60 protein-coding genes (1 of these 60 running past the window's edge) are annotated in these 54,920 nt (G+C 71.0%); 37 read left to right on the top strand and 23 right to left on the bottom strand.

The window, feature by feature from the left end; genetic code table 11:
* Window positions 1-408, top strand: partial view of a hypothetical protein gene (locus IEZ25_RS19450; RefSeq protein WP_191201136.1) — the 3' portion only. It extends 183 nt beyond the left edge of the window; only the last 408 of its 591 coding nucleotides appear in the window; its start codon lies off the left edge, out of view; it ends in the stop codon at window positions 406-408.
* A gap of 89 nt (window positions 409-497) precedes the next feature.
* Here the strand turns inward: IEZ25_RS19450 and IEZ25_RS19445 are convergent, their stop codons facing one another.
* The 4 genes from IEZ25_RS19445 to IEZ25_RS19430 form a co-directional block, all read right to left on the bottom strand.
* Window positions 498-1,493, bottom strand: a complete 996-nt coding sequence (locus IEZ25_RS19445; protein ID WP_191201135.1) for an inorganic phosphate transporter — start codon at window positions 1,491-1,493, stop codon at window positions 498-500.
* Window positions 1,494-1,497: 4 nt separating this feature from the next.
* A complete protein-coding gene (locus IEZ25_RS19440) occupies window positions 1,498-2,115 on the bottom strand; it encodes a DUF47 domain-containing protein (protein ID WP_191201134.1) in 618 nt (205 codons plus the stop codon).
* 163 nt (window positions 2,116-2,278) lie between these two features.
* Complete coding sequence (locus IEZ25_RS19435) at window positions 2,279-4,456, bottom strand: RNA degradosome polyphosphate kinase (RefSeq protein WP_191201133.1); 2,178 nt, start codon at window positions 4,454-4,456, stop codon at window positions 2,279-2,281.
* Between the two features lie 71 nt (window positions 4,457-4,527).
* Window positions 4,528-4,890 (bottom strand): DsrE family protein, encoded by a 363-nt coding sequence (locus IEZ25_RS19430; protein ID WP_191201132.1) that lies wholly within the window; start codon window positions 4,888-4,890, stop codon window positions 4,528-4,530.
* A 23-nt stretch (window positions 4,891-4,913) separates the two neighbouring features.
* Here IEZ25_RS19430 and IEZ25_RS19425 point away from each other — a divergent pair, with 23 nt between their 5' ends.
* The 3 genes from IEZ25_RS19425 to ygfZ are packed head-to-tail and all read left to right on the top strand — an operon-like array spanning window position 4,914 to window position 6,787.
* Window positions 4,914-5,408, top strand: coding sequence for an FABP family protein (locus tag IEZ25_RS19425; RefSeq protein WP_191201131.1), 495 nt, complete (start codon window positions 4,914-4,916; stop codon window positions 5,406-5,408).
* A 7-nt stretch (window positions 5,409-5,415) separates the two neighbouring features.
* Entirely contained in the window at window positions 5,416-5,841 is a 426-nt protein-coding gene (locus IEZ25_RS19420; RefSeq protein WP_191201130.1) for a Fur family transcriptional regulator, read from the top strand.
* 10 nt (window positions 5,842-5,851) lie between these two features.
* Window positions 5,852-6,787 (top strand): CAF17-like 4Fe-4S cluster assembly/insertion protein YgfZ, encoded by a 936-nt coding sequence (gene ygfZ, locus IEZ25_RS19415; RefSeq protein WP_191201129.1) that lies wholly within the window; start codon window positions 5,852-5,854, stop codon window positions 6,785-6,787.
* Between the two features lie 93 nt (window positions 6,788-6,880).
* Here ygfZ and mshD read toward each other — a convergent pair whose 3' ends face one another.
* Together mshD and IEZ25_RS19405 are read right to left on the bottom strand one after the other, a co-directional pair.
* Entirely contained in the window at window positions 6,881-7,681 is an 801-nt protein-coding gene (gene mshD / locus IEZ25_RS19410) for a mycothiol synthase (protein ID WP_191201128.1), read from the bottom strand.
* Window positions 7,682-7,705: 24 nt separating this feature from the next.
* Complete coding sequence (locus IEZ25_RS19405; RefSeq protein ID WP_191201127.1) at window positions 7,706-8,437, bottom strand: winged helix-turn-helix transcriptional regulator; 732 nt, start codon at window positions 8,435-8,437, stop codon at window positions 7,706-7,708.
* Window positions 8,438-8,482: 45 nt separating this feature from the next.
* Here IEZ25_RS19405 and IEZ25_RS19400 point away from each other — a divergent pair, with 45 nt between their 5' ends.
* The 9 genes from IEZ25_RS19400 (at window position 8,483) to IEZ25_RS21965 (ending at window position 13,852) form a co-directional block, all read left to right on the top strand.
* Window positions 8,483-8,779 (top strand): MoaD/ThiS family protein, encoded by a 297-nt coding sequence (locus IEZ25_RS19400; RefSeq protein ID WP_191201126.1) that lies wholly within the window; start codon window positions 8,483-8,485, stop codon window positions 8,777-8,779.
* 37 nt (window positions 8,780-8,816) lie between these two features.
* Window positions 8,817-9,281: a TlpA family protein disulfide reductase gene (locus IEZ25_RS19395; protein ID WP_191201125.1), complete on the top strand. Its 465-nt coding sequence runs from the start codon at window positions 8,817-8,819 to the stop codon at window positions 9,279-9,281.
* A gap of 276 nt (window positions 9,282-9,557) precedes the next feature.
* Complete coding sequence (locus tag IEZ25_RS19390; RefSeq protein ID WP_191201124.1) at window positions 9,558-10,028, top strand: DUF4395 domain-containing protein; 471 nt, start codon at window positions 9,558-9,560, stop codon at window positions 10,026-10,028.
* Window positions 10,029-10,105: 77 nt separating this feature from the next.
* Window positions 10,106-10,969, top strand: a complete 864-nt coding sequence (locus IEZ25_RS19385; RefSeq protein ID WP_191201254.1) for a sulfurtransferase — start codon at window positions 10,106-10,108, stop codon at window positions 10,967-10,969.
* Window position 10,970: 1 nt separating this feature from the next.
* On the top strand, window positions 10,971-11,273 hold the full coding sequence (locus IEZ25_RS19380) for a DUF1416 domain-containing protein (RefSeq protein ID WP_191201123.1): 303 nt from the start codon (window positions 10,971-10,973) through the stop codon (window positions 11,271-11,273).
* Between the two features lie 152 nt (window positions 11,274-11,425).
* Entirely contained in the window at window positions 11,426-12,907 is a 1,482-nt protein-coding gene (locus IEZ25_RS19375; RefSeq protein WP_191201122.1) for a sensor histidine kinase, read from the top strand.
* Window positions 12,908-13,298: 391 nt separating this feature from the next.
* Window positions 13,299-13,424 carry a hypothetical protein gene (locus IEZ25_RS21975; RefSeq protein WP_263575264.1) on the top strand — a complete coding sequence of 42 codons (126 nt, stop codon included), beginning with the start codon at window positions 13,299-13,301 and terminating at the stop codon, window positions 13,422-13,424.
* Between the two features lie 88 nt (window positions 13,425-13,512).
* A complete protein-coding gene (locus IEZ25_RS21970; protein ID WP_263575263.1) occupies window positions 13,513-13,638 on the top strand; it encodes a hypothetical protein in 126 nt (41 codons plus the stop codon).
* Between the two features lie 88 nt (window positions 13,639-13,726).
* A complete protein-coding gene (locus IEZ25_RS21965; protein WP_263575262.1) occupies window positions 13,727-13,852 on the top strand; it encodes a hypothetical protein in 126 nt (41 codons plus the stop codon).
* Window positions 13,853-13,875: 23 nt separating this feature from the next.
* On the opposite strand, the gene IEZ25_RS19370 is transcribed toward IEZ25_RS21965, so the two are convergent.
* The 3 genes from IEZ25_RS19370 to cysD form a co-directional block, all read right to left on the bottom strand.
* Window positions 13,876-15,234, bottom strand: a complete 1,359-nt coding sequence (locus IEZ25_RS19370) for a helix-turn-helix domain-containing protein (protein WP_191201121.1) — start codon at window positions 15,232-15,234, stop codon at window positions 13,876-13,878.
* Between the two features lie 147 nt (window positions 15,235-15,381).
* Window positions 15,382-16,653 (bottom strand): sulfate adenylyltransferase subunit 1, encoded by a 1,272-nt coding sequence (locus IEZ25_RS19365; protein WP_224749347.1) that lies wholly within the window; start codon window positions 16,651-16,653, stop codon window positions 15,382-15,384.
* Entirely contained in the window at window positions 16,653-17,567 is a 915-nt protein-coding gene (cysD, locus tag IEZ25_RS19360; protein WP_191201120.1) for a sulfate adenylyltransferase subunit CysD, read from the bottom strand. The genes IEZ25_RS19365 and cysD overlap by 1 nt, the downstream gene beginning before the upstream one ends.
* A 102-nt stretch (window positions 17,568-17,669) precedes the next feature.
* On the opposite strand from cysD, the gene IEZ25_RS19355 reads away from it, so the two are divergent.
* Complete coding sequence (locus IEZ25_RS19355) at window positions 17,670-18,842, top strand: glycoside hydrolase family 16 protein (RefSeq protein WP_191201119.1); 1,173 nt, start codon at window positions 17,670-17,672, stop codon at window positions 18,840-18,842.
* Here IEZ25_RS19355 and dtd read toward each other — a convergent pair.
* Window positions 18,839-19,270: a D-aminoacyl-tRNA deacylase gene (gene dtd / locus IEZ25_RS19350; RefSeq protein WP_191201118.1), complete on the bottom strand. Its 432-nt coding sequence runs from the start codon at window positions 19,268-19,270 to the stop codon at window positions 18,839-18,841. The genes IEZ25_RS19355 and dtd overlap by 4 nt on opposite strands.
* Before the next feature lie 17 nt (window positions 19,271-19,287).
* Here dtd and IEZ25_RS19345 point away from each other — a divergent pair, with 17 nt between their 5' ends.
* Window positions 19,288-20,112: a BKACE family enzyme gene (locus IEZ25_RS19345; RefSeq protein ID WP_191201117.1), complete on the top strand. Its 825-nt coding sequence runs from the start codon at window positions 19,288-19,290 to the stop codon at window positions 20,110-20,112.
* Between the two features lie 121 nt (window positions 20,113-20,233).
* Here the strand turns inward: IEZ25_RS19345 and IEZ25_RS19340 are convergent, their stop codons facing one another.
* The 3 genes from IEZ25_RS19340 to cysC are packed head-to-tail and all read right to left on the bottom strand — an operon-like array spanning window position 20,234 to window position 23,032.
* Complete coding sequence (locus tag IEZ25_RS19340; protein WP_224749346.1) at window positions 20,234-21,238, bottom strand: sulfite exporter TauE/SafE family protein; 1,005 nt, start codon at window positions 21,236-21,238, stop codon at window positions 20,234-20,236.
* Complete coding sequence (locus IEZ25_RS19335; protein ID WP_191201116.1) at window positions 21,238-21,819, bottom strand: arsenate reductase/protein-tyrosine-phosphatase family protein; 582 nt, start codon at window positions 21,817-21,819, stop codon at window positions 21,238-21,240. The genes IEZ25_RS19340 and IEZ25_RS19335 overlap by 1 nt, the downstream gene beginning before the upstream one ends.
* Entirely contained in the window at window positions 21,812-23,032 is a 1,221-nt protein-coding gene (gene cysC, locus IEZ25_RS19330; protein WP_318152348.1) for an adenylyl-sulfate kinase, read from the bottom strand. Before cysC ends, IEZ25_RS19335 begins: the two co-directional genes overlap by 8 nt.
* 40 nt (window positions 23,033-23,072) lie before the next feature.
* Here cysC and IEZ25_RS19325 point away from each other — a divergent pair, with 40 nt between their 5' ends.
* The 4 genes from IEZ25_RS19325 (at window position 23,073) to IEZ25_RS19310 (ending at window position 25,757) form a co-directional block, all read left to right on the top strand.
* Entirely contained in the window at window positions 23,073-24,059 is a 987-nt protein-coding gene (locus IEZ25_RS19325; protein ID WP_191201115.1) for an asparaginase, read from the top strand.
* A gap of 94 nt (window positions 24,060-24,153) precedes the next feature.
* Entirely contained in the window at window positions 24,154-24,576 is a 423-nt protein-coding gene (locus IEZ25_RS19320) for a helix-turn-helix domain-containing protein (protein WP_191201114.1), read from the top strand.
* Window positions 24,577-24,617: 41 nt separating this feature from the next.
* Window positions 24,618-25,361: a hypothetical protein gene (locus IEZ25_RS19315; protein WP_191201113.1), complete on the top strand. Its 744-nt coding sequence runs from the start codon at window positions 24,618-24,620 to the stop codon at window positions 25,359-25,361.
* 102 nt (window positions 25,362-25,463) lie between these two features.
* Entirely contained in the window at window positions 25,464-25,757 is a 294-nt protein-coding gene (locus IEZ25_RS19310) for a DUF2516 family protein (protein ID WP_318152347.1), read from the top strand.
* A gap of 11 nt (window positions 25,758-25,768) precedes the next feature.
* On the opposite strand, the gene IEZ25_RS19305 is transcribed toward IEZ25_RS19310, so the two are convergent.
* From IEZ25_RS19305 to IEZ25_RS19295, 3 genes are read right to left on the bottom strand one after another with little or no spacing between them, the layout of a single operon-like run.
* Window positions 25,769-27,169, bottom strand: coding sequence for a sugar nucleotide-binding protein (locus IEZ25_RS19305; RefSeq protein WP_191201112.1), 1,401 nt, complete (start codon window positions 27,167-27,169; stop codon window positions 25,769-25,771).
* Window positions 27,166-28,164 carry a dTDP-glucose 4,6-dehydratase gene (gene rfbB / locus IEZ25_RS19300; protein ID WP_191201111.1) on the bottom strand — a complete coding sequence of 333 codons (999 nt, stop codon included), beginning with the start codon at window positions 28,162-28,164 and terminating at the stop codon, window positions 27,166-27,168. The genes IEZ25_RS19305 and rfbB overlap by 4 nt, the downstream gene beginning before the upstream one ends.
* Window positions 28,165-28,174: 10 nt before the next feature.
* A complete protein-coding gene (locus tag IEZ25_RS19295; protein ID WP_191201110.1) occupies window positions 28,175-30,082 on the bottom strand; it encodes a DUF4012 domain-containing protein in 1,908 nt (635 codons plus the stop codon).
* Between the two features lie 53 nt (window positions 30,083-30,135).
* Between IEZ25_RS19295 and rfbA the strand changes: the two genes are divergently transcribed.
* From rfbA to IEZ25_RS19270, 5 genes are all read left to right on the top strand, one after another.
* On the top strand, window positions 30,136-31,002 hold the full coding sequence (gene rfbA / locus IEZ25_RS19290) for a glucose-1-phosphate thymidylyltransferase RfbA (RefSeq protein WP_191201109.1): 867 nt from the start codon (window positions 30,136-30,138) through the stop codon (window positions 31,000-31,002).
* Window positions 31,003-31,093: 91 nt separating this feature from the next.
* The gene (locus IEZ25_RS19285; RefSeq protein ID WP_191201108.1) at window positions 31,094-31,669 is read left to right on the top strand and encodes a hypothetical protein; all 576 of its coding nucleotides are present in this window, start codon (window positions 31,094-31,096) and stop codon (window positions 31,667-31,669) included.
* The gene (locus tag IEZ25_RS19280) at window positions 31,669-31,980 is read left to right on the top strand and encodes a hypothetical protein (RefSeq protein WP_191201107.1); all 312 of its coding nucleotides are present in this window, start codon (window positions 31,669-31,671) and stop codon (window positions 31,978-31,980) included. The genes IEZ25_RS19285 and IEZ25_RS19280 overlap by 1 nt, the downstream gene beginning before the upstream one ends.
* Window positions 31,977-33,752 (top strand): alpha/beta hydrolase, encoded by a 1,776-nt coding sequence (locus IEZ25_RS19275; protein ID WP_191201106.1) that lies wholly within the window; start codon window positions 31,977-31,979, stop codon window positions 33,750-33,752. Before IEZ25_RS19280 ends, IEZ25_RS19275 begins: the two co-directional genes overlap by 4 nt.
* 10 nt (window positions 33,753-33,762) lie before the next feature.
* Window positions 33,763-34,278 (top strand): hypothetical protein, encoded by a 516-nt coding sequence (locus IEZ25_RS19270; RefSeq protein ID WP_191201105.1) that lies wholly within the window; start codon window positions 33,763-33,765, stop codon window positions 34,276-34,278.
* Between the two features lie 29 nt (window positions 34,279-34,307).
* Here the strand turns inward: IEZ25_RS19270 and IEZ25_RS19265 are convergent, their stop codons facing one another.
* Both IEZ25_RS19265 and gmd read right to left on the bottom strand, forming a co-directional pair.
* Entirely contained in the window at window positions 34,308-35,243 is a 936-nt protein-coding gene (locus IEZ25_RS19265) for a GDP-mannose 4,6-dehydratase (protein WP_318152346.1), read from the bottom strand.
* Window positions 35,240-36,220, bottom strand: a complete 981-nt coding sequence (gmd, locus tag IEZ25_RS19260) for a GDP-mannose 4,6-dehydratase (RefSeq protein ID WP_191201104.1) — start codon at window positions 36,218-36,220, stop codon at window positions 35,240-35,242. Before gmd ends, IEZ25_RS19265 begins: the two co-directional genes overlap by 4 nt.
* 41 nt (window positions 36,221-36,261) lie before the next feature.
* On the opposite strand from gmd, the gene galE reads away from it, so the two are divergent.
* Window positions 36,262-37,275: a UDP-glucose 4-epimerase GalE gene (gene galE / locus IEZ25_RS19255; protein ID WP_191201103.1), complete on the top strand. Its 1,014-nt coding sequence runs from the start codon at window positions 36,262-36,264 to the stop codon at window positions 37,273-37,275.
* Between the two features lie 122 nt (window positions 37,276-37,397).
* Here the strand turns inward: galE and IEZ25_RS19250 are convergent, their stop codons facing one another.
* Entirely contained in the window at window positions 37,398-38,300 is a 903-nt protein-coding gene (locus IEZ25_RS19250; RefSeq protein WP_191201102.1) for a dihydropteroate synthase, read from the bottom strand.
* Between the two features lie 31 nt (window positions 38,301-38,331).
* On the opposite strand from IEZ25_RS19250, the gene IEZ25_RS19245 reads away from it, so the two are divergent.
* Entirely contained in the window at window positions 38,332-39,009 is a 678-nt protein-coding gene (locus tag IEZ25_RS19245) for a dihydrofolate reductase family protein (RefSeq protein ID WP_318152345.1), read from the top strand.
* A gap of 10 nt (window positions 39,010-39,019) precedes the next feature.
* On the opposite strand, the gene IEZ25_RS19240 is transcribed toward IEZ25_RS19245, so the two are convergent.
* Together IEZ25_RS19240 and IEZ25_RS19235 are read right to left on the bottom strand one after the other, a co-directional pair.
* The gene (locus IEZ25_RS19240) at window positions 39,020-40,960 is read right to left on the bottom strand and encodes an adenylyl cyclase (protein WP_191201100.1); all 1,941 of its coding nucleotides are present in this window, start codon (window positions 40,958-40,960) and stop codon (window positions 39,020-39,022) included.
* Window positions 40,961-41,043: 83 nt separating this feature from the next.
* Complete coding sequence (locus IEZ25_RS19235; RefSeq protein WP_191201099.1) at window positions 41,044-41,571, bottom strand: type 1 glutamine amidotransferase domain-containing protein; 528 nt, start codon at window positions 41,569-41,571, stop codon at window positions 41,044-41,046.
* Between the two features lie 76 nt (window positions 41,572-41,647).
* Between IEZ25_RS19235 and npdG the strand changes: the two genes are divergently transcribed.
* Window positions 41,648-42,313: an NADPH-dependent F420 reductase gene (gene npdG, locus IEZ25_RS19230; RefSeq protein WP_318152344.1), complete on the top strand. Its 666-nt coding sequence runs from the start codon at window positions 41,648-41,650 to the stop codon at window positions 42,311-42,313.
* Window positions 42,314-42,316: 3 nt separating this feature from the next.
* Here npdG and IEZ25_RS19225 read toward each other — a convergent pair whose 3' ends face one another.
* Window positions 42,317-43,945: a thiamine pyrophosphate-binding protein gene (locus tag IEZ25_RS19225; RefSeq protein ID WP_191201097.1), complete on the bottom strand. Its 1,629-nt coding sequence runs from the start codon at window positions 43,943-43,945 to the stop codon at window positions 42,317-42,319.
* Between the two features lie 63 nt (window positions 43,946-44,008).
* Here IEZ25_RS19225 and IEZ25_RS19220 point away from each other — a divergent pair, with 63 nt between their 5' ends.
* From IEZ25_RS19220 to IEZ25_RS19205, 4 genes are all read left to right on the top strand, one after another.
* On the top strand, window positions 44,009-45,238 hold the full coding sequence (locus tag IEZ25_RS19220) for an alpha-hydroxy acid oxidase (protein ID WP_191201096.1): 1,230 nt from the start codon (window positions 44,009-44,011) through the stop codon (window positions 45,236-45,238).
* 78 nt (window positions 45,239-45,316) lie between these two features.
* Window positions 45,317-46,015, top strand: a complete 699-nt coding sequence (locus tag IEZ25_RS19215; protein ID WP_191201095.1) for a class II aldolase/adducin family protein — start codon at window positions 45,317-45,319, stop codon at window positions 46,013-46,015.
* A gap of 170 nt (window positions 46,016-46,185) precedes the next feature.
* Window positions 46,186-47,289, top strand: a complete 1,104-nt coding sequence (dctP, locus tag IEZ25_RS19210; RefSeq protein ID WP_191201094.1) for a TRAP transporter substrate-binding protein DctP — start codon at window positions 46,186-46,188, stop codon at window positions 47,287-47,289.
* 6 nt (window positions 47,290-47,295) lie between these two features.
* The gene (locus IEZ25_RS19205; RefSeq protein ID WP_191201093.1) at window positions 47,296-48,522 is read left to right on the top strand and encodes a cytochrome P450; all 1,227 of its coding nucleotides are present in this window, start codon (window positions 47,296-47,298) and stop codon (window positions 48,520-48,522) included.
* A gap of 72 nt (window positions 48,523-48,594) precedes the next feature.
* Here the strand turns inward: IEZ25_RS19205 and dctP (IEZ25_RS19200) are convergent, their stop codons facing one another.
* Complete coding sequence (gene dctP / locus IEZ25_RS19200) at window positions 48,595-49,692, bottom strand: TRAP transporter substrate-binding protein DctP (protein WP_191201092.1); 1,098 nt, start codon at window positions 49,690-49,692, stop codon at window positions 48,595-48,597.
* A gap of 176 nt (window positions 49,693-49,868) precedes the next feature.
* On the opposite strand from dctP (IEZ25_RS19200), the gene IEZ25_RS19195 reads away from it, so the two are divergent.
* The 6 genes from IEZ25_RS19195 to IEZ25_RS19170 form a co-directional block, all read left to right on the top strand.
* The gene (locus IEZ25_RS19195; RefSeq protein WP_191201091.1) at window positions 49,869-50,759 is read left to right on the top strand and encodes an alpha/beta fold hydrolase; all 891 of its coding nucleotides are present in this window, start codon (window positions 49,869-49,871) and stop codon (window positions 50,757-50,759) included.
* Window positions 50,756-51,433 carry an EthD domain-containing protein gene (locus IEZ25_RS19190; RefSeq protein WP_191201090.1) on the top strand — a complete coding sequence of 226 codons (678 nt, stop codon included), beginning with the start codon at window positions 50,756-50,758 and terminating at the stop codon, window positions 51,431-51,433. Before IEZ25_RS19195 ends, IEZ25_RS19190 begins: the two co-directional genes overlap by 4 nt.
* Window positions 51,434-51,444: 11 nt before the next feature.
* A complete protein-coding gene (locus IEZ25_RS19185; protein ID WP_191201089.1) occupies window positions 51,445-51,966 on the top strand; it encodes a TRAP transporter small permease in 522 nt (173 codons plus the stop codon).
* Complete coding sequence (locus tag IEZ25_RS19180) at window positions 51,963-53,414, top strand: TRAP transporter large permease (protein WP_191201088.1); 1,452 nt, start codon at window positions 51,963-51,965, stop codon at window positions 53,412-53,414. The genes IEZ25_RS19185 and IEZ25_RS19180 overlap by 4 nt, the downstream gene beginning before the upstream one ends.
* Entirely contained in the window at window positions 53,390-54,202 is an 813-nt protein-coding gene (locus tag IEZ25_RS19175; protein WP_318152343.1) for an SDR family NAD(P)-dependent oxidoreductase, read from the top strand. Before IEZ25_RS19180 ends, IEZ25_RS19175 begins: the two co-directional genes overlap by 25 nt.
* A 99-nt stretch (window positions 54,203-54,301) precedes the next feature.
* Window positions 54,302-54,920 (top strand): ABC transporter substrate-binding protein (locus tag IEZ25_RS19170; protein WP_191201087.1); only part of this gene is annotated, 619 nt, incomplete at its 3' end.

The raw sequence follows: 54,920 nt of genomic DNA, 5'->3' as shown, positions 1-54,920 counted from the left end.
ATCGTCGGCGCGGAGGTGCTCATGAACCGGCCTGTGTTCGACCGGTCGGGACGATTCGTCGGCACCCCCGATGGCATTGACCCGGAGACCGGCGTCTACGGCATGTACGACGGAGCGCTGCACCTGGCCGACAACGTCCGGTCCATCGACGTCGTCAAGGAGGCGGCCTACCGACGCCTGGGTCTCGAGGGCGCGACGATGATGGCCGGCGACGTGGCCGATCGAGGAGCCTTCGCGCGACGGCTGCGGGAGGCGTACGTCCGCGCCGGACGCACGCCGGTCGCGGACCGACTGTGGACGATCGAGACGCCACCGGGGTGGGTCGACACGACCACGGTCGAGGCGCGACGCCACCTGTCCTCGTACGAGAAGGCCCGCCTCCTCGCGCACCGTCGGCGCGCGGCCTGACGTCCAGACATCTGAGGACGCCATGAACGGGATCCGACCGCTCAGACGTACGCCACGTCCTCAGATATCGAGGTCCGGGGGAAAACGGGTCAGGGGAGGAAGAGGTGCGCCGCGCCGTAGCACAGGGCGGCGGCGGCCGCGGCGGCCGGGAAGGTCAGCACCCAGGCGGTGAGGATCGACTTCGCGACGCCCCAGCGGACGGCGGACAGGCGCTTGGTCGCGCCGACGCCCATGACGGCGGAGGTGATGGTGTGGGTCGTGGAGATCGGCGCCTCGAAGACGTACGACGTCGTGTAGAGCACCGAGGCCGCGACCGACTCGGCCGCGAAGCCGCGGGCGGGGTCGAGGTGGATGATGCGTCGACCGAGGGTGCGCATGATCCGCCAGCCGCCGGACCAGGTGCCCAGCGAGATGGCGGTCGCGGCGGCGAGGATCACCCAGAGCGGGAGGCCGTCGGACTCGCTGACGTAGCCACCGGTGAGGAGGGCCAGGAAGATCACGCCCATCGTCTTCTGGGCGTCCTGGAGCCCGTGGCCGAGCGCCATCGCGGCGGCCGAGACGGTCTGGGCGACCTTGAAGCCACGGTGGGCCTTGCTCGGGTTCGCGCGGCGGAAGATCCACATGATGGCGATCATCAGCGCGAAGCCGAGCGTGAAGGCCACGACGGGCGAGAGGAACATCGGGATGACCACCTTCTCGACCACGAGGGCCCAGTTGGCGGTCGCTCCCGCTGCCACGGCAGCGCCGACCAGTCCGCCGATCAGGGCGTGCGAGGACGACGAGGGCAGGCCGTAGTACCAGGTGATCATGTTCCAGGTGATCGCACCGAGCAGGCCACACATGACGATGACCAGGCCGTGGCTACCAGGCCCCGGATCGATGGTGTCGGACACGGTGTGGGCCACCTTCTGCCCGAGGAACGCACCGACGAAGTTCATGACGGCCGCCATGGCGAGCGCCACGCGCGGCTTGAGCGCACCCGTCGAGACGGACGTCGCGATCGCGTTGGCCGCGTCGTGGAAGCCGTTGGTGTAGTCGAACACCAGGGCGACGACGACCACGGCGATGATGATGCCGATCTCCACGGTCTTACGACTCCTTGACGGCGATCTGCTCCACGATGTTGGCGACCTTCTCGAAGGCGTCGATCGCCCCCTCGAGGGACTCCACGATGTCCTTGAGCTTCATCACCTCGAGCGCCTTGTGGTCGCCGCTGAAGAGGTTGGCGAGGATGCGGCGGTAAGACTTGTCACCGGTGTTCTCGAGCCGGTTGATCTCGATCCAGTACTCGTCGAGCGAGCCCATCGACTCCAGCTTCGGCATCGCGGCGGACGTGAGCTCGGCGCACCGCTGCAGCACCTCGACCTGCTGGGTGGACTCCGGCGGGAGCGAGGTGACCTCGTAGAGCAGGATCAGGTCGACCGCCTCGTCCATCATGTCCATCACGTCGTCGAGCGCCGAGGCGAGGGAGTAGATGTCCTCCCGGTCGAACGGAGTGACGAACGTGCTGTTGACCCGACGGATGATCGAGTGGGTCGTCTCGTCGGCCGCGTGCTCCGCCTCGCGCATGCGCTGGGCGATGTCTGCACGCGAGCTGCCGTCGGCGAGCATCTCGCTGAGGAGCTGGGCGCCGACCACGAGGTGGTCTGCTGCCTCGCTGAAGAGGTCGTAGAACGAGCTGTCGACAGGGCGGAACCTGAAACGCACGGTGAACTCCGAACGGGGGGCGGATGAACCGGGAAATAGAGTAGGGGGTGTTTCGCCGGTATCCGCAACCCGCGGCCGAACGACCGATCGGCCCGGTGATTTCGGGGTACGCCGCTCGGCGTGTCGCCCGGCGTGTCGCGCGAAACAGTCGTCCGGGCAGCGCTCAGCGGCGCCGGCTCCGCTGCCGGGCGATGAGCTCGTCGTGCAGGTGGCGCTCGCCCCGGTGCAGGGTCCACTCGCCGTCGGCACCGAGGTCCCAGGCGGTGGTGCCCTCGTCGAGCGCGAGGTCGAGGAGCTCGCCGACCTGCTGCACGACCTGCGGCTGGCGCAGACGCACGAGCACCTCGACGCGTCGGTCGAGGTTGCGGTGCATCATGTCGGCCGAGCCGATCCACGCGGCCGGGTCGCCGTCGTTGTCGAACCAGAAGACGCGGCTGTGCTCGAGGAAGCGACCCAGGATCGAGCGCACGCGCACGGTCTCGGAGAGCCCGGGCACGCCGGGGCGCAGCGCGCAGATGCCGCGGATCACCAGCTCCACGCGCACGCCGGCCTGCGAGGCGAGGTAGAGCGAGTCGATCACCGCCTCGTCGACCACCGAGTTGGCCTTGATCCGGATGCCCGCGGGGCGCCCGGCCTGGTGGTGGGCGATCTCCTGGTGGATCTGGGCCACCAGCCCGTCGCGGACGTTGTCCGGCGCGACCAGCAGGTTGTCGTACGTCGTGTTGCGGCTGATCCCGGAGAGGTTGTTGAAGAGCAGGGCGACGTCCTCGCCGATGGCCGGGTCGCTCGTGAGGAGGCCGAGGTCCTCGTAGACCCGTGCGGTCTTGGGGTTGTAGTTGCCCGTGCCGAGGTGGACGTAGCGCCGGATGCCCTCGGGCTCGTCGCGCACGACCATCGAGAGCTTGCAGTGGGTCTTGAGGCCGACCAGGCCGTAGACGACGTGGCAGCCGGCGTGCTCGAGCTTGCGGGCCCAGCGGATGTTGGCCTGCTCGTCGAATCGCGCCTTGATCTCGACGATCACCAGCACCTGCTTGCCCGCCTGGGCCGCGTCGATGAGCGCCTCGATGATCGGGCTGTCGCCGGAGGTGCGGTAGAGCGTCTGCTTGATCGCGAGCACGTGCGGGTCGGCGGCGGCCTGCTCGAGGAAGCGCTGCACGGAGGTGGCGAACGAGTCGTAGGGGTGGTGCAGCAGCACGTCGTGGCGCGAGACGGAGTCGAAGACGTCGACGGGGGAGGCCGACTCGACCTCGGCCAGGCTCGGGTGCGTCGAGGGGAGGAACGCGGCGTACTTCAGGTCGTCGCGGGGCAGGTCGGCGATCGAGTGCAGGCCGGTCAGGTCGAGCGGCCCGGGGAGCGAGACGACCTCGTCGCGAGAGACGCCGAGCTCGGAGACCAGCAGCTCGAGCACCTTGGGGTCGATCGACCGCTCCACCTCGAGGCGTACGGGCGCTCCGAAGCGCCGGCGCAGCAGCTCCTTCTCGAGCGCCTTGAGCAGGTTCTCGGCGTCGTCCTCCTCCACCTCCAGGTCCTCGTTGCGGGTGACCCGGAAGGTGTGGGCGCCGAGCACCTCCATGCCGGGGAAGAGCTTCTTGAGGTGCTCGCCGATGACGTCCTCGATCGGGACGAAGCGCTGGTTGCCGAGCTCGACGAAGCGGCCGAACGTCGGCGGCACCTTCACCCGAGCGAAGTGCTCGGTGCCGGTCTTGGGGTGGCGCACGACGACCGCGAGGTTGAGCGACAGCCCGGAGATGTAGGGGAACGGGTGGGCCGGGTCGACGGCCAGGGGCGTGAGGACAGGGAAGATCCGGTCCTTGAAGAGCTTCTTGCAGACCTTCTGCTCGTCGCGGTCCAGCTCGGACCAGCGGACGATCTCGATGCCCTGCCCGCCGAGCTCGGGCAGCAGGTCGACGAGCGCCTGCGCGTGCCGCTCCATGAGTGAGCGGGCACTCGACCACACCTCCTCCACCTGCTGGCGCGGCATGTAGCCGCTGGCGGCGCGCACGGCGACGCCGGCCTCGATGCGCCGCTTGAGTCCGGCCACGCGCACCATGAAGAACTCGTCGAGGTTGCTGGCGAAGATCGCCAGGAAGCGCGCCCGCTCGAGCAGCGGGAGCTGCGGGTCCTCGGCCAGCTCCAGCACCCGCTGGTTGAACCGCACCCAGGAGATCTCCCGGTCGATGAAGCGGTCGTCGAACTTCTCCACGGCCTCGATCGCCGCGGCGTCGGGGGTGTAGGGCGGCTCGACGTCGAAGGTGTCGGAGGGGTGCCCGAAGGGCTCGGCCACCGGGCCCTCGTCCACGGAGGGGGAGACAGCGCTCGTGAGGGTTGCCGGGTCGGACATGTCGCTCAGTGTGGCACCGAAAGGTGAACGTCGGGTGACGTGCAAGCACGTCCGAGTCCGGGGCGGGAGCGTCAGTAGACGAGCGCCTGGACGCCGTCGGCGAGCACCTGCTCGGCGAAGACCGCCGCACCCGCGATCGTCACGCCGTCGCGCAGGTCGCCCTCGACGATCCCGCGGCGCGCGGCGCACTGGGAGCAGACGGTGATCGTGCCCGACGTGAGCACCGCACCCATCAGCTGGTCGAGCGGGGTGGCCAGGTCGAGGTCGAACGCCTCGGCCCGGCCGGGCACGCCGAACCACGCGGCCTCGCCGGTGAGCCACAGCGAGACCTCGGCGCCGGACGCGGCCGCGGCTGCGGCCACGGTGAACGCCTGGTTGCAGCGCTCGGCGTCCTCGGCGCCGCAGGTGACCTTGACGACCAGTGAGCGCGGCATGGCCCCACCTTAGGATGGTCCCCATGCCTTTCGAGCTGCCGGACAACCTGCACCCCAACTGCGGCCCCGTCGCCTGGCTCCTCGGCACGTGGCGCGGCAACGGACACGGCGACTACCCGACGATCGAGAAGTTCCAGTTCGGCCAGGAGCTGATCTTCACCCACGACGGGCGCCCGTTCTTCCACTACATGTCGCGCGCCTGGATCGTCGACGACGAGGGCGAGTTCGTCCGCGACGCTGCGATGGAGACCGGCTTCCTGCGCTGCCCCGAGCCCGGCAAGGTCGAGTTCCTGCTCTCGCACAACACCGGCTTCGCCGAGATCTGGTACGGCGCGGCCGACGCCGGCAAGGTCGAGATGCACACCGCCGGGGTCTCCTTCACCGAGACGGCCAAGGAGGTCACGGCCGGGTCGCGGATGTACGGCAACGTCGAGGGTGACCTGCTGTACGCCTACGACATGGCCGCGATGGGCCAGGAGCTCCAGCCCCACACCTGGGCCCGCCTCCAGCGCGGGTGAGCACGCCATGAGCGACGACCTGGCCACCCGCCTCCGCGAGCAGGGTCTTCGGCTCACGCCACAGCGGCAGCTGATCCTGCAGGCCGTCGAGGAGCTGCGGCACGCGACACCCGACGAGGTGCTGGCCCACGTCCGCGCGCGGGCCAGCTCGGTCAACGCCTCCACCGTCTACCGCACGCTCGAGGTGCTCGAGGAGCTCGGGCTGGTGCGCCACACGCACCTCAGCGACCGCGCACCGACGTACCACTCCACCCTCGAGCACGAGCACGTCCACGTGGTGTGCCGACGCTGCCAGCGCATCCGGTCCTACGGCCCCGACCTCGTCGCGCCCGTCGTCGCGGCGCTCGCGGCCGACGGCTTCACGATGGACGTCGGCCACCTCGCGATCTTCGGCCAGTGCACGGACTGCGACGCCTCCCCGGACCCGACCTAGACTCGAGGGCATGGCAAGCCCCCTCCTGTCCCTCCCCGGGGCCGTCGCCGGCGACGGCATCGACGCCCCGGTGGCCGCGCACTACGGCTCCTTCAACACCGAGCAGCGCAGCCTCGCCGCGGGCGACGGCTTCGTCGACCTCTCCCACCGCGACGTCCTGCGCATCTCGGGGCCGGACCGGCTGTCCTGGCTGCACAGCCTGACGACGCAGTTCTTCGAGGGCCTCGCACCCGGCACCTGGACCCAGGCGCTGGTGCTGAGTCCGCAGGGCCACGTCGAGCACGCCTTCGCAGGTGTCGACGACGGCGAGGCGTTCACCGCCCACACCGAGCCCGGCGCCGGCCCCGCGCTGGTCGAGTGGCTCGAGCGGATGAAGTTCATGACCCGCGTCGAGATCGCGCTCGTCGACGACGTCTCCGTGATGTGGCGTCCCGGCGAGGGTGCCGGGCGATTCGACCTCGTTCCGCGCGACAAGCTGGAGGCGTACTCCGAGGCTGCCGGCCCGGCTGCCGGGCTCTGGGCCTTCGAGGCCCTCCGGATCGAGCGCGGCGAGCCGCGCCTCGGCCTCGACACCGACCACCGCACCATCCCCAACGAGGTCGGCTGGATCGGCCCCGCCGTCCACCTCGACAAGGGCTGCTACCGCGGCCAGGAGACGGTCGCCCGCGTGCACACGCTCGGTCGCCCGCCCCGGCGGCTGGTGCTGCTGCACCTCGACGGCTCGGAGAACCGGCTTCCCCCGGTCGGCTCGCCCGTGTCGTACGACGGTCGCGACGTCGGGTTCGTCGGGTCGAGCGCGCGCCACCACGAGCTCGGGCCGATCGCGCTCGCCGTGGTCAAGCGCAACGTCCCGGTCGACGCGGCCCTGACGGTCGACGAGATGCCGGCCTCGCAGGAGGTCGTCGTGGATCCCGAGGTCGGGCTCCACGTGCGTCCCCTGCGCTGACGGCGTGCGCGCCCCAGCGCCTGCGCGAGATGTCTGAGGACGTCGTGAAGGTGATTCGTCGTGCGGCTCGTCCGTAGCGTCCTCAGATATCGGTCACCGGGCGTACTGCACGTGGGTGTCGGCGTCCGCGTGCTCGAAGCCGAGGCGTGAGTAGACCGCGACCGCGGGTGCGTTGTCGGACTCGACGTAGAGCAGCACCTCCGCGACGCCGAGACCGGCGAGGTGGTGCAGACCGGCGAGGGTGAGCAGCTTGCCGAGCCCCCGGCCCTGCGCGCCGGGCGCCACCCCCACGACGTAGACCTCGCCGTGTCCGGCGTCGTGCTGCTTGGTCCAGTGGAAGCCGAGCATCCCGGTCCCGTCCTCGGCCACGAGCAGCCCGGCCGGGTCGAACCACGGCTCGGCCATCCGCCGCGCGAGGTTGTCGAGGTCCATCGCGCCCTGCTCGGGGTGGTGGGCGAAGGCCGCTGCGTTGACCGCCACCACGTCGGCGGCGTCGGACTCGCGGTAGGCGCGGACCGTGACGCCGCCCGGCAGGTCGAGAGGCGCCAGCGGTGTGGACATGTCGCGTCGCATCACCCACAGGTCGCGCACCCTGTTCCACCCGTGGCTCGTCGCGAGCCTCGCGGCCGCCGGGTGGTTGCCGTGGGACCACGCGGTCAGCGAGACGTCGTACGACGCCTCGGCACGGGTCAGCAGCGCCGATCCGAGCCCACGTCCGCGCGCCGACGGGCGCACCACGAGCGACAGGTCGCCGTCGTGGAGGAGCGCGAAGGCGTCGCCCTCGACGAGCACCTCGGCGGTGCCGTCGGCGAGCGCCATCCGGGCGGCCTCGTCGAGCGGGTCGGCGCCGTCGGCCGCGGCCGACTCCTCAGCGATCGCGATGACGGTGTCCACGCCGCGACCCTAGAGGACGAGGTGTCAGGCGTCGCTCGTCGAGCGCGCCCCCTCCGGGGCGCCCTCCGTGTCCTTGTCCCGGGTCGGGACCACGAAGCGGTAGCCGACGTTGCGCACGGTGCCGATGTGGTGCTCGTGCTCGGTGCCGAGCTTGGCCCGCAGGCGCCGGACGTGGACGTCGACGGTGCGGGTGCCGCCGAAGTAGTCGTAGCCCCAGACCTCCTGGAGCAGCTGCTCGCGGCTGAAGACGCGCCCCGGGTGCTGCGCGAGGTACTTCAGGAGCTCGAACTCCTTGTAGGTGAGGTCGAGCGCGCGGCCGCCGATCCGGGCGGTGTAGGTCGCGTCGTCGACGACCACCTCCCCGCGGTGGATCACGTGGGCGGCGGGGTCGTCCGGTGCCGTGGCGCTGCTGCGGCCGATCGCGAGCCGGATCCGGGCCTCGAGCTCCGCCGGGCCGCAGGTGTGCAGGACCACGTCGTCCATGCCCCAGTCGTGGGCGACGACGGCGAGACCGCCCTCGGTCACCACGAGGAGGACCGGTGCCGTGGCTCCTGTGGTGCGGATCAGCCGGCACAGGTCGCGCGCTGCCGCGAGGTCCTGGCGGCCGTCGACGAGGACCAGGTCGGCGTCGGGCGCGTCGATCAGCGCGCTGCCCTGGGCCGGGAGGATCTTCACGGTGTGCGAGAGGAGCGCGAGGCCGGGAAGGACCTCGGCGGACGGCTGGAGGGCGCCGGTGAGCAGCAGCAGTGCACTCAAGGTCGGACCTCCTCCTCTGACCGGGGATGGTGAAGGATATCCCGCATGCAGGACGCCGCTGGAACGGATCGCGCTGTTGAGACGATCACAGTTCGCTACTGGGCGGGCGCCCGCGCGGCGGCCGGCATCGCCGAGGACGCCTTCGACACCGAGCAGGCGCTGACCCTGGCGGACCTCCTCGAGCAGGTGCTGCAGCGGCATCCGGGTGACCGGATGGCCCGCACCGTCGCAGCCTGCTCGGTGCTCCTCGGCGACCAGCCGGTGCGCACCCAGGACCCGGCCGCGGTCGTCGTACGCCCGGGGGCGGTGGTCGAGCTGCTGCCTCCCTTCGCCGGGGGATGAGGCGGAACATCTGCGCGACTCCCGTCGTTGCGCGGGTGTGAGCACCGGAGCCTGGATCGCCCTCGCCGCCGTCGCGGTGGCGGTCGGCCTCGGCCTGTGGCGTCAGGTGAGCGACGGCCGCTTCCGCGGCACGCGGGCCGTACGCCGGCTCGGCACCAGCGCGGACCCCGCCGATACCCCGGCGCCGGCGCCGCCACCGGGTGCCGAGCTCGTCACCGCCGTCGGGGCGGCGCTGGGGGAGCGGGCGACGCTCGTGCAGTTCTCGAGCGCGTTCTGTGCGCCGTGCCGGGCCACCCGTCGCGTGCTCGGCGAGGTGACCGGCCTGGTGGAGGGGGTCGTGCACGTCGAGGTCGACGCCGAGCAGCACCTGGACGCGACCCGTGCCTTCGGCATCCTGCGCACCCCGACGACGCTCGTGCTCGACGCCTCGGGCGCCGAGGTCGCCCGGGCGACGGGCGCGCCGTCGCGGGACCAGGTGCTGGCGACCCTGGCACGCGCCTGATCTCATTATGTGGATAGTGTGACCACATGATGAGACGCGGTGTGATCGGGCAGGGGTTTCGGCCTACTGTCGTGGTCATGTCCTCGACCATGCTGACCAAGCGCCGCGCAGTGGACCACTGCCGCGTGCGCTCGGCGCTGTGTCGAATGTCGTAGCGGTCCCCCGCTGAGCCGAGCACCGTCCACGCCGAGGTGGACCGTGCCCGTCGGAGGGACCCGCGCCGGGTGATCCCGGCGCGTCCGGCCTCGTGCCGTGCCGCCCGACTTCAGGAGAGCCATGTCCACCACCGCCACGCCCGGCACCACCGCCGGTGTCGCCGGGCCGCCAGCGGGGCAGATCGACCCCCGCGGCCCGCAGCTCGCGGCCGCGTTGACCGCGGTCGTCCTGGTGGCGGTCCTGCTGGCTCCCTCGCCCGTCAGCGTCGTCCTGCTCGCCGTGCAGGCCGTCCTGTTCGCGATCGGTGCCGTGCGCGGAGTCCAGCACACCCCGCACGCCTGGCTCTTCCGCACGCTGGTCCGGCCACGCCTGGCGCCGCCGTCGGAGTGGGAGGACGCCGCACCGCCGCGGTTCGCCCAGGCCGTCGGTCTCGCCTTCGCCCTCGTCGGCCTGGTCGCCCTCGCGGCCGGCGCCACCGTGGTCGGTCAGGTCGCGGTCGGGCTCGCGCTGGTCGCCGCCCTGCTCAACGCCGTCTTCGCCTTCTGCCTGGGATGCGAGGTCTACCTGCTTCTCCGACGCGTCACCGCCTAGATCCCCGGTCTCGTGAAGGCGCCAGGACGCCTTCCTCGACCACCGAAATGTTCACCATCACCAAGGAGCACACCACCATGAGCCGCGAGACCTCTCTCGTCACCGCCCAGTGGGTCGAGGACAACCTCGACACCGACGGCATCGTCCTCGTCGAGGTCGACGAGGACACGACTGCCTACGACAAGGGCCACATCCGGGGAGCCATCAAGCTCGACTGGACCACCGACCTCCAGGACCAGGTCCGACGTGACTTCGTCAGCAAGGCCCAGTTCGAGGCGCTGCTCTCCGAGCGTGGCGTGTCGAACGACGACACCGTCGTCCTCTACGGCGGCAACAACAACTGGTTCGCCGCCTACGCCTACTGGTACTTCAAGCTCTACGGCCACCAGGACGTCAAGCTGCTCGACGGCGGTCGCAAGAAGTGGGAGCTCGACTCCCGCGAGCTGACCGACGACCTGCCGAGCCGCGCCGCGACGTCGTACACCGCCACCGAGCAGGACCACTCGATCCGGGCCTTCCGCGACGAGGCCGTCGCTGCGATCGGTGTCAAGAACCTGATCGACGTGCGCAGCCCCGACGAGTACGCCGGTCGACTGCTCGCTCCGGCCCACCTGCCGCAGGAGCAGGCGCAGCGCGCCGGCCACGTGCCCACCTCGCTCAACGTGCCGTGGAGCAAGAACTGCAACGACGACGGCACGTTCAAGTCCGACGAGGACCTCAAGGCCCTCTACGCCGAGGTCGGCATCGACGACTCCAAGGAGACCATCGCCCTGTGCCGCATCGGCGAGCGCTCGTCGCTGACGTGGTTCGTGCTGAAGGAGCTCCTCGGCCACCAGAGCGTGAAGAACTACGACGGCTCGTGGACCGAGTACGGCTCGCTCGTCGGCGTCCCGGTCGCGCTCGGCGACGAGCCCGGCAGTGCCGACGAGGGGGGCAACTGACATGTGCGGAGCCAAGGAAGGCGGACTGTCCCTCGACGGCGTCAACGTCGCCAAGGAGGCCGTGATCCAGGGCCAGGTGCTGCGCGGCGAGGAGCCGGTCTCCAACGCCTACGTGCGTCTGCTCGACCGCACCGGCGAGTTCACCGCCGAGGTCCCGACCTCGGCGACCGGCCACTTCCGGTTCTTCGCCGGTGACGGCGAGTGGACGCTGCGGACCCTCGCGCCCAAGGCGGACCCCGTGGACACCCGCGTCGTCGCGGCCACCGGCTCGGTGGCCGAGGTGCAGGTGCTCGTCACGGCCTGAGCCCACCGCGAGAACCTCAAGAAATCGCCCCGCCGTCCGACGTGCGGGGCGATTTCCTCATTTTCGTCGCGGATCCTCCCAAGCAGCAGCACCAGGGGCCCTGCGACTCGTACCGTTGAGGTTCCGGGTGGGGCGAGCGAGGAGGTGTTGCCGTGCCGGCGACCACGCGTGCGCCCCAGACCGACGACCTGTGGCGGCTCACGATGGAGCACTCACCCGTCGGGATGGCCGTCGTCTCGCCCGCGGGCGACTTCCTCTCCACCAACGTCGCCCTCTGCGACATGCTCGGCTACGACCCCGACGTGCTGGCCACCATGTCGTTCCAGGACATCACCCATCCTGACGACCTCGCGAGCGACCTGCGGCTGGTCGAGCAGACCCTGTCCGGCGAGATCGGCTCCTACCGGATCACCAAGCGCTACATCTGCGCCGACGGCGGCGTGTTGATCGGCGACCTCTCGGTGGCCCTGCTGAGAGCCGGCGACGGGGCCCCGATCCACTTCATCTCGCAGATCGCCGACCTCACCGAGCGCCAGGCCTTCGTCGAGCGCCTCGACGCCGCCGAGGCGGCCGCCGAGTCAGAGCAGGGACGGGCCGACGCCCTCTTCGAGAGCGTGACCGTCGGTCTGCTCCACATCGACGCCGACGGCAACCACCGCGCGATCAACCGTCGTCAGGAGGAGTTCCTCCGGATCACCTTCCCGCACGGCCACCTCGGCGTGGCCGGGGAGACCGGGTTCGCCTACGACGCCGAGCAGCGACGGCTGCTGACCCGCGACGAGATGCCGTCGGCGCGCGCCGCCGCCGGTGAGGTCTTCGACGACCTCCTGGTCTGGATCGGTGAGGACCCTCAGGCACGGCGCGCAGTGCTGGTCTCGGCGCGGCCGATCCACGATCGCGTGGGCGGCTTCGCCGGTGCCGTGCTGGCCTACCACGACGTGACCGACCGCATCCGGGCAGAGGCGGTCAAGGACGAGTTCGTGTCGACGGTCTCCCACGAGCTGCGCACGCCGCTCACCTCCGCGCTCGCCTACCTCGAGCTGCTCGAGGAGTCCGCCGACCTCGGTGCCGAGGGGCACCAGCAGGTGAGCGCGGCACGCCGCAACATGCTGCGGCTCTCGCACCTGGTCGCCGACCTGCTCTTCGCCACCCGCGCGACGGCCGGATCGGCCATCGTGAGCCCCTACCCGCTCGACCTGGTGACAGTGGTCGCCGAGGCCGTCGAGGCTGCCGCGCTGGACGCGGAGGGTGCCGGCGTAGGTCTCGAGCTGGACGGTCCCCCCTCCCTCCGGACGGTCGCGGACGGGATGCGGCTGCGTCAGGCGGTCGACAACCTCCTCGCGAACGCCATCGCCTACAGCCGCGCCGGGGGACAGGTGAGGATCCACCTCGTCGAGGAGGAGGGCCGGGTGGTCCTGACCGTGGCCGACCACGGTGAGGGCGTCGACCCCGACGACCTGCCCCAGGTGTTCACGCGCTTCTTCCGCGGCGACAACGCGCGCCGGCTCCAGGTGCCGGGAACTGGTCTAGGCCTGCACATCGTCCGGACCATCGTCGAGGCCCACGGAGGCGAAATTGCCGTCGAGAGCACCCCTGGCGACGGCACCACGGTGACCCTCGCCCTGCCGCGCTAGGACATATTTTCTGCGTCCTCAGCGACCGTGCCCCGAGGGGGTCGTCGCCCGTGCCACTCGTGGCCTCGGTGCCGGCCGGGGCCCGCCCGGAGCACGCCCGAGAGGCGCGCACGGGGCTGATCTGAGCGTGGAATCGCTCGATCGAGCCCGAAATCGCGGGGACCCCCCGCGGGATGCGGGGGGTCCGGCGGCATCCGGGTGGGGACCGGTGCGTGTCTCGCGAGGGGGGTTTCACGAGATCGTGGACCGCTGCCAATACAGGGGAATTGCCAACGGGACTTGCCCAAGTTTGCCAAACCGGAGAAGACTCCGCATCAGTTTTGACACTATTTCTTGTGCAGACGCTCGGGACGCTTGCCAACCCCACCCAGCACTCACCTCTGGAGACACCATGAAGAGCAAGGCCCTCCGCACCCTCGTCGCCTCGATCGCCCTCGTCGGCCTGGCCGGCCTCGCCGCCCCCGCCGAGGCGGCCCCGACCGGTCCGACCACGCTGCGCAACGTCTGGTGCTGCTGATCCGCACCTGGCCGGAGCCAGTCAGCAGGACCCGCTTCACCTCGTCGTGCCCGTCAGCACCCCACCCCAGACATCCCAGGAGAACCCCATGACCAGCAAGGCCCTTCGCACCCTCGTCGCCTCGATCGCCCTCGTCGGCCTGGCCGGCCTCGCCGCCCCCGCCGAGGCGGCCCCGACCGGTCCGACCACGCTGCGCAACGTCTGGTGCTGCTGATCCGCACCTGGCCGGAGCCAGTCAGCAGGACCCGCTTCACCTCGTCGTGCCCGTCAGCACCCCACCCCAGACATCCCAGGAGAACCCCATGACCAGCAAGGCCCTTCGCACCCTCGTCGCCTCGATCGCCCTCGTCGGCCTGGCCGGCTTCACCGCCCCCGCCGAGGCCGCCCCGAAGATGCCGACCACCATGCGCAACGTCTGGTGCTGCTGACCGAGGCCTGAGGCCCCGGAGCCTCAGCTGCGGGCGAGCGTGTGGGTCGACACGCGCGCTCGCAGCCCGGTGGAGACTGCCGCGCGGCGGTAGGCGTCGAGCGACTCCTCGGTCAGCCCGACGCCACCCAGCAGGTCGGCGAGGTCGAACCACAGCTGGGCGGCACTCTGGTCGGCGCCGATGGCGGAGAGCCGCAGCACGGCTCTCTGGTAGGCGGCGGCGGCCAGGTCCGAGCGGCCCTCGGCGGCAAGGGTCCGACCCTCCAGGGTCAGTGCCTCCGCCTCGGCCAGCGGCGCGTGGCCGTCAGCGGTGGTGTGCACCTGCGACAGGAGCTCGCGGCTCTCGTCCAGGTCGCCACCGAGGAAGGACACGCGGGCCAGTCCGAGCAGGGTCCACGCGCGGTCGACGGGGCTCGCGCTGCTCCACTCCATCTCGAGCGCTGCCTGCTGCAGGTTGTCGCGTGCCTCGGCGAGAGCAGGCGGGTCGAGCTCGAGCTGCAGCCGGCCGACCTCCGTGCGCAGCCGCGCGAGGTTGCGGGCGTCCTGACCCTCGCTGAGCAGGGCGAGCGCGCGCTCGGCGAGAGGAACGGCCGCGACCACGTCACCACGGTTGGCCTGCATGACGCTGGCGTTCCAGTAGGCGGAGGCACGTGCCATCGGCGAGCCGAGCGACTCGGCCTTGGTGATCGCCTTGCGGCACAGGCGTACGGCGTGCGAGGTGTCGCCTCGCTCGAAGTGGGCGGCGGCCACGGTGACGGCCAGCTGGACGCCCTCGTCGGAGGCGTCGAGCCCGGCCTCCTCGACGCGTGCCATCACGCGCTCGCCGCAGGCGATGGCGCGCCCGAGGTCGCCGGTCTCGCGATAGATGCGGCTCAGGGCGATGCCGGCCTTGATCAGCGTCAGACCGTCGGTGCGCTGCTCCTCGATGAGCGCCTCCAGCTCGAGGATGGCGTCGTCGACCTGCTTGGTGGCCTCGAGGGCACGGGCGTGCAGCAGCCGGGCGCGATCGCGCATGTCGTCGATCCGGGCGCTCGCCATCTGGTCGAGAGCGGCCTCCAGGTGCTGCTCGGCGTCCCCGGGCTGCCCGGACTCCAGCGACAGCTCGGCGTAGTCGAGGGCGAGGCGGATCTCGTCGACGACGCGCCGGTCGGCCACCCCGAGGAGTGACTCGACGGTGACGCCGAGCCGTTCGGAGAGGACGCCGAGAGCAGTGACGGTGGGTCGTCGGTGCCCGGTCTCGATGCGGGAGAGGTAGGCCACCGACATCAGGTCGGTCGCCACCTCGCCCTGCGTGAGGCCGCGGGCCAGGCGGGCGGAACGCAGGCGCCGCCCCAGGGCGGTGCGGTCGGTCTGGGCGAGCACCTCGGCGTGACGCGAGTCCATCCGCCCATTCTGGGACACGTTTGCCAACAACGTGTCATTTTCTGGCAAGTGCGTGTCTACCAGTGGTCTACCTGCCGGGAACAGGACGAGCCCCGACCGGGGCGGTCGGGGCTCGCTCGCTGGTGTCCGGCCCGTGGCCGGGACAGGTCAGCTGCCGCTGTTGATCATGCCGGCGCCGACGGTGACGCCGGTGGCCTCGTCGATGAGGATGAAGGAACCGGTGGTGCGGTTCTTGGAGTACGGGTCGCACAGCAGGGGCACCGTGGTGCGCAGCTGGACGCGGCCGATCTCGTTGAGCCCGAGCTCGCCGGCCTCCTGGTCGCGGTGCAGCGAGTTGACGTCGAGGCGGTACTGGATGTCCTTGACCATCGCCCGGCCGCTGCGGGTGGTGTGCTTGATGGCGAGCTTCTGGCGGGGCCGCAGCGGCTCGTTGGTCATCCAGCAGACCATCGCGTCGATGTCCTGGCTCGGCTTCGGCGCGTTCTTGACCCGGGCGATCATGTCGCCGCGGGAGACGTCGACGTCGTCGTCGAGGCGCACGGTGACCGACATCGGCGGGAACGCCTCGTCGACCTCACGGTCGAACAGGTCGATGCCCGAGATCGTGGAGGTCATGCCCGAGGGCAGGACGATGACCTCGTCGCCCTTCTTGAGCACTCCTCCGGCGATCTGGCCGGCGTAGCCGCGGTAGTCGTGGTGCTCGTCGGACTTGGGGCGTACGACGTACTGGACCGGGAAGCGGGTGTCGACCAGGTCGCGGTCGGAGGCCACGTGGACGTGCTCGAGGTGGTGCATGAGCGTGGGCCCGTGGTACCAGTCGGTGTTGGCCGAGCGGTCCACGACGTTGTCGCCGTTGAGCGCCGAGATCGGGATGACCTCGAGGTCGGGGATGTTGAGCTTGGTGGCGAACTGGGTGAACTCGGCGTGGATGCGCTCGTAGGTCTCCTGCGACCAGTCGACCAGGTCCATCTTGTTGATGCACAGCACCAGGTGCGGCACGCGGAGCAGGGAGAGCAGCACCGCGTGGCGGCGCGACTGCTCGGTCAGGCCGTGACGGGCGTCGACGAGCACCAGACCGAGGTCGGCGGTCGAGGCGCCGGTGACCATGTTGCGCGTGTACTGCACGTGACCGGGGGTGTCGGCGATGATGAACTTGCGGTTGGGCGTCGCGAAGTAGCGGTAGGCCACGTCGATGGTGATGCCCTGCTCACGCTCGGAGCGCAGCCCGTCGGTCAGCAGGGAGAGGTCGACGTAGCCGTGCCCCTTGTCCGTGGAGGTCTTCTCCACGGCCTCGAGCTGGTCGGCGAAGATCGACTTGCTGTCGAAGAGGAGGCGCCCGATGAGGGTCGACTTGCCGTCGTCGACGGAGCCTGCGGTCGCGAAGCGGAGCAGGTCCATCTGGCCTTCGGTGGCGCCCATCAGAAGTAGCCTTCCTTCTTGCGGTCTTCCATGGCCGCTTCGGAGAAGCGGTCGTCACCTCGGGTCGCACCGCGCTCGGTGACCCGGGCAGCAGCGACCTCCTCGATGATCTCGTCGATGGTGCTGGCGGTGGACTCCACGCAGCCGGTCAGGGTGATGTCGCCGCAGGTGCGGAACCGCACCGTGCGCTCCTCGGCGACCTCGCCGTCGCGCATCGGGTTGAGCGGCGTCTCGGTCATCAGCATGCCGTCGCGCTCGAAGACACGGCGCTGGTGGCTGAAGTAGATGTTGGGGATCTCGATGCCCTCGCGGCCGATGTAGTCCCAGATGTCGAGCTCGGTCCAGTTGGAGATCGGGAAGATCCGCATGTGCTCGCCGGCGTGGAGGCGGCCGTTGTAGAGGCTCCACAGCTCGGGACGCTGCATCTTGGGGTCCCACTGTCCGAACTCGTCGCGGTGGGAGTAGACGCGCTCCTTGGCGCGAGCCTTCTCCTCGTCGCGCCGGCCGCCGCCGAAGGCGGCGGTGAAGCCGTTCTCCTCGATCGCGTTGAGGAGGGTGGCGGTCTGCATCCGGTTGCGGCTGGTCTTGCCGTCGTCGACCAGGACGCCCTGCGCGATCGCGTCGTCGATCGAGGCCACGACCAGGCGCACGCCGAGCCGGTTGACCCAGTTGTCCCGGGTCTCCATGACCTCCGGGAAGTCCAGCCCTGTGTCGACCTGCATGATCGGGAACGGGATCTTCGCCGGGTAGAACGCCTTCTCGGCGAGGCGGAGCATGACGATGGAGTCCTTGCCACCGGAGAACATCAGGACCGGCTTCTCGAACTCGGCGGCGACCTCACGGAAGATGTGGATCGACTCTGCCTCGAGCTGGTCCAGCTGACTCAGCTGGTAGTCGACGTGGGTGTTGGTCATGGCGCAGCAGGGGCCTCTCTAGGGACAGCAGCGTTCATCGTAGCGACGAGGCACGGCTCGGTGAATTCGCCTGGCTGGGCGTGGTCGGCCAGACTCGGGCAGATGAGCCGCCCCCCTCGACTCTCGCGACCCTCCCGCCCTCGCCAGCGCCTGCTGTCCGGCCTGCTGGCGGTGGCCTTCGTCACGACCGCCTGCTCGTCGGCGGAGGAGGACCCCGCCCCGCCGTCGTACACCGCCAGCGACGCGATCGAGGCGCGCGTGCTGCCCCAGCTCGCCGCCAACGGAGAGGACACCGAGGCCGCCGACGACGCCGCCTGGGTCGTGGACGTCACCGTCGACGACGCCGAGGAAGGCACCGCCGTCACCCTCGTCGCGAAGTCCGACGACGACTGGGACGACGTGGACGAGCAGGAGACCGATGCCAAGGGCCGCGTCGTGCTGACCTCGACCACCTCGGGCGACCTCCACGTCGTGGTCGGGGACGGGGACGACGCGATCGGGACCGAGGTCTCCACCGACGATGCGCCCGAGGCGACCTTCACCGACGACTTCGACGAGAGCTCGGTCGACGACGAGGGCGGCGCCTGGTTCACCCGCGACCAGGGCCACATCGGAGTCCGCACCTGCTCGCGCGCCGACGCCAGCGGCGCGAAGGTGGCCGACGGGGTGCTGCAGCTGAGCGTCCTGGAGGACCCGGACCGGAGCGACGAGACGTGCCAGCTGCCGGGCAAGCGCAAGAGGTTCCCCTACCGACTCAACGGTCACGTCGGCACCGAGGGCACGTACGCCTTCACCTACGGCTACGCCGCTGCCCGGATCAAGACACAGTCGGCCCGCGGTCAGCACGCGGCGTTCTGGCTGCAGGCCGTCGGCGGCCAGAAGCCCGGTGGTCCGAAGCAGGGTGGCGCCGAGATTGACGTCATGGAGTACTTCGGTGACGACCACCCGCTCGGGGGCCTGACCCAGTTCACCTACTTCCTCGACAAGGCCGGCGAGAAGCAGACCGTCGGCGGGTGGATCCCCGACGTGGAGAAGTACGGCGACGACTGGGCCAGCCAGTACCACGTCTACTCGGTCGAGTGGACCCCCGACGAGTACGTCTTCCGGATCGACGGTCAGGTCACGCAGCGGCTGAAGGGGGAGACGTCCGGGCAGCCGGAGTTCCTCATCCTCAGCCTCCTCTCCTCCGACTACGAGCTGCCCCGCTTCAACGGCGAGCTGCCCGAGCACATGGAGGTCGACTGGGCGCGGGTGTGGGAGACGGGCGCGCCCTAGCCGGCGGAGTCCAGGACGAGGGTGATCGGGCCGTCGTTGACGCTCTCGACCCGCATGTCCGCTCCGAACCGGCCGCGCTCGACGTGGGCGCCGAGTCGCTCGAGCTCGTCGCACACCGCCTCGTAGAGGGGTTCGCTCACGGGGCCCGGAGCCGCTGCCTGCCAGGTGGGCCGGCGACCCTTGCGTGCCTCGCCGTAGAGCGTGAACTGGCTGACGACGAGCACCGGCGCGCCCACGTCGCTCGCGCTCTGCTCGTCGCGCAGGAGGCGGAGGTCCCAGATCTTGCGGGCGATCCACGTCACCTGCTTCTCACCGTCGTCGTGGGTGACGCCGAGGTAGACCAGCAGCCCCGGTCGGTCGAGCTGACCGACCGCCTCGCCGTCGACCCTGACGTTGGCGGAGAGGACTCGCTGGATGACGGCGCGCATGGTGCAAGGATGCCGCCATGTCCGACGAGCTGCTGATCACGGTCGCCCCCACCGGGGCCGAGACCGCCAAGGCCGACTGCCCCCAGCTGCCCACCACGCCCGAGGAGATCGCGCGGACGGCTGCCGAGTGCGAGGCGGCCGGCGCCGCCATGATCCACCTCCACGTCCGTGACGGTGAGCACGCACCGACGCTCGACCAGGCGTTGCTGCGCGAGTGGGTGGCGGCCGTGCGGGAGTCGTCCTCGCTCGTGGTCCAGCTCTCCAGCGGGGGCTCCGTGCACGACCCGCTCGACGAGCGGCTCAAGGTCCTCGACGCCGAGCCGGACTCGTGCTCGCTGACGATGGGCACCACCAACTTCGGCGACGACGTCTTCCTCAACCCGTGGCCCTTCGTGAAGGACCTCTACCAGCTTGCCCTCTCCCGCGGCGTCGCGCCCGAGTTCGAGCTGTTCGACCTCGGCCAGGTGCACGCGCTGGGACGCCTGATCCGGGAGTACGGCGTCCCCGCCGGCGGCAAGGTCCACGTCGACTTCGTGATGGGAGTCCCCGGAGGCATGCCGGGCACCGCGCCCGCGCTCGTCGCCGGGGTCGCGGCCCTCCCGCCGGAGGTGACGACCTGGTCGGCCACCGGCATCGGTCGCTCGACCCTCGCGGTCGCGATGGCCTCGCTGTCGATGGGCGGCCACCTGCGCGTGGGGATGGAGGACGTGCTCACCATCAGTCGTGGCGTGCCCGTCGAGTCCAACGCCCAGCTCGTCGCGCGGGCCGTCGACCTCGGGCGGATCGCGCAGCGTACGCCGATGACGCCTGCTGGGTGCCGGGAGCTGCTGGGCCTGGCCTGAGCCGCCCGCGTCGGACACGTGTCCGCGATCTCGCCCCTCCGTCGCCGCTTCGGGGGCAACTTCTCGGACACGTGTGGCGCGGGCTCAGGTCCACCGCACCGCCGATCGAGGAGCCGTCGCGCTAGCGGTCGATCTTCCTCATGCCGACGACTCCCGGCCGGTAGTCGGGGTCCTCGAGCTCGGCGACCGTCGGTGAGCCGAACATCGGCAGGCCCTGCGACTTGCGGATGAAGCCCCACACGATCGGCAGCACGAGGAGCACGGCGAGGCCGACGCCGGCGATCAGCATCGGGTGGGTCTCGTCCTTGCCGAGCGGCGCCCAGCCGGACTTGTCCAGCAGCGCGACACCGCTCATGGTCAGCACGACCACGATGCCGCGGCGGATGAAGGACTGCGGGACCCGCGGCGCGATCGTGGCACCGAGGATCGTGCCGGGCACCGACCCGATCACCAGCGGGACCAGGATCTCCCAGTCGATGCCGTGCAGTGCGATGTTGGAGATGGCGGCGGCGAGCACCAGCGGCACGGCCTGCACCAGGTCGGTGCCGACCAGCTTCACCGCCGACAGGCCGGGGTAGAGCATCAGCAGCGCGATCATGATGACCGAGCCCGACCCGACGCTGGTGATGCCGACGAGGAGGCCGCCCAGCATGCCGACCAGGAGGGTGGGCACGACCCGGATCGTCGGGTCGTCGTCGTCCACGTGCGTCCCCGAGCGGACCCGCACGAGGTTGACGTAGAGGCGCAGGGCGTACGTCGCCGCGGCCAGCAGCAGGGCGAACCCGATGCAGAGCACCAGCACGTGGTTGAGCTCGTCGATGTCGTCGGTGAACCACGCGACCAGGTGGGGGCCCAGCAGGGCCATCGGGATCGAGCCGATCATCAGCCACATCGCTAGCTTGAGGTTGGGCGAGCCCTCGCGCTTGTGCACGATCGCGCCACCGGTCTTGTAGATCGCGGCTGCGGTGAGGTCGGCCGTGACGACGGTGGCGGGTGCCCCGACACCCAGGAACAGCAGGGCCGGGGTCATGAGCGCTCCACCGCCCATGCCGGTGAGGCCGACCACGACGCCGACGAAGAAGCCGGCCGCGAGGATCGAGAAGAACGCGGCAGTGATCCAGTCCATCAGGCGTCCTCACCCTCGCGCGCGGCCCGGCGGCCCTCGGGCCACGTGGTGCCGACCAGCCGCGGAACGATGTCGCTCAACATGGTCGTGATTGTGCCGGTTGCCTGGGCCGATGCCTTCTTCCCCCGCCGGTAGGGGTCGGCGACGTCGTGCTCCGGGACGGAGTGGACGCGTCGCTGCCCGGCGGCGGCGATCAGGTCCCGCCCGCTCAGGTCCGCGAGGTCACCTGCGGCATCGGACGCGAGGGTGGCGGCGAACTGGCCCAGGGTGAACAGCCTGCGGTGGAGCCGCGGGTGGTCGTCGAGGATGTGCTGCCGGTGCACCGCCTGGGCGGTGAGCACCAGGTCGGCACTCGCGAGCAGCGAGCCGGTCAGGCGTCGGCTGCGGAACCCGTCGGCCATGCCGGCGGGAAGGGTGGCGGCCATCGCGGCGTCCATCGGCTCACCGTCGCGGGCATGGGTGCCGCAGCTGCGGAAGACGACGTCGGCCGCGCCGGCGAGGTCGCGCGCGACCAGCTCCATCGCAGGTGAGCGGCAGATGTTGGCGGTGCACACGAAGAGCACCGACAGCGGCTCAGGCATCGGCTCGGGCAGGGCCCTGGGTCAGGTGCAGGTAGCCGGCCTCGTCGAGCGCGACCAGCACGTCGTCGAGGGCGTCCTCGATGCTCCGGCCCGTCGTGTCGACGCGGACGGCAGGGTCCTCGGGCTCGTCGTAGGGCGAGGAGATGCCGGTGAACTCGGGGATCTGGCCGGCACGAGCCTTGGCGTAGAGCCCCTTGCGGTCGCGGCGCTCGCACTCCTCGAGCGGCGTGGCGACGTGGACGAGGAAGAACGCACCGCCGGCGGACTCCACCATCTCCCGCACCTGCTCGCGGGTCTCGGCGAAGGGCGCGATCGGCGAGCACACGGCGACCCCGCCGTGCCGGGCGATCTCAGCGGCCACCCAGCCGATGCGGCGGATGTTGGTCTCCCGGTCGGCCTTCGAGAAGGTCAGCCCTGCGGAGAGGTGCCGGCGCACGACGTCGCCGTCGAGGCTGGTGGCCGAGCGGCCGCCCTGCTCGAGCAGGAGATCCATCAGCGCCCGGGCGAGCGTGGACTTGCCGCTGCCGGACAGGCCGGTGAAGAAGAGGACGAGGCCCTGGTCCTCGGGCTCGGGCCGGTCCTCCTCGACGATGGCGGCGATGGACACGGGGTAGTCGTCGGTCTCGGTGTCACCGGCCTCGCTGCCCACCCCGCGCGAGGGGAGCGCGTGCACGGGGTCGTCACCGGCGTACGTCGCGATGACCCGCACGCCCAGGGCGTGGTCGGCCTCGGCATCGCCGTGGGAGGGGAGGGGTACGGCGACCACGCTGGCGTCGTCGAGCAGGTCGGCAGCGGCCAGGGTGGCCCGCACGAGCGCGACGGGGGAGAGGGCGGCGGTGCCGGTGCCCGTCAGCGCCACCAGCACCACGCGGCCCAACCTCCGGACGTCGTCGAGGTCGGCGTCGGTCAGGGCGTCCACGACCGGCACGAACGTGGCGCCCGCGTGCTGCTCACGCACCCGCGCCGGCGTGAGGTGCAGCCGGCGGAAGGGTCCGTACTCGGCGTGCGCGAGGGGCTGCACGCTCCCGTCGGCCGTGACGCGGGCGAGGGGGAGTCCCTCGGGGTCGACCAGCTCGGCCTCGCTCACCCCGTCGGGAAGGTCGAGGGTGATGAGGCTCGCGGGCTCGTTGAAGCCGGTGGTCGGCGCGTAGGCGCCGGAGACGAGGAGCTCCAGGTCGTCGAGCTCGGTCGGCGTGGGGCAGTGCTGGATCACCCGCGCATCCTCTCACCCGAGGCTTGAGTAGCCTGCCCGCATGTCGTCTGCCGTCACCACTGTCGAGCGCCCGGGCCTGCCGGTCGTCGCCGAGATCGTCCGCTCCGGCTTCGTGGAGGGTCACCACTACGGCTCGATCGTCGCGCTCGCTGCCGACGGCAGCATCGACTGGTCCGTCGGCGAGGTGACGGCGCCCGTGCTGCCCCGCTCGAGCAACAAGCCGATCCAGGCGCTGGCGATGGTCGAGCTCGGCCTGGACCTCCCCGCCGACCTGTTGGCACTGGCCTGCGCCTCCCACTCCGGCGAGCCGATCCACGTCGAGGGCGTGCGCCGCACGCTCGCCTCGGCGGGCCTCGACGAGACGGCCCTCCAGACGCCCGCGGACTTCCCCCTCGACGACGCCGCCCGGGAGTCGGTGATCCGCGCCGGGGGGTCGCGGACGCCGATCCTGATGAACTGCTCGGGCAAGCACGCCGCGATGCTCGCCACCTGCGTGCACATGGGGTGGGACACCACGACCTACCTCGACCCCCACCACCCGCTGCAGCTCGCCATGCTCGACACCTTCGCCCGGCTGACCGGCGAGCCGGTGACCACGGTCGCGATCGACGGCTGCGGCGCACCGCTGCTCTCCACCTCCCTCACCGGGCTGGCCCGCGCATTCGCGAGGCTGGCGACCGCGGCCGACGGACCGGAGCACCGCATCGCGGAGGCGATCCGCTCGCACCCGGAGCTCGTCAGCGGCACCACGCGAGACGAGCTCACGCTCCACCGGGCGGTTCCGGGCCTGATCGGCAAGGCCGGCGCCGAGTCCTGCTACGCGGTGGCGCTGCCCGACGGGCGTGCGTGGGCGCTCAAGACCGACGACGGTGCCCCCCGGGTGCGCCCGGTGCTGATGGCCGAGGCGCTGCGTCGCTCGGGGCTCCTGGCCGAGGACGGCGTCGACGCCGAGGCGGTCCTGAGCACCGGCCGGCTCGAGCTGCTGGGCGGCGGGAAGCCGGTCGGCGAGATCCGTGCTGCCTTCTAGCTAGCGCCTGCAGCCCTCCTGCTTCCAGGATTTGTGAGGACCGTCACCGGTCGAGAGTTTGTGTTTCGCTAACTCGTGTTAGCACACTGGAGGCATGGCCAGGGACACGAGCACGTCGACAGGCAGGCCCGTCAGCAAGAAGGCGGGGAAGGCGGTCGCCGGATCCATCGGCACCCTCGGTGACTACCTCAAGGAGCAGCGCCTGGCCGCGAGCCTCTCGCTGCGGCAGCTGGCCGACCAGGTCGGGGTGAGCAACCCCTACCTCAGCCAGATCGAGCGCGGCCTGCGCAAGCCGTCGGCCGAGGTGCTGCAGCAGCTGGCGCGCGCGCTCCGCGTCTCGGCCGAACAGCTCTACGTCCGCGCCGGGATCGTCCACCCCGACGCCGGCGAGACCGGCTCCGTCGAGCTCGCGATCCTCGCCGACGCCGGTCTCACCGAGCGCCAGAAGCACTCGCTGCTCGACGTCTACGCCTCGTTCCTCGCGCTCAACGAGCGCGACGCGCAGGCCCCCCAGTGATGCACCACCGACCAGCACCCACCCACCAGAAGGAGAACGACATGGCCACCGCCAAGTTCGACATCAAGACCGAAGCCCTCAAGCCCGTCCTCGCGGGCGTCGGCGCCACCGACCTCGCCGTCGGCGTCGTCCGCGAGGCCGTCGCCGACGTCCAGAAGCGTCTGTCCGCCGTCGAGGCGCGCCTCGCGGCCGCCCAGAAGTCGGCTGCTCGCACCGCCTCGGACCCCCAGGCCCTGCGTACGCAGGCCGTCAGCGTGGTGAGCGCCCGCGTCGACGCGATCGCCAAGGACGCCCAGGCACGCCGCGCGGCCGTCGAGGCTCGCGTCGCGGACCTCCAGGCCTACCCGTCCAAGGTCTCCACGCTCGTCGACGACAACGTCGCCGTCGCCAACGCGACCTACGCCGACCTGGTCAAGCGCGGGGAGTCGCTCGTCGGGCGGATCCGCCGCCAGGAGTCGACGACCGCCACGGTGAAGTCCGCCAGGACCACGGTCGCGAAGGCGAAGACCACCGCGACCCAGGCCGAGAAGGCCGCCGACGCCACCGCCGCCGCTGCCGACAGGACCGCTGCGACCAAGGCCGCCCCGAAGCCGAGGCCCACCGCCAAGAAGGCGACCAGGGCGGCTGCGGCCAAGAAGGGGGCGGCCACCACCGCCCGCAAGAGCGCCGCGAAGAAGACCGCCACCGCCCAGGGCAGCGCCAAGGCCACCGCGACGTCCGCGACGAAGACGGCCGCCAGCGCGGCCAAGGCCGTCGCCGACGCCGCCGAGAAGGTCGGCGGCTGAAGAGCGGTCGACCCGCACGCAGGCCAGCTCATGCTGTTCTGAGGAAGGACCCCCGCCCGTCGTGGTGGGGGTCCTTTTCGTCGGTGGCCCTACGCTGGTCCCGTGAACCCGTGGATCTTCGAGAGCTGGCTGATGCTGGTCGTGCTGGTGGCGGCCATCGCGATCAAGGGCTTCGCGTTCGTCAACGCCGTCACCTACTCCGCCGAGGCCTACCACGCCGCGGGCAAGCTCACCAAGCAGGCGTGGTGCCTCATCACCGGGCTCGGGTTCGCCGCCCAGCTGATCCTGCTGGGATCGCCGCTCAACATCATCAGCCTGATCTTCACGATCGCCGCGCTCGTCTACCTCGCCGACGTCCGTCCCGCGCTGCGCGAGGTCACCTCGGGCCGACGCTGAGCGCGCCGGCCTCAGGCCAGGTAGCGGTCCAGCGCGACCAGCGCGTCCTCGGGCTCGAAGCCGGTGGCGCGGATCTTGTCCAGCGACAGCGCGGAGTTCAGCGGGCGCGGCGCGAACGGGTTCCCCTGCGCCAGCACCCCCTCGGCGTACGCCGCCGTGCTGGTGCCGGACACGTCGTCCGCGCTGCGTCCGGAGCGCTCGAAGACGGCCTGCGCGATCTCGCGCCACGACATCGCCGGACCGCCGTTGGAGAGGTGGTAGGTGCCGAAGGGCGCGTCGGAGTCGAGCAGGTGCTGCGTGGCCCGGACCAGCTCGCCGGTGAAGGTCAGCCGGCCGACCTGGTCGTCGACGACGCTGGGCGAGACGCCCTTCTCGGCGAGCGACTGCATGGTGCGCACGAAGTTCTTGCCATCGCCGATCACCCACGACGTCCGCAGCACGTAGTGGCGCGGCGCGAGCCCGACCGCCACGTCGCCGGCCGCCTTCGACTGGCCGTAGACGCCCAGCGGTGAGAGGGCCTCGTCCTCGAGGTGGCCGGGCTCGAGCCCGGCGGTGCCGTCGAAGACGTAGTCGGAGGAGAAGTGGACGAGGGTGAACCCGTGCTGGCGGGCCAGTCCGGCGAGGGTGGCGGGGCCAGTCACGTTGGCTGCCCACGCCGCGACCCGGCCCTCCGCGGTCTCGGCGACGTCGACCGCGGTGTACGCCGCCGCGTTGAGGACGACGCCGTAGTCGTGCCACGGGAAGTCGGCCACGGCCGCTGCGTCGGTCACGTCGAGCTCGCTCCGCGTACGGGTGTCGGCGGCGGGGAAGGCCTCGGCGAAGGCCCGGCCGAGCTGGCCGCCGGCCCCGAGCACCAGGACCTTCCTGGCCGGGATCGCGGTGCCGGGGTCGAGCGACGGGTTGTGCTGGTCCTTCTCGCTGATGATCGCCTCGGTCAGCGGGATCGGCCACTCGATCGCCACCGTCGGGTCGCTGAGCGCGAGGGCGGGGTAGGCGATGCCCGGTCGCCAGTGCTCGTTGACCAGGTAGGTGTAGGCCGTCGCGTCCTCGAGGGTCTGGTAGCTGTTGCCGACGCCGCGCGGCACGAAGACCGCGACGGAGGTGTCCATCTCCAGGGAGAACGTCGCGCCGAAGGTCTCGCCCTCGCGCATGTCGACCCACGCACCGAAGATCCGGCCGGTGGCCAGGGAGACGAACTTGTCCCACGGCTCGGTGTGGATGCCCCGGGTGACGCCCCGGTCGCTGTTGAAGGAGACGTTGTTCTGGACCGGCCCGAAGTCGGGCAGGCCGATCGCGAGCATCTTCTCGCGCTGCCAGTTCTCCTTGAAGAACCCGCGGTCGTCGTCGCGTCGGTCGAGCCGGACCACGACCAGCCCGGGTATGGGCGTGGTCTCCAGGGAGGGAAGGCTCACTGGCCCAGCTCCCGGTACTTCGCCTCCGTGGCGTCCTTGTGGGGACGCCACCAGTCCTCGTGCTGCTGGTACCACTCGATGGTGCTGGCCAGGCCGGACTCGAAGTCCTGGAACTGCGGGCTCCAGCCGAGCTCCTGGCGCAGCTTGCCCGACTCGATGGCGTAGCGCATGTCGTGGCCGGCGCGGTCGGTGACGTGGTCGAACGCGTCCGCGGGCTGGCCCATGAGGCTCAGGATGAGGCGGACGACCTCGAGGTTGTTCTTCTCGCCGTCGGCGCCGATGAGGTAGGTCTCGCCGATCTCACCCGTGGTCAGGATCGTCAGCACGGCCGAGGAGTGGTCGTCGGCGTGGATCCAGTCACGCACGTTCTCGCCGGAGCCGTAGAGCTTGGGGCGGATGCCGTCGATGACGTTGGTGATCTGGCGTGGGATGAACTTCTCGATGTGCTGCCAGGGCCCGTAGTTGTTGGAGCAGTTCGACACCGTCGCCTGCACGCCGAAGCTGCGGACCCACGCGCGGACCAGGTGGTCGGAGCCGGCCTTGGACGCGGAGTAGGGGGAGGACGGGTTGTAGGGGGTGTCCTCGGTGAACCGCTTCGGGTCGTCGAGCTCGAGGTCGCCGTAGACCTCGTCGGTCGAGACGTGGTGGAGGCGCTTGTCGTGCTTCCGCACGGCCTCGAGGATCGTGTAGGTGCCGAGGATGTTCGTCCTGATGAACGGGCTCGGGTCGTGCAGCGAGTTGTCGTTGTGCGACTCCGCCGCGTAGTGGACGACCGCGTCGTGCGCCGCCACCAGCGGGTCGACGGTGTCCTCGTCGGCGATGTCGCCGACGACCAGCTGCACCCGGTCCTCGGGGAGGCCGGCGAGCGACTCCTTCGAGGCGGCGTAGGTGAGCTTGTCGAGGACGGTGATGGTGAGGTCGGTGTGCTCGACGAGGTGGTGCACGAAGTTCGACCCGATGAACCCCGCGCCCCCGGTCACGAGAAGGCGTTCCATGGCCGGGAGTCTAGGGCGACCCGGCCGCCGTGACCGAGCCGGTGAGGCTGAAGCTCGGCTGCGTCACCAGTCCCGGTGAGTCGTACCTCGCCCGTCCGGGGCCGGAGCGGGTCCACCCCTCGGGCAGGTCGGACACGTCGTAGCCGTCGGGCCACCGCACCTGGACCGTGAGGGCCTCGGGCGTCACCAGCCCCTGCGGCGTGGCGGCGAGACGGTAGGTGAGGGTGCCGTCACCGGGCGCGAGCGCGGCGGCCGGGACGACGTACTCGAGCACGGCCTCGCGCGTCGCCTGCGGTGGCAGCGTCATCCGGAGCAGCTTGTAGGGGCGGCCGTAGTAGTCGAAGGTCCGGAGGCCCTGCTGCCTGCCGGCGGAGGTGGCGGCGGTGACCTCGACGTCCGAGGGCAGGAAGACCCCGATCGTCATGCCGTTCCAGCGGGTGCGGCTGCTGCCGCCGCGCGGGTCGCCGTAGATCTGGTCGGCACCGTAGGGCGGCGAGTCGTTGAAGACCGAGATCGTCATCCGGACCTTCGCCGAGCCGTCCTCGCGCAGCCGTACGTCACTGGTGACCGTGCGGCGCTGCCAGTAGTCGGCCTTGGACTGGTTGGTGTTCTGGTTGAACACCGCGACGTAGTCGTTGCCGGTGTCGGAGAGGTCGCCCGCCAGCCCCGTGTCGGCGACCGCCGACTGCACGTCCGGGTCGCGCATCCAGAGCGCGAAGTGGCGGCCCTGGGCGGAGGCCCGGAGCGACTCGATCTTCTCGATCCCCTGGCCGGGCTGGAACAGGCGCTCGGCGAACACCGGCACGATCGCCCGGTTGAGGTCGTGTCGCGCCTCGTTGTCGGGGAAGGCGTCGTAGTCGCCGACCATCTTCTCGGTGAAGTTGAAGGCGTCGAGGGTGCCGTAGGTCGGCGCCTCGACCGGCCCGGTGATCCGGAGCATGTCGGCGAGCGCGACGACGTCGACCGCGATCAGGCCGTCGGTCTCCTGGCCGGTGCGCCGCGCCCAACCCCGCAGCAGCTCCTCCCCGGACACCGACCAGTCCGGGGCGAAGGTGGCGGTCGACAGGCGCAGCTTGCCCTTGTGGAACGGGTTGCCCTCGACCTTCGGCCACCGGCCGACCCGGTAGAGGTCGGGGTCGGAGGTGTCGCGGGCCTCGCCGATGGTGAGCCTGCCGCCGGACACCGCGATCGGGGCCACGGTCAGCGGCGCACCCCCGGAGAAGCGCTGCTCGGAGGGGTTGAGGAGCGCCAGGAGGTAGGTCTTGTCACCGTCCGCGCCGAGGAGGTCGGGCAGCACGGAGGTGAGGGACTTCGCGCGGCGGGCGCCGGAGGCCAGCGGCCCCACGATGTCGGAGGCCTCGTCACGGGCGTCGCCCAGCCGGGTGCCGATGCCGACGCTGGAGGCGCGGACGTCGCCGAGCTCGACCTGAGCCGCGTCGAGGTTGCTGCTCGCCTCGTCGACGGCACCCACGAGCTTCTCGAGCGTCGGCAGGTCGACGGAGCGGTTGCCGAACAGCGTGGCCCTCCTGCCGTTGACGGACGGCCACGTGTCCACGGCGACCTCGGCCGCGGTGGTGAGGTGGTCGAGCGCGTTGCCCAGGTGTCGTACGTCGGACACGGGCCGGCCCACGACGGGGATCAGGCTCCAGACGTCGCCCCCGACGCCTTGCACGGCGTCCTGCACCTGGTCGGCGTGACGCCGGGCGCTGTCCACGCTCGAGGCGGCCGCGTCGACGTCGCCGGCAGCGAGCGAGGTGCGCGCCGCCTCGAGGTCGGCGCGCGCCCCCTCCGCATGGCCGGGGGCCTTGAGGAACGGGATGGCCAGCAGCGCGAGCACCACGAGCAGGAGCAGCAGCCCGCCGATCACAGTGGCGGGCCGGACCAGCCGTCGCTTCGACGTGCGACGGGAGGACGGCATGCCGCACATCGTGCCAAACCGTGCGGAACCGCGTGGGCCAATAGGGTGAGCCCATGCGTGGAATCATCCTGGCCGGTGGCACCGGCTCGCGACTGCACCCGATCACCCAGGGCATCAGCAAGCAGCTGGTCCCGGTCTACGACAAGCCGATGATCTACTACCCGCTCTCCACGCTGATGCTCGCGGGGATCCGAGACGTCCTGATCATCACCACGCCGCACGAGGCCGAGGGCTTCCACCGGCTGCTCGGTGACGGCTCGCAGTTCGGCATCGACCTGACCTTCGCGGTGCAGCCCAGCCCCGACGGGCTCGCCCAGGCATTCGTCATCGGCGCCGACCACATCGGCGACCAGCGCTCGGCGCTCGTGCTCGGCGACAACATCTTCTACGGCTCCGGGCTCGGCTCGCAGCTGCTGCGGTTCAAGGACCTCGACGGTGCCGCGGTCTTCGGCTACCACGTCGCCGACCCCCGGGCCTACGGCGTGGTCGAGTTCGACGAGCAGGGTCGCGCGCTGTCGCTGGAGGAGAAGCCGGAGCAGCCGAAGAGCGACTTCGCCGTGCCTGGCCTCTACTTCTACGACAACGACGTGGTGCAGTACGCCGCCGAGCTCGAGCCGTCGGCGCGCGGCGAGCTGGAGATCACCGACCTCAACCGCCGCTACCTCGAGGAGGGCCGGCTGCACGTGGAGGTGCTGCCGCGTGGCACCGCGTGGCTCGACACCGGCACCTTCGACTCCCTCAACGACGCCTCCAACTTCGTCCGCACGATCGAGGGGCGGCAGGGCTTCAAGGTCGGCGCACCCGAGGAGGTCGCGTGGCGGATGGGCTGGCTCTCCGACGACGAGCTCGCCGCGCGCGCCGAGCCGCTGCGCAAGAGCGGCTACGGCGAGTACCTGCTCGCGCTGCTGCGGCACGGCTGAACGAGTTCTCCCCAGGCGCGGGCAGTCGCGTTTCGACGCGGCCGCTCCCGGGGAGACGTGAGGGCACACCGGACGACAGAGGAGGACCCGGGTGTCCGAGCAGCCAGACCTGGAATTCACACGCGACGCCGCCGCCGGGCGCGCCGTCCGGGAAGACCCCTTCTGGTCGACCGTCCTGCGCCGTCACGGTGACGTCGACCTGGTCGTCCTGCCGCCCGAGGTGACGGCGGAGGTCGAGGTGCCGGCCGATGAGCCGACGGTCGACCCGGCTGAGGCCCGCGCCCGGCTGCGCGGCGAGATGGCCGCCTTCTGGGCCGGCCTCGGCCTCCCCGGTGAGCCGAGCCGGCTCGACGACGTGTGGTTCGCCGGTGCGGCCGACGGCACCCTGAGGTGGCAGGGCACCGCCACCTTCGACGACGTGGATCCGGCCACCACCTCGGCGACGCTCGAGCGGGCGCGGGCGTTGCTGCCCGACGAGGCGGGCTGGCACGTCCTGGCGCCGCCCGAGGGGATCCCCCGGGTGCTCGCGGGGCGCCCCGCGAGGCTCGGTCGCGAGGAGGTGCAGGTGCTGCTCGCGACACCGTCGCGGGTCGTCGTACGCCTGCGCAGCGCCCTCGTGCACACCGGTCCCGAGGCTGCCGCGCTCGCGCGAGGGGGTGAGGTCTGATGGGCGATCCCCTGGTCTGGCAGATGGAGACGCTGCGGCGCGGCACCACCGCCTGGGAGTCGCAGGAAGAGCTGATGGACGCCACGGCGCGGGCCCTCGGCGGAGCCTCCTCGGCCGCACTGCCGCCGAGCGTGCAGGCGGCCGCCACCAGCTTCCTGACCGGCTGGGCCGGCCACGCCGGCGAGAGCGCGGAGATCGCACGCGGCTTCGTCGGCGCGCTGCAGGCGACCGCCGACGACTACTCCACCTCCGAGGACGCGGTCGACCGTCAGTTCAGCGACCTCGGCGCACGTCTGGGGCCGGCGCGATGACGGTCACGATCGAGGTCCCAGCGTCGGTGCCGGCGCAGGTCAAGAAGCCCGAGGGCGACGCCGGCGGGTCCGACGCGCTCGCCACGACCCTCTACGAGGCCGCCGGTCGCTACGAGGAGTTCGCCGACCGCGCCCAGGAGGTGCAGGACCTCGGCAGCTGGGCCGGGGTCGCCTACGCCGCCTACAAGGAGGCCTCCGGCACCGCCTCGACGGAGCACGCCGCCATGGGCGTCACGGTGCGCCGGGTGGCCCGTGGCGTCACCGCCTTCACCGACACCCTGCGCGACCTGCTGCGCGACCACGACGACCTCCTCGAGCGCAAGCGCGGCCTCGACGACCGCCGCACCACCCTGATCGCCGACATCGACGCCGCGGTCGACGTGACGGAGGCCCAGGTCGCGGCCTTCCGCGAGCGCTCGGTCGACCTGCGCGCCGACTACTCCGAGCTGGTCACCGCCGACGACGACCTGCAGCGACGGGTCCGGGAGAACGAGACCCTGCTGCGGCAGGTCTTCCAGGCCGCCGACACCCTCGCGGAGTCGACCTCCGCGGACGGTGGCGTCCCGCCCCTGGCCGAGTCGGCGATCAACCGCCCCGGTGCGCCGGGATCCGGCGCCACCCCGGAGGAGGTCAAGGCGTGGTGGGACGGCCTGACCGAGGCCGAGCGGGAGGCCGTCATCGCGGCCTACCCCGAGCGGATCGGACAGGGCGACGGGCTGCCGTCCGATGCCCGCGACCAGGCCAACCGCGTGCTCCTCGACGACGACCTGGCCCGGCTCGCCGCCAAGTCCGAGGACGGCACCATCTCCGCCACCGAGCGCCGGATCCTGGAGAACGCCCAGCGCACCCAGGAGGCGCTCGCCAACGCCGACGCCTACACCGACCCGCTCGACCCGGGCGTGAAGCCGGGCGGACAGCTCTGGCTCTACGACCCGGCCGCCTACGACGGCGACGGTCGGGTCGCGGTGGCCGTGGGCGACCTCGACACCGCGGCGGACGTCGCCGTCTTCACGCCGGGCATCAGCACCGACATGACCAGCGTGACCGGCTACACCGACCAGATGATGAACCTCTACGAGTCGACCCGCTACAACGGCGACGGCTCCAGCGTGGCGACGATGTTCTGGCTGGGTTACGACGCGCCCGACGGCCCGACCGACCTCGCCACCCTGACCGAGGGACGCGCCGAGGAAGGCGGGCGCAACCTCGCCGACGCGATCGACGGGCTGCGGGCCTCGCGCGCCGACGACCCGGCCCACCTGACGGCCATCGGGCACAGCTACGGCTCGACCACCACGTCGTACGCCGCTCACGGCGACACCATCGACGTCGACGACGTGGTGCTCATCGGCAGCCCGGGCGCCGGGCCGGCCGACCGGGCGAGCGACTTCGGTGTCGGCGAGGACCACGTCTACGTCGGGCGTGACAGCCGCGACTTCGTGGCCACGCTCGGCGACGAGGGGTGGATCGGCAAGTTCGGGATCGGACTCGGGACGGACCCGTCGTCGGAGGACTTCGACGCCACCCGCTTCGAGGCCGAGGACGTCGATCGCAGCTGGCACCGCAACACCGACGAGGCGCACAGCTCCTACCTCGACAGCGACAGCGAGTCGCTCTACAACATCGGTCGCATCGTCGACGGTCACGGTGAGGACGTGAACGGGGCCGCGCAGAGCTACGACCCCTGGTGGGGGCCGCCCCAGGATCCCGAGTGGGACCGCGACCCGACGGCCGACCAGCCCGGCCGGTCCGACACGACCGCCGACCGGTGATGATGTGCACATGAAGCTGTCGCCGCTGCGCCTCCTGCTGGGACTGGCCCTGGTGCTCGGCCTCGGGGCGTGCGGCGATCCCGACCCCGCCCAGGCGGCCGACGAGCTGGCCGAGATGAAGTCCGAGGTCAACGCCGAGCTCCGCGACATGGCCGCGGTGCTCACCGGTGCCGGGCTCGCGGTCGAGCGGGCGCAGGGACGGGTCGAGAGCGAGGGCATGTCGACCTATCGAGGGCAGGACTACAAGGCCTCGGCGATCGTCGTCGGGGAGGGCGACGAGGGTGACGTGGTCGATCGGGCGCTGACCGCGCTCGAGGACGCTGGCTGGACCCGGAAGTCCGTCGACCTCGATGCGTCCGAGCCCTTCGCCCAGCTCGAGCGCGACGACTTCCGCGCCACGGTCGGCTGGACCAAGGTGGGCGACCGCGAGCTCGTGCTCGAGCTCGACCAGAAGGGCTCGGTGGAGTTCCCGAAGGACACCAGCCCGGTCGACCGCGACAACTCCGAGGACATCCCGCTCGACTGAGGCTCCCGCCGGGGCCAGACGACGGGCGGCTACGTGAGGTCGGCGGCGACCATCCGGGCGACGAGCTCCTCGAAGGACACGGTCGGCGCCCAGCCGAGCTCCTCGCGCAGCCGGCCGGCATCGCCGACGAGCTCGGTCGGATCAGCGGGGCGGAAGAACGCCTCGTCCTGACGGACCAGCGGCTCCCAGTCGGTGATGTCGGCAGCGGCGAAGGCGGCCGCGACGAAGTCGCGCACCGAGTGCGCGCGGCCGGTGGCCACGACGTAGTCCGACGGCTGGTCGGCGCGGGCGGCGCGGATCATCGCGTCGACGTAGTCGGGGGCCCAGCCCCAGTCGCGACGGGCGTCGAGGTTGCCCAGCACCAGCTCGTCGGCCTCGCCCTTGGCGATGGCGGCGACCCCTGAGGTGATCTTGCGCGTCACGAACCGCTCGTGACGGCGCGGCGACTCGTGGTTGTAGAGGATGGCGCTCGACACGTGGAGGTCGCGCTGGCGGAAGACGCGGGAGGCGAGATGGGCGTACGCCTTGGCGGCGCCGTAGGGGTTGACCGGCTGCAGCGGCGTGTCCTCGGTCTGCGGCGAGTCGACCGGCTCGCCGAAGATCTCCGCGCTCGAGGCCTGCACGAAGCGGACGTCGCCGACCTGGTGGGCGGTCTCCATCAGCGCGACGGCTGCATGTCCGTTGACCAGGGCGGTGGCGTCGGGCTCCTCCCACGACTGGGCGACGGAGCTGATCGCGGCGAGGTTGTAGAGCTCCTGCGGTGCCAGGTCGAGCACGAGCCGTCGGGTCGCCTCGACGTCGGTGAGGTCACCACCGTGCAGGACGACCTCGGCGGGGCAGTGGGCCGGGGGGCCGTCGGTCGTGAAGACCAGCGCGTGGACGTCGTACCCCTCGGTGACGAGCCGCTCGGCGAGGTAGGTGCCGTCCTGGCCCCCGATGCCGGTGATGAACGCCCGAGGGGTCACCAGCCCGCCTTCGCGGCGGCGATGTCGGCGTCCACCATCATCGCGACCAGCTCGGCGAAGGAGACGGTCGGCGTCCAGCCGAGCCTGTCCTTGGCCTTCGAGGCGTCGCCGATGAGCAGCTCGACCTCGGCCGGGCGCATGAAGCGCGGGTCCTGCTTGACCAGGTGCGCCCAGTCGTCGATGCCGATGTGACGGAAGGCGAGATCGAGGTAGTCACGGATCGACCAGGTCTCGCCGGTCGCGATGACGTAGTCGTCGGCCTGGTCCTGCTGGAGCATCCGCCACATCGCCTCGACGTAGTCGCCGGCGAATCCCCAGTCGCGACGCGAGTCGAGGTTGCCGAGCGTGATGTCGTCCTGGAGGCCGAGGCTGATCCGCGCGACCGCCTGGCTGATCTTGCGGGTCACGAACTCCGGCCCGCGACGCGGCGACTCGTGGTTGAAGAGGATGCCCGACGAGGCGTGCATGCCGTAGGACTCGCGGTAGTTGATGGTCATGTAGTGGCCGTAGACCTTGCTCACTCCGTAGGGGGAGCGCGGCCACAGCAGGGTGCTCTCCGACTGGGGCACCTCCTGCACCTTGCCGAACATCTCCGAGCTCGAGGCCTGGTAGAAGTGGATGCGCGAGGGGTCGTCACCGGCGTGGAGCCGCACGGCCTCGAGCATGTTGAGCACCCCCATGCCGGTCACGTCGCTGGTGACGAACGCGTTCTCCCAGGAGTAGGCGACGAACGAGATCGCGCCGAGGTTGTAGACCTCGTCGGGGTCGGCGTCGCGCATGGCGCGCATGAGGCTGGAGAGGTCGGTCAGGTCACCGTTGTGCAGGGTGACGTCGGGGACGAGGTTCTCGACGAGCTCGCGCCGCGGGTTGTTCTGGCCGCGGATCAGACCGTGGACGTCGTACCCCTTCTCGAGCAGCAGCTCGGCGAGGTAGAGGCCGTCCTGGCCAGTGATTCCGGTGATCAGCGCGCTGGGCATGGCCCCAGTCTGTCAGGGCGCGTCGTCGTTAGGGTGGGCTCATGAAGATCCTCGTCAGCGGCGGCGCCGGCTACATCGGCTCGCACACCGTCATCCAGCTCGTCGCGGCCGGCCACGACGTGGTCGTCGTCGACAACTTCAGCAACGCCCACCCGACGGTGCTGGGCCGGATGGAGTCGCTGACCGGCACGAGCATCCCCACGCACTCCTTCGACCTGTGCGACTACGACAAGACCGAGCACCTCTTCGCCGCCGAGGACTTCGACGCGGTGATCCACTTCGCCGGCTACAAGGCCGTCGGTGAGAGCGTCGCCAAGCCGCTCGACTACTACGAGAACAACCTGGGCTCGACCTTCTCGCTGGTGCGGGCGATGCAGAAGAACGACGTCGACAAGCTGGTCTTCTCCTCCAGCGCGACCGTCTACGGCACGGACCAGGCCGGTGCGACCGAGGACCGACGCACGTTCGCGACCAACCCCTACGGCTGGACCAAGGTCATGCAGGAGCAGATCCTGCGCGACGTCGCCGCGGCCGCACCGCAGATGCGCTTCGCGCTGCTGCGCTACTTCAACCCGGTCGGCGCCCACGAGTCCGGCACGATCGGCGAGGACCCCTCGGGCATCCCGAACAACCTGATGCCGTTCATCGCCCAGGTGGCCGTCGGCAAGCGCGACAAGCTCGCCGTCTTCGGCGACGACTACGACACCGTGGACGGCACCGGCGTGCGCGACTACATCCACGTCGAGGACCTCGCCGCCGGACACGTCGCCGCCCTCGAGGCGCTGACCACGACGACCGAGCCGGTCAACGTCTGGAACCTCGGCTCGGGCCACGGCACCAGCGTGCTCGAGCTGCTGCACGCCTTCGAGCGGGCGGTCGGCCGCGAGCTCCCCTACGAGGTCGTCGCCCGCCGCCCAGGCGACGTCGCGACGTCGTACGCCGACGCCTCCAAGGCCAACGACGAGCTCGGCTGGCGGACGCGGAGGTCCGTCGACGAGATGGCGGCCGACACCTGGCGCTGGCAGTCTCAGAACCCCCAGGGCTACTCGAGCTGACGCGCGTGGCGCGTTCGTTCTTCGTCTGACTCGTCCAGGGTGGCGGCGTACGACACCCCTGCGGCCCGACTCGACGTCGTACGCCGCCAGGGTGGCGGAGCGGATGTCGTACGCCGCCAGGCTCAGCGGACCTCGAGCTCGGCCAGCGCCTTGAGCACGACCCGGAGGTGCGGGACCTCGTGGACCCGGAGCAGGTGGGTGCCGCCGAGGACGGCGAACGTGGCGTAGAAGCCCTCGGCCTTGCGGAGCTCGTCGCCGAAGATGTCGTAGGAGTTCGGCAGCACGTTGCAGACCGGTACGCCGAGGGGGCGCAGGCGGAAGGTCTGGGTCAGCACCCGCGTCTGGTGCCGCGAGCGGACCATCGGGTCCATCAGGTTGCCGTAGACGAAGCCCATGCCCGGGTCGACGATCACCTTGGTGACGCCCAGTGACCGGGCGTGGGCCAGCCGCGGGGCGAAGTGGTCGAGCAGCACCGGCATCGGGTCGGCGTCGGGCGGCACGTCGGCGACCTCGCGCACGTTGGCGGTCTCGCCGAAGCACATGACGACCGCGGCGTCGTACTCCGCAGCGAGGGCCAGCATGTCGTCCTCGTGCTGCCGACCGGTCATGTTGAGCGCCCGCGCACCGGCGTCGAGGCAGGCGCGCACGACGGCCGGCTGGTAGGTCTCGACGGAGACGATCGCCTCCTCGGCGAGGCCCTTGACGGCCGGCACGAGGGCGCTGATCTGGTCCTCGGGTGAGACGCGGGCCGTGCCCTGGTTGCTCGACTCGGCGCCGAGGTCGATGATCTGGGCGCCCTGGGCCGCCTGGATCCTGCCCATCCGGACGGCGTCGGCCGGGCTGGTGGCGACGCTCTCGCGATAGCTGGAGTCACGCGACAGGTTCACGCACCCCATCAGCGTGACCGGTCCGTCGCCGATCGCGACCGGGCCGTGCGGACCGTCGACGACCACGGGTGCGACGGGGGTCGCCCAGGCGTCGCCGTGGGCGGCCTGGAGGGCTGCGAGTTCCGCAAGGGTGATCACCCTGCTCAGGGTAGGCGGCAGGATGTCGAGGGTGACCGAGCCCCTCGTGCTGCAGCCTCTCGCCGCCCTCTCCGACCAGGAGCTGGCCGACGCCTACGCGCCACCCGACGGGCCCTGGCTCCGGGTCAACTTCGTCAGCACCGTCGACGGCTCCGCGACCGGCACCGACGGGCTCAGCTCAAGCATCAACACCACCGCTGACAACCGCGTCTTCGGTGCCATTCGTGCCCGTGCGCACTGCCTCATCGTGGGCGCGGGCACGCTGCGCGACGAGGAGTACGACGTCCCGGCCGTGCCGCTCGTCGTCGTCAGCCGCTCGGCGGACCTGCCGCCCACCGTGGCCGACGCCGCGTCCGGCCGCCTGCTGATGGCCACCGTGGCCTCTGCCGCCGGCCTGGCCGAGACGCGAGCGAGGCTGGGCGAGGACCACGTCCTGGTCCTGGGTGAGGAGGAGATCGACTTCGTCGCCCTCAAGACCGCACTGGCCGAGCGGGGGTGGACCGAGCAGCTCTGCGAAGGTGGTCCGTCGCTCTTTGCCGACCTCCTCGCCGCCGGTGTCGTCGATGAGCTGTGCTGGACCGTCGTTCCGCGCCTCGTGGGCGGCGACGGCCCGCGGATAGCGGCGGGCGCCGACGTGGACGTCGCGCTGCGCCCCGCCCTGCTGCTGGAGCAGGACGGGACGCTGCTGGGGCGCTGGCTCGTCGAGTGAGCGCCGTGGCTCAGCCCACGGCGGGGTAGTCGACCACGAAGCTCGGGGTGCCCGGCGCCTCGCTGTCGACGCGGTCGCCGACGTCGTTGACGACGTGCTCGATGCTGCCGGCCTCGAGGTTGACCGTCATCACGTGGTGGAGGCGTACGCCGCTGCGCTCGGGCACGTCGAAGCCGCTCTCGGTCGTGATGGTGGGGTCGTTGCGGTTGAAGACGTAGACCCCGCCCCCGAAGAGCTGGTGGCGCCGGACATCTCCGGAGACCTGGTAGCCCGGCCAGCCGAGCGTGCCGTCCGGCTGGGTCCAGTCGGCTTGGCTGGGCGGGTCGTAGGGGAGCTCGTTCTGGTAGAGCACGACGTGTCCGTCCTCACCGTTCCAGACGGTGTTGAGCTGCTGGAAGTGCTCGACGAACAGCCCGGTCGCTCGCACGCGATCACCGTTCACCACGACGCCGACGCGTCCGGTGTTGGTGTTCCAGCGGTCGGTGTCACCCGCGACCCCGGCGGTGAAGCCCTCGACGCCGTGGTCGGCGCGCCACACCCAGATGTGGTCGATGAGCACGTCGTCGGCGTCGACGACCAGCGCGGTGTCGACCTTGCCGACGTGAGGACCGCCGACGCGGAAGTAGACGTCGTTGAGGGTGGTGCTCGGCGCTGAGCGTCGCCCGTGGGTGCGGGGGAGGGCATGGCCCCGGTGGTGCCCGTGGCCGTGGCCGGGCGTGCCCTTGATGTGCATGAGGTTGCGTGACAGCCCGGTGCCCGCATCGATGGTGACTCCGGCGACGACGACGCCGCGCGCCTTGCCGTCGACGACGACCGGGGTCGCGCCGCGGGTGGCGGTGAGGGTGGCGTGGCCCAGGCCGAGCACGACGGTGTCGCTGCGGCGGATCTCCAGGCTCCGGTCGATGTCGTAGACGCCCGGGGTGAGGAGCAGGTGCTTGCCTCGGTCGAGGGCCCTCGCGAGGTCGCGGGCCGGCTGGTCGGGGCTGGCGACGTGGAACGACGAGAGCGGCAGGTCGCGCCCGGCCGCCTGGCCGGACGTCCAGTCCGGGCCGACCGAGTCGGTGCGCGCGTCGGGCACGCGGACCCGCCAGGCGCCCGCCCCGTCGACGTACAGGAACGGCTTCTCGCGGCTCAGGGGCGTGCGGTCGAGGGTCGTGTAGGTCTCGGCCGGGAAGCCGGTCTCCGACGGGGCGCCGATCGTGCCGGCGAAGACCTGGTTCCACACGCCGTTGGACCACGAGCCGAGCTCGCTGTTGCGGGTCAGCCACTGCTGCTGCGAGCCGTTGACGACGGTGCCGGCACGGGAGTCGGCGAGGTAGCCGCCGCTGGCGAACTGCGGACCGTCGGTGCAGTAGTCCATCAGCGACAGGTCGCCGCCGCGGATGTCGACCCGGCGCAGCGACGCGGCCTGGGAGGTGGCCCAGAAGTTCGCGGTGGCGCGGCACCCGTCCTGCCCCGACCCGTTGACGTCGAGGGTGAGGTTGGACAGGGAGCGCCAGAAGTTGTTGAGCGCGATGCAGTAGGGCTGGGTCGGCCCGTCGGTGATGCAGCGGTTGTAGACCTCGATCTTGCCGTTGACCACCGTGTCCGACGGTGAGGCACCGAGTCCGGCGACCTCGGTGTAGTAGCCGACCTTGATCTGCAGCGGCTCGGCGTCGGTGCCGTAGGTGCCCGGCTCGAAGAGCAGCGCCCATCGCTCGGACGACATCTCGGCGTCGACCTGCTGGGCCCAGATCTCGTCGGCCTTCTGCTTGATCTCGGTGACAGGCATCGAGTCGTCGAAGACGATCGTGCGCGGACCGAGGTCGGGGCCGGCGGACGCCGGCGGGTGGTGGTCGCGCCCGGCGACGGCATCGGAGGTGACGGCGATGGGCGCCAGTCCCACCACCGCCAGGACCAGTGCGGTGAGGGCGGCTCGTCGTGGCGTGGAGCGGCGAGGCAGGCGTGGCATGAGGGTGGACCTTCCCGAGTGAGAGCGCTTCCACCCGAGTATGCCGCTGATGTGTGACTCACGCCACACCTGCGTGCGCGGGGTCAGTCCCCGATCGCGGCGAGCAGCGCGCTGTTGAACGCGGGGATGTCGTCGGGGTTGCGGCTGGTGATCAGGTTGCCGTCGACGACGACCTCCTCGTCGACCCACTCGCCACCGCCGTTGCGGATGTCGGTCTGCAGGCTCGGCCAGCTGGTGAGGCGCCTGCCGCGCACGCGGTCGGCCTCGACCAGCGTCCACGGGGCGTGACAGATCGCGGCGACAGGCTTGCCGGAGTCGAAGAAGTCACGGACGAACGCCACGGCCTCCGCGTCGGTGCGGAGCGCGTCGGGGTTGGCGACGCCGCCGGGCAGCACCAGCGCGTCGTAGTCACCGATCGACACGTCGCTCACCCGGCGGTCGACCCGCTGGGTGCTGGACTTGTCGAGGTGCTGGAAGAGCTGGACCTCGCCCTCGTCGAGGGAGACGAGCTCGGCGGTGTGGCCGGCGTCGACCGCGGCCTGCCAGGGCTGGGTGAGCTCGACCTCCTCGATGCCTTCGGATGCGGTCAGGAATGCGATGCGCTTGGACATGTCCTCCACGCTCGCTCGCGCATCCGTGGCGGACAACACACGTGAGGGTGAGCCGTGTGCCGCTAGCGTCGGCCGGGTGAGCGACACCGACCTCTCTTCCCTGACCATCGCCGTCCTCGGCGGCACCGGGCCCCAGGGCCGCGGCCTCGCGCGCCGGTTCGCCGGCGCCGGCCTCGACGTCGTGCTCGGATCGCGAGACGCCGCGCGCGCCGCCGAGGCCGCCCACGCGCTCGCGTCGGTGGGCTCGTTGCGTGGCACCACCAACGCCGAGGCCGCGGCTGCCGGCGACATCGTGCTCGTCGTGGTGCCCTGGGACGGTCATGGTGAGCTGCTCACCTCGCTGAAGGACACCCTCGCGGGCAAGGTCGTCGTCGACTGCGTGAACCCGCTCGGCTTCGACAAGCAGGGCGCGTACGCGCTGCCCGTCGAGGAGGGCTCGGCGACCCAGCAGGCGGCGGCGATCCTCACCGACTCCCGTGTCGTCGGTGCCTTCCACAACGTCAGCGCCGTGCTGCTCGAGGACCCGACCGTCGAGCGGATCGAGACCGACGTGCTGGTCCTGGGCGACGACCGGGAGGCCACCGACCTCGTCCAGGCGCTCGCCGACGCAGTGCCGGGCATGCGCGGGCTGTACGGCGGCAGGCTCCGCAACGCCCACCAGGTGGAGGCCCTGACCGCCAACCTGATCTCCGTCAATCGGCGCTACAAGGCCCACGCCGGGGTGCGGCTCACCGACGTCTGATGCTCAGTGCGTGCCGCGGTTGAAGGCCTCCTCCAGCCAGGCGGCGCGGACGCCGTCGGTGATGCGGAAGTCGATGAGGGTCGGTCCCGTGACACCTGCTTCGAGTGCTTGCCGGCAGGCCTCGAGGGTGTCTTCGTCGTCCACCGTCATCGCGCGTAGGCCGAGCGCCTCGGCCACCGGTGCCAGGGGCGCGGTCGTCGGGAACTGGCTGGTCCCGGAGGGGAGTCCGGACATCCGGAGGAAGTGCAGCTCGGCACCGTAGGCCGCGTCGTTGAAGACCGCGACCACCACGGGCAGGCCGCTGCGGGCGACAGTGTCCAGCTCGCCCAGGCTCATGAGCAGACCGCCGTCCCCGACCGCGGCGACGACGGTCCGGCTCGGGTCGGCCACGGACGCGCCGATCGCGGCGGCCAGGCCCAGGCCGATGGAGCCGAAGTCGAGGGTGAAGACGTAGTTCGCCGGACGCGTGACCGGCATGGCCATGGAGGGGAACCCCATGAAGTGCCCGCCGTCCACCGCGAGGACGGTGCTGTCGGGCAGCGCACGCGCCAAGGTCCGCGCGACCAGGCGTGGGTCGAGCCCCCGACCGTCGCCGGCATCCGGCTCGGGCGGGGACCCGCTGGCGATGCGGTCGGCGACCTCGGCGGTGCGGAAACGCTGCCCGCCCGGGACCCGAGCGAGCAGGTCGCGTGCCACGGCGCCGGCATCGCCGACGACGGCCACGTCGTGGCGGGTGTAGCGGCCGTGCGCGCCGGGGTCTTCGTCGACCTGCACGATCGTCGCGTCGGCGGAGAACAGGCCCCCGCCACGTGTCGTGAAGTGGTTGAGCGAGGCGCCGAGGGCGAGCACGCAATCGGCCTCGCCCAGGAGCTCGCGCATCTCCGTCGGCGCGAACCCGCCCGCGATGCCGACGGCGAAAGGGTGTCCGGAGAACCAGCCGTTGAGGGGGAGGGTGGTCGCGAGCAGTGCGCCCACGTGGTCGGCCAGGGCGACGACGTCGTCACGGCAGTCACCCTCGAGCGCGCCGCGTCCCGCGACGATCACCGGGCGTGCGGCAGATGCGAGGGCCTCGGTCGCAACCGAGAGGTCGCCGGGACTCACCGGCACGCGCGCGGCGACCGGCAGCTCGCACACCGTGTCGTGCGCGGCCATCTCCTGCAGGTCGGTCGGAAGGATCATGACCACGGGGCGACGGGTGTCGAGGGCCGTCCGCCAGGCGCGGGCGAGGTCGGCGTGTGCGGTGGCGGGGTCGAACGGGGAGGTGGCCAGGCCGGCGGCTGCGACCAGCGGCGCCTCGTCGATGTCCTGCGGTAGCCCCTGGACGCCGACGGGGGTGTCGCCGACCAGGGCCACCAGGGGAGTGCGGCCGCGGTGGGCCGTGATCAGCGCGGTCAGGGCGTTCGTGAGACCCGGCCCCTGGGTCACCGTGCAGACACCGACCCGACCGCTGCTGCGGGCGTACCCGTCGGCCATCGCGACCGCCGCCGCCTCGTGGCGGACCGCGTGGACGGTGATTCCGTGCTCGTGGACGAGCGTCGGGATCAGCTTCAGGTTGCCGTCGCCCATGAGCCCGAAGACGTCGGTGACGCCGAGGTGGGCGAGCTGGGCGGCTAGCGCCTCGAACGCTTTCATGTGTACTGTTATAACAGTTTCGACCACCGGCGTCAGCCGCGACGGGCACGAGGAGGAGTCAACGTGCACGACCTCCTCTCGGTCGCGTGCCACCAGGTCGTGGACTCGCTGCGCGACGTGGCTCGTCCCGCGGACAGGCGCCGGCAGCGGCTGGCCGCGCTGGGGTCGGTCGAGGAGGTCCGATCGGCGGCGCGGTCCGCGCTCCCGCGGGTGATCTTCGACTTCGTCGACGGCGGTGCCGCGGACGAGGTCACCCTGCGCCGCAACGTCGAGGCGTTCGACCGGCTTGCCCTCTCGCCGCACGTGCTCGTCGACGTGAGCGACCCCGACCTGTCGACGACGGTGCTCGGCGGCGGCGTGGACGTCCCGGTCCTCGGGGCGCCCACGGGTCTGTGCGGTCTCGTGCACGTGGACGGCGAGGCCGGTCTCGCGCGGGCCATGCAGGACGCGGGGTCGGTCTACACCCTGGCCGGCATGTCGTCGTACTCCATCGAGGAGGTCCGGACGGCCGCACCGCGAGGACGCCTCTGGTTCCAGACCTACCTGTGGCGTGACGACGCCATCGTCGACGGCCTGATGGCCCGCGCCGTGGAATGCGACTACGAGGCGCTGGTGGTCACGGTCGACGTTCCGCGTTCGGCGGACCGGCGGCGCGACCGTCGCCACCGGTTCACCGTTCCTCCCCGCCTGATTCCCCGGTCGGTCGTGGACGGACTCCGCCATCCGCGCTGGACGCGCGACCTGCTGCAGCACTCGCGGGTCACTGCCGCGAACATCGCTGGGATGGGCGACGACGCGGTGCGCGTGGCGTCCTACGTCGACAGCCAGTTCGACCCGTCGGCGTCGTGGGACGACCTGCGGTCCCTGCGTGCCCGCTGGAAGAGGCCCTTGGTCGTCAAGGGCATCCTCCGGCCAGACGACGCAGCCCGAGCCGTCGCCCTCGGGGCCGACGCCGTGGTCGTGTCCAACCACGGTGGCCGCCAGCTCGACCAGGCGCCAGCGACGCTGTCGGTCCTGCCGGCCATCGCCGAAGCGGTCGGGGACCGCGCCGAGGTCTATCTCGACAGCGGCGTACGGCGTGGCAGCGACGTCCTGAAAGCCAGGGCGCTGGGCGCCCGGGCCTGCCTGGTCGGTCGGCCGATCGTCTACGGCCTGGGTGCAGCAGGCGGTGCCGGCGCCCGTCGTGCCGTCGACGTCCTCGCCGAGGAGCTCCGGGTCGCGATGATGCTGACCGGCGTCCGCGCCTTCGACGACGTGGGGCCCGGCCTGGTCGAGGCGGTGGGCTCCGCATGAGCCCGACCCCCAGACGTGTCCCGGCGTCGGCAGGGAGCCGGCGCCACCTGAGCGAGCACGAGGAAAGGAACCACAGTCATGGCCTATGAAGAGCAGCGCGACCAGGTCCTCATGGCCTGTCGCGCCATGGCGGCGCAGGGCCTGGGAACGGGCATCGGCGGTCACGTCAGCGTCCGCGTCCCGGGCGAGGAGCTGTACTGGACGAACCGGCTCAGCAAGACCTTCGAGGAGATGGAGCTCGAGGACATCGTGCTGCTCGACTTCGAGGGTCGATCCGCCGACCCCGACGTCGTGGTCAGCCCCGGCATCGACTTCCACCACGGCATCTACATGCTGCGCCCGGACGTCAACGCGATCGTGCACACGCACGGGTTCTGGATCACCGCACAGGCCGCTCTCGGCCGCGAGCCACGGGTGCTGCACAACATGGCGACGTACTTCCGCGGTCGCACCGCCCTCGCGCCCGACGACGAGATCAAGTCCATCGCTCCCGCCATGAAGGAAGGCGACGTCTGCATCATCATCCCGTGGCACGGCTCCATCACCTTCGGCGCCGACATCGCCGAAGCGGCGGCGCTCCACAGCACGCTCGACTACGTCGCGCGCCTCGACGTGACCGCCCCGCCCGGGACCCCGGAGATGCCGGAGGAGCACGTCCTGGCGGTCGAGGCGCTCCTGGAGAAGGCCGACTACCTCAACCTCACGTGGGAGCTGCTCCAGCGCAAGGCGGCCCGCGCCTTCGACGGCACCTACACCACGCCGCTGGTCCAGCCGTGACCTGCTGACCGCGACTCGCGCACGGGCGCCGCCCCTTCCGGGGCGGCGCCCGTCGTCGTACCACCCCTTGACCAAAGACTGATAATCGTGATTACGATACGGCGGATTGTGACGGCACTCACGCCGGCCGGACGAGTGCGCACCCGCCCCCACGACCCGAGGACCGATCGATGAGACGACCCAGCACCGTGCGAACCTCCCTGGCCGCCGGCCTCTGCGCGGCGACCCTCGTGCTCGCCGGCTGTGGCGGAGGTGGTGGGTCGGACGACGGAGCCCGGACGCTGACCTTCACCATGATGGTGGGCGAGCAGACGCCCATCGGTGAGCTGTGGGCGTGGTGGCTCGACGAGATCGAGGAGGGCACCGACGGCGAGCTGACCTTCGACCGCTTCTGGGACGCCACCCTGCTCAAGTCCACCGAGACGATGGAAGGACTCAACGACGGCCGAGCCGATGTGGGGCAGGTCCTGCCCACGGTCTACGCCGGCCAGTTCCCTCTCACGAGCGTCGGCGAGCTGCCGTTCGAGACGTCCAACGCCGCGGCCATCGCCCAGGTGCTGGGGGACCTCGGGCGGGAGGAGGGCAGTCCGCTGGCCGAGGAGTGGGCCGGTCACTCGCTCATCCCGCTCGCCTGGTCGGTGGGGGCGTCCAGCGCTCTGGCGACGAACGAGCCGATCGAGACGGTCGAGGACCTCGACGGCCTGCGGCTGCGGGCCAACGACCGCGGCAGCCGGGTGCTGGAGCCGTCGGGTGCGAACCTGATCAACATCGAGCTGGCCGAGATCTACGGATCGATGGACCGCGGCCTGGTCGACGGCATCTACGGCATCCCCTTCAGCTTCACCGGACCGCTGAAGTACCCCGAGGTGGCCGACCACTTCACCGACCTGGGCATCGGCATCTCGACGGTGAACGGCCTCGCCGTCAGCCGGGACACGTGGTCGTCGCTGACTCCGGAGCAGCAGGACGTCATCACCGAGGTCAGCGACCGCGTGCCGGACAAGATCGCCGAGATCGAGCAGCGCTGGGAGGAGTCGTCATGCCAGGCCGTGCAGGAGGCGGGGGACTCGGTCCACGTGCTGAGCGAGGAGGAGTCGGCCAAGATCGAGCAGGCGGGGAAGGCCGGGGTCCTCGAGGCCTGGCAGCGGCAGGTCGAGGACGCCGGCGGCGACCCCGAGGCGTTCTACGCCCAGTACCGCGAGGGGCTGGAGGCGGCCGAGGCCGACCACAAGACCTTCCAGACCGGGATCCAGCGCTGCGTCGAGGCAGGCTGAGGACCGGTGACCCACGACCCCGGCTACGACCCGCTCGGCCCTGACGCTCTCGCCGACCCCATGGGCGCGACCGCTCCACTGCGGGCAGGCTGCCCGGTCCACCGGTTCGACGGCTTCGAGCCGCCGTTCTACACCCTCTCCCGCCACGAGGACGTCCTGGATGCGCTCAAGGACGTCGAGACGTTCTCCAGCCGCTACGGCCAAGGGCCTCACGTCACCGAGGAGCGCGGGATGAAGTCGGACCCGCCGACCCACACCTTCTTCCGGCGGCTGGTGAGCAAGGCGTTCACTGCTCGTGCCGTGCGGGAGATGGAGGGCCGCATCGAGGAGATCGTCGGCGAGCTGCTCGACGCGTTCGCGGACCGCGGCGAGGGCGATCTCCACGAGCACCTGGCGTTCCCGCTGCCCACCATCGTCATCGCCGAGATGCTCGGCGTGCCCGAGTCCGACCGGAGCCGGTTCAAGGGGTGGTCGGACGCCTGGGTGGCGGCCATGTCGGCCGTCGACCCGACCCCGTACGAGCCCGAGATCGCCTCGATGCGCGCCTACATCCTGGACGCCGTGCACGACAGGCGCGCTCTCGAGAAGTCCGGCCGGACGCTGCCCGACGACCTGATCTCGGCGCTGGTCTCCGCAGAGGAGAATGGTGAGCGTCTGCGGGACGAGGACGTGGTCAACGTCGTGCGCCAGCTCCTCGTCGGGGGCAACGAGACGACGACGTCGCTCATCACCAACGTCCTGCTGCGGCTGATGCAGGAGCCGACGCTGATGGCTCGGATCGTGGCAGACCCGACCCTGGCCGAGGTGGCCGTCGAGGAGAGCCTGCGCCACGACGCCCCGGTCCTGGGCCTGTTCCGCACGACGACCTGCCCGGTCCGGCGCGACGACACCGTGATCCCCGCGGGGGCGAAGGTGATGCTCCACTTCGGGTCGGCGAACCACGACGAGCAGGCATTCACCGACCCCGACGCGTTCTCGCTCGACCGCGACCCGCAAGAGCTCCGCAAGCACCTGGCCTTCGGTCACGGGATCCACGTGTGCCTGGGCGCCGCTCTGTCGCGACTGGAGGGCACGATCGCCCTGCGCGAGGTCGCGAGGCGGCTGCCGGGACTCGCCCTGGCCGGGACGCCGGAGCGGATCGAGCCGTTCATGCTCTGGGGCCGCAGCTCGCTGCCGGCCCGCTGGGACGTGCCGGACGGTCCTGCTGCCGCGGCCGCCTCCTCGCCTCGCTGACGAGGTCGAGTCACGACGAGAGGGCCCCGGCCACCAGCGGGGGTCGGGGCCCTCTCGTCGTCGGTGGTCTGCTCAGCCGGCGGCGCAGATCGCCACGCCGGTCTCGATGCCCGGGTTCTCCGCCTCGGCGGCGTCGAGCGCGCTGCGGTAAGACGCGTAGAACGCCTGCGGGTCCTCGCCGGCCTTGGTCACCTGGTCGCGCCATTCCTGGTCGACCTCGTCCTTGCCGGCGTCGGCGATCTTGTCCGACTCTGCCTGCGGCAGGACGAAGGCGGTGTCGTCCTCGGCCCTCACCTCGTCGCAGGACGACTCGTTCCAGGCTTGCTCGACCTCGGCGATCTTGGCGGGCACCTCGGAGTTGACCTCGAGGACCACCTCGCGCTGCTCGTCGCTGAGGGAGTCCCAGGTGGTCTCACCCATGGACAGGGCGTTCACGGTCGAGACGCCGATGCCCAGGTCGGTGAAGTGGTCGGCCACCTCGGGGTACTTCAGCGGTCCGGTGAAGCTGAAGGGGATGCCGTAGATGCCGTCGACCAGGCCGCGGTCCATCGATCCGTAGACCTCGGCCAGCTCGATGTTGATCAGGTTGGCGCCCACCGCGGCCAGCACCTTGCTTCCCCGGTCGTTGGCGCGCAGTCGCATCCCCGAGAGGTCGTCGGCCGTCTCGATCGGCTCGTTGGTCGCCAGGGCGCTGGAGGAGCCGATCGACCACGCGAGGGGGACCAGGCCCTTGTCGGACCACTCCGCCGCGAGGGGGGAGCCCTCGTCGCGGCCCAGCTCGCCGAGCGCCTGCGAGACCGCGGCGGGGTTGGAGCTCTCGAAGGGCAGCTCGCCGACGCTGCTGAGCGGGAACTTGCCGGCGTACACGGTGGGCAGGACCTGCCCCACGTCGGCACGGCCGTCGGCCAGGCCCTCCACGGTCTCGGTGGCACCGAGCAGGGTGGCGTCCCAGAACCGGTCGAAGGTGAGGGTGCCACCGGAGCGGTCCTCCACCTCATCCATCCACCAGGTCCAGACCTCGCCGATGGGAGTGGCCTCGCCGGCCATGTAGCTGAAGGTCAGCGTGCGCGCGTCCCCGTCGCCGGAGGCGCCGCCACCTCCGCATGCGGTCAGTGCGAGCGCTGCGGTCGAGAGGAGTGCGGTGACGCCCGCACCTCGGAACTTCTTCATCTGCTTCCTGACGTCTCGTGGGCACGACTCGCGCCGGCCTGGTGGGGAGTGGTCGGGGCCGACCCTGTTGTGATGGCGGCCACAGGAAGACTATAGTCACCATTATCAGGTTAGGCACAGATCGGCGGGGCGCGGGTGTGGTCCCAGGTGCCGGTCCCAGCGAGGAGGCGTGGCTCGTGTTCGACGGCTTCATGCGACGGATGGTCGATGTCGGCCCCGTCCGCATCAACGTGGTGCATGCAGGCTCCGGTCCTGCCGTGCTCCTGCTGCACGGCTACCCGCAGACGCTCGCCCAATGGGCTGACGTCGCCGACGTCCTCGCACAGGATTGCACGGTCGTCTGTGCCGACCTCCGCGGCTACGGCGGCTCGTCGAAGCCGGAAGGGGAGGGCGAGACGTACTCGTTCCGCTCCATGGCGGCCGATCAGCTCGCCGTGATGAGCGAGCTCGGGCACGACCGTTTCGTCGTCGCCGGGCATGACCGTGGCGGTCGGGTGGCGCATCGCATGGCGCTCGACGCACCTGAGCGGATCCGCGCCCTGGTGCCGTGCGACGTCGTCCCCACCTGGGCGATGTACGACGGCGTCGACCGCGCGCGGGCCGCCCGTTTCTGGCAGTGGTACTTCCTGCCCCTCCCGGCGCCCTTCCCCGAGCGGCTCATCGGCGGCGACCCTGACTACTACTTCGAGAACTGCCTGGTCACCAACGGCGGCATCGGCATCGAGGACGGTTTCGGGGCCGAGCAGCTGGCCGCCTACCGCGCCGCCTGGCGCGACCCGGAGATGATCCGGGCGTCCTGCTCGGACTACCGCGCCGGCGCGACGGTCGACCTCGAGCACGACGCGGCGGACCTCGATGTCAGCCTCCAGGTGCCGACCTTCCCGATCTGGGGTGCGGACGGTCTCCTCAAGGACCTCTTCGACATCGAGGCGGAGTGGCGCAAGCGCTGTCGCACCGTCACTCCCGCCACGGTCCCGGGCGGCCACTTCTTCCCTGACCAGCAGCCGAAGGCCACCGCCGACGCCATCGCGTCCGTCGTCCGTCGCGTCGAGGAGGCCCACGCATGATCGTCCGACTCGGCACCGCGCCGCGCATCGACGGCCTCGACTTCACCGACTTCCAGCGGCACTGGCGCACCAGCCACGCCGACGTGGTGGCACGGATGCCGGGGCTCCGCCGCTACCAGCAGTTCCACGCCGTCCTCGAGGAGGGCGAGCCGCTGCTTCCCTATCCCGGGTTCGACGCGTGCTCCGCGCTGCGCTTCGACACGGTCGAGGCGATGGACGCTGCCTTCGCCTCGACGGAGTTCGTCGGGTCGGTCCAGGCCGACGAGAAGGCGTTCGTCGACAAGACACGGTTCCGGGGGGTGGTGGGGACCTGGCAGCCGGACGGCGAGGACGACCTCGGGGTCGCCGGTTCGGTGCAGCTGCTGGTCCTCGTGGCGGCGGAGCCGGGCGTGTCGCCGGCCGAGCTGGCCGACAGGTTCGTCGTGGTACCGGCACCACCGGGTGCCGGTGCGATCGTCACCGACCACGGACTGCACGACGGACGGTTCCCCGCCGCCGCGGACGTGGTGCGTGTCGCTGCGTATGCCGACGTCGCCTCAGCGCTCGAGGGTGCCGAGGCCACGCGGCGTGCCGCAGGTGCAGCACAGGTCATCGGGGAACATCTGGCCCGGGTCGTGGAGGTCCCCCTGGGGACCGACGCGGACGGGCCGACTCACGAGAGGACGCAACAATGATCAGAAGTGTGGTGGAACGCCTCACCGCAGCCGTCGCGGCAGTCGGAGCCCTGGCCATCGCGGTCATCATGGTGCTGACCGTCGCCGACGTCCTGCGGCGGACGCTGACCGACAGGTCCATCCAGGGCGTGATCGAGGTCGCGCCGCTGCTGCTCCTCTCGGCAGCCGCGCTCGGCATGGGGTACGCCGAGCAGATCGGGGTGCACGTGCGCACCTCGATGGTCACCAGCCGGCTCCCGCGCGTCGCCGCACTCGCGTTCCGGTCGGCGGGGTCGCTCGTCTCCCTGGTCGTGCTCGCCTGGGTCGCGTGGGAGGCGCTCGACCGGGCGATCGCGTCGATCCAGAACAGCGACGTGACCCCGGGATTCGTCGCCTACCCCACCTGGCCCGCGCAGGTGCTGGTGCCGGTCGGGTTCGCCCTCTTCGCCGTCCACGTCTGCATCCGGCTCGTCGACGACGTGCGCGCGCTGCGCTCGGGCGAGGCCTTCGAAGAGGTCGAGGACGAGTTCGTGCTGGAGGCGACGCACGCATGAGCCCCGAGCTGATCGTCCTCATCTCCCTGGCCATCTTCGGCGTCATGCTGATGGCCGAGGCGCCCGTCGCGGCTGCCCTCCTCACGGCCAGCATCACCGGTCTCCTGCTGAACGCCGGCTTCGAACGAACGGCGGCCACGCTGTCGTCAGCGGCCTACCAGGCCACCAGCAGCTACTCGTTGGTGGTGATCCCGATGTTCATCCTGATGGGCGTCTTCGTCGCCAACGCCGGGATCCTCGCCAACATCTTCGACTTCGCCGCGCGCGTCACCCGCCGGCTCCCCGGGGGACTCGGCATCGCCACCGTGCTCTCGGCCGCGGGCTTCTCGGCCGTCACCGGCTCGAGCGCGGCGGCCGTCGTCACGCTCGGCCGGATGTGCGTCACCGAGATGACCCGACACGGCTACCGAGTTGCGTACGCGGCCAGCATCGTCGCTGCCTCCGGCACCCTGGGCGTGCTGATCCCGCCGAGCATCGTGCTGGTGATCTACGGGATCCTCACCAACGAGTCGGTCGGCCAGCTGCTGCTCGCCGCGATCATCCCCGGGATCCTCACCGCCGTCGCCTACATGGTTACGGTGGCCATCACGGCCTCGCGCCCCGCGAACGTCGATGCCGAGAAGCTCGTGCCTGCCGAGGTCGCCACGGTCGGAGCAGGAGCTCGTCCCGGTGCGGGGTCGGGTCCGTCCGCCGCCGTCGTCGACACCGAGGACGAGGTCGGTCGTCTCCGCGAGGAGGAGGTGCTGCCCTCGTCGCGTCGCGACGGCAGGACGCCGTTCATCAGCGGTCGCGAGATCGAGTCGATGGTCTACATCGCCCTCATCGCCGGTGCCGTGCTCGGCGGCATCTACGGCGGCTACTTCACCGAGACCGAGGCCGGCGCCGTCGGCGCCCTGCTGTCCCTCCTGGTGCTCATCATCCGCGGGCGACAGACCGAGGGCGGTGTCTGGCGAGGACTGACCACGGCCCTGCAGGAGACCGCGGCCAACACGGCGATGCTGATGGCACTGATCATCGCCGGATCGGTGTTCACGCTGTTCCTCGTGACGACCCGCATCCCCCAGGACCTCACACAGTGGATCGTGGGTCTCGACGTGAACAAGTACGTCGTCGTCGCGATCATCCTGCTGGTGCTGCTGGTGCTGGGAGCGCTGATCGACGGGATGTCGATCCTGCTGCTGACGATGCCGCTGACCTACCCGATCATCACGTCGCTGGGCTTCGACGGCCTCTGGTACGGGATCATCGCGGTGAAGATGATCGAGATCGGCCTGCTGACCCCACCGTTCGGCCTCAACGTGTTCATGATCTCGGGTGTGGTGAAGAAGGCCAAGGTCGAGGCGGTGTTCCGAGGTGTCGTTCCCTTCATCATCGCCGAGATGGCCGTCGTGCTGATCATCATCGTCTTCCCCGAGGTCGTGACGTGGCTGCCCTCGAAGGCGGGCTGATGCCCGGCGCCCTCGGCGGCAAGGTCGCGCTGGTGACCGGTGCGGGCTCCGGGCTGGGGCGGGCCATCGCCGTCGAGTACGCCGTCGAGGGGGCCGCGGTCCTGTGCAGCGACCGTGACGCGGTCGGCGTCCAGGACGTGGTGGCGGCGATCCGCGGGAGCGGTGGCACCGCGACGGCACACGTCGGTGACGTCACGTCGGAGTCGGACTGCGCAGCGGCGGTCGCCCTGGCACTTGCCGAGCTCGGCGGGCTCGACGTGGTGGTGGCCAACGCCGGCATCCCGGGGGAGGGCAAGGCCCACGAGATCTCGCTCGACGACTGGTCGAAGGTGATCGGGGTGAACCTCACGGGTGTGTTCCTCACGGTCCGCGCGGCGCTGCCGCACCTGGTCGGGCAGGGCGCGGGAAGCATCGTCCTCACGGCGAGCATCGCCGGCCTGGTCGGGCTGCCCAACATCCCGGCGTACGCCGCCGCCAAGGGAGGGGTGGTGGCCCTGGGGCGCCAGCTTGCGCGGGAATATGCACCCGACGGCATCCGCACCAACGTCATCGCACCCGGCACCATCCTCACCCCGCTCGTCGAGGATGCGTTCCGGCAGCGCCACGGTGACGGCATCGAGGAAGCGTTGTCCAGGCGCGCGACAGCCGTGCCGCTCGGGAGGCTCGGCTCCCCCGAGGACGTGGCCAGGGCCGCGGTGTACCTCGGGTCGGACGCCTCCGGCTGGGTCACCGGGACCGTGCTGACCGTCGACGGAGGCAATGTGCACCTCGGCCCGGTCCAGGGGTAGATCCTCGCGGCAGCCAACCCTTGACTTTGTGATCCGTATAACTATGCTCATCATTCGTATGGTGAGCATCACCTCGGGTCGACAGTTCAGGAGAGAGTCATGCCTTCCTTCCACGCCACGAGCGTCCGGACCCGTCTCGCCATGACGGCCTGCGCTGCCGGGCTCCTCGTGCTCACGACGGCCTGCGGCTCGGGCGACGACCCGGACGGCGCGGAGGCCTCCGACGGCACCATCACCGTGGCGAACTTCGCCGGCGCCGGCATCACCCTGCCCGATCAGCTCGCCGCGTCGGAGGGATTCTTCGAGGAGCAGGGGATCACCGCCGACTTCGTGCAGGTGACCTCGGCCGGCACCCAGCTCGCGGCACTGACGTCCGGGTCCATCGACGTCGCCCAGAACGCCGTCGGTCAGGTGATGGCCGCCCAGCAGCAGGGCCAGGACGTCCGCCTGTTCTGCGGTGGGGTGTCGAAGGCGTGGAACGTCGTGATGGTCAAGGACGACTCCCCGATCGAGACCGTCGACCCGGCGGACTGGCGCGAGGGCTTCAAGGCGCTCGAGGGCACCACCTTCGGTCTCGACAGCCTCGGCGCCGGCCAGGAGGCCTACTTCCGCTCGCTGGCCGCCGAGGCCGGCGCCGACATCGATTCGATCAACCTCGTGGCGGTCGGCACGGTGGGCGAGGCGGCAGCGACGCTCTCGTCGGGACGGGTCGACGCGA

It is taken from the genome of Nocardioides hwasunensis, assembly GCF_014779665.1.
Classification (GTDB): Bacteria; Actinomycetota; Actinomycetes; order Propionibacteriales; family Nocardioidaceae; genus Nocardioides; species Nocardioides hwasunensis.
Note: the sequence above shows the minus strand (reverse complement) of the source record. Positions and strands in the feature narration are given on the sequence as shown.

Excerpts from the sequence above, each read along its gene's own strand:
- IEZ25_RS19435 (WP_191201133.1), bottom strand. The coding sequence starts at position 4,456 with ATGTCCGACCCGGCAACCCTCACGAGCGCTGTCTCCCCCTCCGTGGAC.
- IEZ25_RS19430 (WP_191201132.1), bottom strand. The coding sequence starts at position 4,890 with ATGCCGCGCTCACTGGTCGTCAAGGTCACCTGCGGCGCCGAGGACGCC.
- IEZ25_RS19425 (WP_191201131.1), top strand. The coding sequence starts at position 4,914 with ATGCCTTTCGAGCTGCCGGACAACCTGCACCCCAACTGCGGCCCCGTC.
- IEZ25_RS19420 (WP_191201130.1), top strand. The coding sequence starts at position 5,416 with ATGAGCGACGACCTGGCCACCCGCCTCCGCGAGCAGGGTCTTCGGCTC.
- ygfZ (WP_191201129.1), top strand. The coding sequence starts at position 5,852 with ATGGCAAGCCCCCTCCTGTCCCTCCCCGGGGCCGTCGCCGGCGACGGC.
- IEZ25_RS19400 (WP_191201126.1), top strand. The coding sequence starts at position 8,483 with ATGCAGGACGCCGCTGGAACGGATCGCGCTGTTGAGACGATCACAGTT.
- IEZ25_RS19390 (WP_191201124.1), top strand. The coding sequence starts at position 9,558 with ATGTCCACCACCGCCACGCCCGGCACCACCGCCGGTGTCGCCGGGCCG.
- IEZ25_RS19385 (WP_191201254.1), top strand. The coding sequence starts at position 10,106 with ATGAGCCGCGAGACCTCTCTCGTCACCGCCCAGTGGGTCGAGGACAAC.
- IEZ25_RS19380 (WP_191201123.1), top strand. The coding sequence starts at position 10,971 with ATGTGCGGAGCCAAGGAAGGCGGACTGTCCCTCGACGGCGTCAACGTC.
- IEZ25_RS21975 (WP_263575264.1), top strand. The coding sequence starts at position 13,299 with ATGAAGAGCAAGGCCCTCCGCACCCTCGTCGCCTCGATCGCCCTCGTC.
- IEZ25_RS21970 (WP_263575263.1), top strand. The coding sequence starts at position 13,513 with ATGACCAGCAAGGCCCTTCGCACCCTCGTCGCCTCGATCGCCCTCGTC.
- IEZ25_RS21965 (WP_263575262.1), top strand. The coding sequence starts at position 13,727 with ATGACCAGCAAGGCCCTTCGCACCCTCGTCGCCTCGATCGCCCTCGTC.
- IEZ25_RS19370 (WP_191201121.1), bottom strand. The coding sequence starts at position 15,234 with ATGGACTCGCGTCACGCCGAGGTGCTCGCCCAGACCGACCGCACCGCC.
- IEZ25_RS19365 (WP_224749347.1), bottom strand. The coding sequence starts at position 16,653 with ATGGGCGCCACCGAAGGCCAGATGGACCTGCTCCGCTTCGCGACCGCA.
- cysD (WP_191201120.1), bottom strand. The coding sequence starts at position 17,567 with ATGACCAACACCCACGTCGACTACCAGCTGAGTCAGCTGGACCAGCTC.
- IEZ25_RS19355 (WP_191201119.1), top strand. The coding sequence starts at position 17,670 with ATGAGCCGCCCCCCTCGACTCTCGCGACCCTCCCGCCCTCGCCAGCGC.
- dtd (WP_191201118.1), bottom strand. The coding sequence starts at position 19,270 with ATGCGCGCCGTCATCCAGCGAGTCCTCTCCGCCAACGTCAGGGTCGAC.
- IEZ25_RS19345 (WP_191201117.1), top strand. The coding sequence starts at position 19,288 with ATGTCCGACGAGCTGCTGATCACGGTCGCCCCCACCGGGGCCGAGACC.
- IEZ25_RS19340 (WP_224749346.1), bottom strand. The coding sequence starts at position 21,238 with ATGGACTGGATCACTGCCGCGTTCTTCTCGATCCTCGCGGCCGGCTTC.
- IEZ25_RS19335 (WP_191201116.1), bottom strand. The coding sequence starts at position 21,819 with ATGCCTGAGCCGCTGTCGGTGCTCTTCGTGTGCACCGCCAACATCTGC.
- IEZ25_RS19325 (WP_191201115.1), top strand. The coding sequence starts at position 23,073 with ATGTCGTCTGCCGTCACCACTGTCGAGCGCCCGGGCCTGCCGGTCGTC.
- IEZ25_RS19320 (WP_191201114.1), top strand. The coding sequence starts at position 24,154 with ATGGCCAGGGACACGAGCACGTCGACAGGCAGGCCCGTCAGCAAGAAG.
- IEZ25_RS19315 (WP_191201113.1), top strand. The coding sequence starts at position 24,618 with ATGGCCACCGCCAAGTTCGACATCAAGACCGAAGCCCTCAAGCCCGTC.
- rfbB (WP_191201111.1), bottom strand. The coding sequence starts at position 28,164 with ATGGAACGCCTTCTCGTGACCGGGGGCGCGGGGTTCATCGGGTCGAAC.
- IEZ25_RS19295 (WP_191201110.1), bottom strand. The coding sequence starts at position 30,082 with ATGCCGTCCTCCCGTCGCACGTCGAAGCGACGGCTGGTCCGGCCCGCC.
- rfbA (WP_191201109.1), top strand. The coding sequence starts at position 30,136 with ATGCGTGGAATCATCCTGGCCGGTGGCACCGGCTCGCGACTGCACCCG.
- IEZ25_RS19280 (WP_191201107.1), top strand. The coding sequence starts at position 31,669 with ATGGGCGATCCCCTGGTCTGGCAGATGGAGACGCTGCGGCGCGGCACC.
- IEZ25_RS19275 (WP_191201106.1), top strand. The coding sequence starts at position 31,977 with ATGACGGTCACGATCGAGGTCCCAGCGTCGGTGCCGGCGCAGGTCAAG.
- IEZ25_RS19270 (WP_191201105.1), top strand. The coding sequence starts at position 33,763 with ATGAAGCTGTCGCCGCTGCGCCTCCTGCTGGGACTGGCCCTGGTGCTC.
- gmd (WP_191201104.1), bottom strand. The coding sequence starts at position 36,220 with ATGCCCAGCGCGCTGATCACCGGAATCACTGGCCAGGACGGCCTCTAC.
- galE (WP_191201103.1), top strand. The coding sequence starts at position 36,262 with ATGAAGATCCTCGTCAGCGGCGGCGCCGGCTACATCGGCTCGCACACC.
- IEZ25_RS19240 (WP_191201100.1), bottom strand. The coding sequence starts at position 40,960 with ATGCCACGCCTGCCTCGCCGCTCCACGCCACGACGAGCCGCCCTCACC.
- IEZ25_RS19235 (WP_191201099.1), bottom strand. The coding sequence starts at position 41,571 with ATGTCCAAGCGCATCGCATTCCTGACCGCATCCGAAGGCATCGAGGAG.
- IEZ25_RS19225 (WP_191201097.1), bottom strand. The coding sequence starts at position 43,945 with ATGAAAGCGTTCGAGGCGCTAGCCGCCCAGCTCGCCCACCTCGGCGTC.
- IEZ25_RS19215 (WP_191201095.1), top strand. The coding sequence starts at position 45,317 with ATGGCCTATGAAGAGCAGCGCGACCAGGTCCTCATGGCCTGTCGCGCC.
- dctP (WP_191201094.1), top strand. The coding sequence starts at position 46,186 with ATGAGACGACCCAGCACCGTGCGAACCTCCCTGGCCGCCGGCCTCTGC.
- dctP (WP_191201092.1), bottom strand. The coding sequence starts at position 49,692 with ATGAAGAAGTTCCGAGGTGCGGGCGTCACCGCACTCCTCTCGACCGCA.
- IEZ25_RS19190 (WP_191201090.1), top strand. The coding sequence starts at position 50,756 with ATGATCGTCCGACTCGGCACCGCGCCGCGCATCGACGGCCTCGACTTC.
- IEZ25_RS19180 (WP_191201088.1), top strand. The coding sequence starts at position 51,963 with ATGAGCCCCGAGCTGATCGTCCTCATCTCCCTGGCCATCTTCGGCGTC.